Origin of the sequence: Paenarthrobacter sp. CCNWLY172, from assembly GCF_037402035.1 — a bacterium.
GTDB lineage: Bacteria > Actinomycetota > Actinomycetes > Actinomycetales > Micrococcaceae > Arthrobacter.
The window spans coordinates 173,015-229,583 of record NZ_JBBEGB010000007.1; the positions used below are offsets into that span (position 1 = coordinate 173,015).

The 56,569-nt window shown below is 63.2% G+C and carries 51 protein-coding genes and 1 pseudogene (2 of these 52 cut by a window edge); 33 read left to right on the top strand and 19 right to left on the bottom strand.

Going from position 1 to position 56,569, the window contains the following annotated elements:
- Positions 1 to 943 carry the 5' portion of a sigma-70 family RNA polymerase sigma factor gene (locus WBN73_RS12930; RefSeq protein WP_337681310.1) on the bottom strand. It extends 620 nt beyond the left edge of the window, so 943 of the gene's 1,563 nt are visible here — the first part of the coding sequence; it begins with the start codon at positions 941 to 943; its stop codon lies beyond the left edge, outside the window.
- Positions 944 to 1,109: 166 nt separating this feature from the next.
- On the opposite strand from WBN73_RS12930, the gene WBN73_RS12935 reads away from it, so the two are divergent.
- The 3 genes from WBN73_RS12935 (at position 1,110) to WBN73_RS12945 (ending at position 4,387) form a co-directional block, all read left to right on the top strand.
- A complete protein-coding gene (locus tag WBN73_RS12935; protein WP_207596254.1) occupies positions 1,110 to 1,886 on the top strand; it encodes a hypothetical protein in 777 nt (258 codons plus the stop codon).
- Positions 1,887 to 1,980: 94 nt separating this feature from the next.
- Positions 1,981 to 3,330 (top strand): Ig-like domain-containing protein, encoded by a 1,350-nt coding sequence (locus tag WBN73_RS12940; protein ID WP_337340444.1) that lies wholly within the window; start codon positions 1,981 to 1,983, stop codon positions 3,328 to 3,330.
- Between the two features lie 229 nt (positions 3,331 to 3,559).
- Positions 3,560 to 4,387 carry a DUF1684 domain-containing protein gene (locus WBN73_RS12945; RefSeq protein WP_337340445.1) on the top strand — a complete coding sequence of 276 codons (828 nt, stop codon included), beginning with the start codon at positions 3,560 to 3,562 and terminating at the stop codon, positions 4,385 to 4,387.
- A gap of 26 nt (positions 4,388 to 4,413) precedes the next feature.
- Here the strand turns inward: WBN73_RS12945 and WBN73_RS12950 are convergent, their stop codons facing one another.
- On the bottom strand, positions 4,414 to 5,706 hold the full coding sequence (locus WBN73_RS12950; RefSeq protein ID WP_242703518.1) for an acyl-CoA dehydrogenase family protein: 1,293 nt from the start codon (positions 5,704 to 5,706) through the stop codon (positions 4,414 to 4,416).
- Positions 5,706 to 6,503, bottom strand: a complete 798-nt coding sequence (locus tag WBN73_RS12955) for an SDR family NAD(P)-dependent oxidoreductase (RefSeq protein ID WP_337340446.1) — start codon at positions 6,501 to 6,503, stop codon at positions 5,706 to 5,708. The genes WBN73_RS12950 and WBN73_RS12955 overlap by 1 nt, the downstream gene beginning before the upstream one ends.
- 84 nt (positions 6,504 to 6,587) lie before the next feature.
- Here WBN73_RS12955 and WBN73_RS12960 point away from each other — a divergent pair, with 84 nt between their 5' ends.
- Positions 6,588 to 7,745, top strand: a complete 1,158-nt coding sequence (locus WBN73_RS12960) for a glycoside hydrolase family 76 protein (protein WP_337340447.1) — start codon at positions 6,588 to 6,590, stop codon at positions 7,743 to 7,745.
- Here the strand turns inward: WBN73_RS12960 and WBN73_RS12965 are convergent.
- On the bottom strand, positions 7,742 to 8,347 hold the full coding sequence (locus WBN73_RS12965; protein ID WP_337340448.1) for a YdeI/OmpD-associated family protein: 606 nt from the start codon (positions 8,345 to 8,347) through the stop codon (positions 7,742 to 7,744). The genes WBN73_RS12960 and WBN73_RS12965 overlap by 4 nt on opposite strands.
- A gap of 85 nt (positions 8,348 to 8,432) precedes the next feature.
- Here WBN73_RS12965 and WBN73_RS12970 point away from each other — a divergent pair, with 85 nt between their 5' ends.
- The 5 genes from WBN73_RS12970 (at position 8,433) to tgt (ending at position 13,184) form a co-directional block, all read left to right on the top strand.
- On the top strand, positions 8,433 to 9,164 hold the full coding sequence (locus tag WBN73_RS12970) for a hypothetical protein (RefSeq protein ID WP_337340449.1): 732 nt from the start codon (positions 8,433 to 8,435) through the stop codon (positions 9,162 to 9,164).
- A gap of 183 nt (positions 9,165 to 9,347) precedes the next feature.
- Complete coding sequence (locus WBN73_RS12975) at positions 9,348 to 9,887, top strand: NUDIX hydrolase family protein (protein ID WP_024819523.1); 540 nt, start codon at positions 9,348 to 9,350, stop codon at positions 9,885 to 9,887.
- A gap of 73 nt (positions 9,888 to 9,960) precedes the next feature.
- Complete coding sequence (locus tag WBN73_RS12980; protein WP_337340450.1) at positions 9,961 to 11,022, top strand: DUF6707 family protein; 1,062 nt, start codon at positions 9,961 to 9,963, stop codon at positions 11,020 to 11,022.
- Positions 11,023 to 11,094: 72 nt separating this feature from the next.
- Positions 11,095 to 11,805, top strand: a complete 711-nt coding sequence (locus WBN73_RS12985) for an SRPBCC family protein (RefSeq protein WP_207596246.1) — start codon at positions 11,095 to 11,097, stop codon at positions 11,803 to 11,805.
- Positions 11,806 to 11,912: 107 nt separating this feature from the next.
- Positions 11,913 to 13,184 (top strand): tRNA guanosine(34) transglycosylase Tgt, encoded by a 1,272-nt coding sequence (tgt, locus tag WBN73_RS12990; RefSeq protein ID WP_280627967.1) that lies wholly within the window; start codon positions 11,913 to 11,915, stop codon positions 13,182 to 13,184.
- Positions 13,185 to 13,265: 81 nt separating this feature from the next.
- Here tgt and WBN73_RS12995 read toward each other — a convergent pair whose 3' ends face one another.
- Positions 13,266 to 13,976: a queuosine precursor transporter gene (locus WBN73_RS12995; RefSeq protein WP_089593686.1), complete on the bottom strand. Its 711-nt coding sequence runs from the start codon at positions 13,974 to 13,976 to the stop codon at positions 13,266 to 13,268.
- Between the two features lie 309 nt (positions 13,977 to 14,285).
- On the opposite strand from WBN73_RS12995, the gene WBN73_RS13000 reads away from it, so the two are divergent.
- The 8 genes from WBN73_RS13000 to WBN73_RS13035 all read left to right on the top strand — a co-directional run bounded on the left by WBN73_RS13000 (position 14,286) and on the right by WBN73_RS13035 (position 22,674).
- Positions 14,286 to 14,948, top strand: a complete 663-nt coding sequence (locus tag WBN73_RS13000; protein WP_337340451.1) for a TetR/AcrR family transcriptional regulator — start codon at positions 14,286 to 14,288, stop codon at positions 14,946 to 14,948.
- Complete coding sequence (locus tag WBN73_RS13005) at positions 14,945 to 15,859, top strand: TIGR01777 family oxidoreductase (protein WP_443193263.1); 915 nt, start codon at positions 14,945 to 14,947, stop codon at positions 15,857 to 15,859. Before WBN73_RS13000 ends, WBN73_RS13005 begins: the two co-directional genes overlap by 4 nt.
- Positions 15,860 to 15,936: 77 nt before the next feature.
- Entirely contained in the window at positions 15,937 to 16,383 is a 447-nt protein-coding gene (locus WBN73_RS13010; protein WP_337340453.1) for a hypothetical protein, read from the top strand.
- Between the two features lie 784 nt (positions 16,384 to 17,167).
- On the top strand, positions 17,168 to 18,565 hold the full coding sequence (locus tag WBN73_RS13015) for an MFS transporter (RefSeq protein WP_207596241.1): 1,398 nt from the start codon (positions 17,168 to 17,170) through the stop codon (positions 18,563 to 18,565).
- Positions 18,566 to 18,740: 175 nt separating this feature from the next.
- Positions 18,741 to 19,403, top strand: coding sequence for a response regulator transcription factor (locus WBN73_RS13020; protein WP_207596240.1), 663 nt, complete (start codon positions 18,741 to 18,743; stop codon positions 19,401 to 19,403).
- Positions 19,400 to 20,815, top strand: a complete 1,416-nt coding sequence (locus WBN73_RS13025; protein ID WP_337340454.1) for a sensor histidine kinase — start codon at positions 19,400 to 19,402, stop codon at positions 20,813 to 20,815. The genes WBN73_RS13020 and WBN73_RS13025 overlap by 4 nt, the downstream gene beginning before the upstream one ends.
- Positions 20,808 to 21,794, top strand: coding sequence for a TAXI family TRAP transporter solute-binding subunit (locus WBN73_RS13030; RefSeq protein ID WP_337340455.1), 987 nt, complete (start codon positions 20,808 to 20,810; stop codon positions 21,792 to 21,794). Before WBN73_RS13025 ends, WBN73_RS13030 begins: the two co-directional genes overlap by 8 nt.
- Before the next feature lie 43 nt (positions 21,795 to 21,837).
- Positions 21,838 to 22,674 (top strand): hydroxymethylpyrimidine/phosphomethylpyrimidine kinase, encoded by an 837-nt coding sequence (locus WBN73_RS13035; protein WP_207596237.1) that lies wholly within the window; start codon positions 21,838 to 21,840, stop codon positions 22,672 to 22,674.
- 65 nt (positions 22,675 to 22,739) lie between these two features.
- Here WBN73_RS13035 and WBN73_RS13040 read toward each other — a convergent pair whose 3' ends face one another.
- A complete protein-coding gene (locus tag WBN73_RS13040; protein ID WP_337340456.1) occupies positions 22,740 to 23,672 on the bottom strand; it encodes a cytochrome b/b6 domain-containing protein in 933 nt (310 codons plus the stop codon).
- A gap of 301 nt (positions 23,673 to 23,973) precedes the next feature.
- Between WBN73_RS13040 and WBN73_RS13045 the strand changes: the two genes are divergently transcribed.
- A complete protein-coding gene (locus WBN73_RS13045; protein ID WP_337340457.1) occupies positions 23,974 to 24,588 on the top strand; it encodes a TetR/AcrR family transcriptional regulator in 615 nt (204 codons plus the stop codon).
- Between the two features lie 100 nt (positions 24,589 to 24,688).
- Here WBN73_RS13045 and WBN73_RS13050 read toward each other — a convergent pair whose 3' ends face one another.
- The gene (locus WBN73_RS13050; RefSeq protein WP_337340458.1) at positions 24,689 to 25,984 is read right to left on the bottom strand and encodes a serpin family protein; all 1,296 of its coding nucleotides are present in this window, start codon (positions 25,982 to 25,984) and stop codon (positions 24,689 to 24,691) included.
- A gap of 171 nt (positions 25,985 to 26,155) precedes the next feature.
- Positions 26,156 to 27,670 (bottom strand): XRE family transcriptional regulator, encoded by a 1,515-nt coding sequence (locus tag WBN73_RS13055; protein ID WP_207597461.1) that lies wholly within the window; start codon positions 27,668 to 27,670, stop codon positions 26,156 to 26,158.
- 154 nt (positions 27,671 to 27,824) lie between these two features.
- On the opposite strand from WBN73_RS13055, the gene aceA reads away from it, so the two are divergent.
- Positions 27,825 to 29,156, top strand: a complete 1,332-nt coding sequence (aceA, locus tag WBN73_RS13060; RefSeq protein ID WP_089593676.1) for an isocitrate lyase — start codon at positions 27,825 to 27,827, stop codon at positions 29,154 to 29,156.
- 204 nt (positions 29,157 to 29,360) lie between these two features.
- Positions 29,361 to 31,013: a malate synthase A gene (gene aceB, locus WBN73_RS13065; RefSeq protein ID WP_207596233.1), complete on the top strand. Its 1,653-nt coding sequence runs from the start codon at positions 29,361 to 29,363 to the stop codon at positions 31,011 to 31,013.
- Between the two features lie 120 nt (positions 31,014 to 31,133).
- Here the strand turns inward: aceB and WBN73_RS13070 are convergent, their stop codons facing one another.
- Together WBN73_RS13070 and WBN73_RS13075 are read right to left on the bottom strand one after the other, a co-directional pair.
- A complete protein-coding gene (locus WBN73_RS13070; RefSeq protein ID WP_337340459.1) occupies positions 31,134 to 32,327 on the bottom strand; it encodes an MFS transporter in 1,194 nt (397 codons plus the stop codon).
- 91 nt (positions 32,328 to 32,418) lie between these two features.
- Positions 32,419 to 33,636 carry an ROK family transcriptional regulator gene (locus tag WBN73_RS13075; protein WP_207596231.1) on the bottom strand — a complete coding sequence of 406 codons (1,218 nt, stop codon included), beginning with the start codon at positions 33,634 to 33,636 and terminating at the stop codon, positions 32,419 to 32,421.
- A 220-nt stretch (positions 33,637 to 33,856) separates the two neighbouring features.
- Between WBN73_RS13075 and WBN73_RS13080 the strand changes: the two genes are divergently transcribed.
- Genes WBN73_RS13080 through WBN73_RS13105 form a run of 6 tightly spaced genes read left to right on the top strand, consistent with a single transcriptional unit; the run spans position 33,857 to position 39,429 of the window.
- A complete protein-coding gene (locus WBN73_RS13080) occupies positions 33,857 to 34,618 on the top strand; it encodes a sugar phosphate isomerase/epimerase family protein (RefSeq protein WP_207596230.1) in 762 nt (253 codons plus the stop codon).
- Positions 34,615 to 35,739: a Gfo/Idh/MocA family protein gene (locus WBN73_RS13085; protein WP_337340460.1), complete on the top strand. Its 1,125-nt coding sequence runs from the start codon at positions 34,615 to 34,617 to the stop codon at positions 35,737 to 35,739. Before WBN73_RS13080 ends, WBN73_RS13085 begins: the two co-directional genes overlap by 4 nt.
- Positions 35,740 to 35,758: 19 nt before the next feature.
- Positions 35,759 to 36,928: a Gfo/Idh/MocA family protein gene (locus WBN73_RS13090; protein ID WP_337340461.1), complete on the top strand. Its 1,170-nt coding sequence runs from the start codon at positions 35,759 to 35,761 to the stop codon at positions 36,926 to 36,928.
- Position 36,929: 1 nt separating this feature from the next.
- Entirely contained in the window at positions 36,930 to 37,931 is a 1,002-nt protein-coding gene (locus WBN73_RS13095) for a sugar phosphate isomerase/epimerase family protein (protein ID WP_337340462.1), read from the top strand.
- 3 nt (positions 37,932 to 37,934) lie between these two features.
- Complete coding sequence (locus WBN73_RS13100) at positions 37,935 to 38,966, top strand: Gfo/Idh/MocA family protein (RefSeq protein WP_337340463.1); 1,032 nt, start codon at positions 37,935 to 37,937, stop codon at positions 38,964 to 38,966.
- Positions 38,959 to 39,429, top strand: coding sequence for a heme-degrading domain-containing protein (locus WBN73_RS13105; RefSeq protein ID WP_280626614.1), 471 nt, complete (start codon positions 38,959 to 38,961; stop codon positions 39,427 to 39,429). Before WBN73_RS13100 ends, WBN73_RS13105 begins: the two co-directional genes overlap by 8 nt.
- A gap of 19 nt (positions 39,430 to 39,448) precedes the next feature.
- On the opposite strand, the gene WBN73_RS13110 is transcribed toward WBN73_RS13105, so the two are convergent.
- The 4 genes from WBN73_RS13110 to WBN73_RS13125 are packed head-to-tail and all read right to left on the bottom strand — an operon-like array spanning position 39,449 to position 43,785.
- Positions 39,449 to 40,510 carry an NAD(P)-dependent alcohol dehydrogenase gene (locus WBN73_RS13110; RefSeq protein ID WP_337340464.1) on the bottom strand — a complete coding sequence of 354 codons (1,062 nt, stop codon included), beginning with the start codon at positions 40,508 to 40,510 and terminating at the stop codon, positions 39,449 to 39,451.
- Positions 40,511 to 40,532: 22 nt separating this feature from the next.
- The gene (locus WBN73_RS13115) at positions 40,533 to 41,447 is read right to left on the bottom strand and encodes a carbohydrate ABC transporter permease (RefSeq protein WP_337340465.1); all 915 of its coding nucleotides are present in this window, start codon (positions 41,445 to 41,447) and stop codon (positions 40,533 to 40,535) included.
- Complete coding sequence (locus WBN73_RS13120; RefSeq protein WP_337340466.1) at positions 41,444 to 42,412, bottom strand: carbohydrate ABC transporter permease; 969 nt, start codon at positions 42,410 to 42,412, stop codon at positions 41,444 to 41,446. Before WBN73_RS13120 ends, WBN73_RS13115 begins: the two co-directional genes overlap by 4 nt.
- A 20-nt stretch (positions 42,413 to 42,432) precedes the next feature.
- On the bottom strand, positions 42,433 to 43,785 hold the full coding sequence (locus WBN73_RS13125; RefSeq protein WP_337340467.1) for an ABC transporter substrate-binding protein: 1,353 nt from the start codon (positions 43,783 to 43,785) through the stop codon (positions 42,433 to 42,435).
- A 206-nt stretch (positions 43,786 to 43,991) separates the two neighbouring features.
- Here WBN73_RS13125 and WBN73_RS13130 point away from each other — a divergent pair, with 206 nt between their 5' ends.
- Complete coding sequence (locus WBN73_RS13130) at positions 43,992 to 44,921, top strand: AraC family transcriptional regulator (RefSeq protein WP_337340468.1); 930 nt, start codon at positions 43,992 to 43,994, stop codon at positions 44,919 to 44,921.
- Between the two features lie 50 nt (positions 44,922 to 44,971).
- Here the strand turns inward: WBN73_RS13130 and WBN73_RS13135 are convergent, their stop codons facing one another.
- Both WBN73_RS13135 and WBN73_RS13140 read right to left on the bottom strand, forming a co-directional pair.
- On the bottom strand, positions 44,972 to 45,640 hold the full coding sequence (locus tag WBN73_RS13135) for a response regulator (RefSeq protein ID WP_207596212.1): 669 nt from the start codon (positions 45,638 to 45,640) through the stop codon (positions 44,972 to 44,974).
- Complete coding sequence (locus WBN73_RS13140) at positions 45,637 to 47,235, bottom strand: sensor histidine kinase (RefSeq protein ID WP_337340515.1); 1,599 nt, start codon at positions 47,233 to 47,235, stop codon at positions 45,637 to 45,639. Before WBN73_RS13140 ends, WBN73_RS13135 begins: the two co-directional genes overlap by 4 nt.
- Before the next feature lie 274 nt (positions 47,236 to 47,509).
- Here WBN73_RS13140 and WBN73_RS13145 point away from each other — a divergent pair, with 274 nt between their 5' ends.
- The 5 genes and pseudogenes from WBN73_RS13145 to WBN73_RS13165 all read left to right on the top strand — a co-directional run bounded on the left by WBN73_RS13145 (position 47,510) and on the right by WBN73_RS13165 (position 51,602).
- Positions 47,510 to 48,517, top strand: coding sequence for a Bug family tripartite tricarboxylate transporter substrate binding protein (locus WBN73_RS13145; RefSeq protein ID WP_089593660.1), 1,008 nt, complete (start codon positions 47,510 to 47,512; stop codon positions 48,515 to 48,517).
- Entirely contained in the window at positions 48,514 to 49,017 is a 504-nt protein-coding gene (locus WBN73_RS13150) for a tripartite tricarboxylate transporter TctB family protein (protein ID WP_207596211.1), read from the top strand. Before WBN73_RS13145 ends, WBN73_RS13150 begins: the two co-directional genes overlap by 4 nt.
- Positions 49,017 to 50,605, top strand: a pseudogene (locus WBN73_RS13155) (tripartite tricarboxylate transporter permease). Before WBN73_RS13150 ends, WBN73_RS13155 begins: the two are co-directional and overlap by 1 nt.
- Positions 50,602 to 50,994: a universal stress protein gene (locus tag WBN73_RS13160; RefSeq protein WP_207596209.1), complete on the top strand. Its 393-nt coding sequence runs from the start codon at positions 50,602 to 50,604 to the stop codon at positions 50,992 to 50,994. The pseudogene WBN73_RS13155 and the gene WBN73_RS13160 overlap by 4 nt, the downstream one beginning before the upstream one ends.
- Positions 50,995 to 51,071: 77 nt before the next feature.
- A complete protein-coding gene (locus WBN73_RS13165; protein WP_207596208.1) occupies positions 51,072 to 51,602 on the top strand; it encodes a GNAT family N-acetyltransferase in 531 nt (176 codons plus the stop codon).
- A gap of 4 nt (positions 51,603 to 51,606) precedes the next feature.
- Here WBN73_RS13165 and WBN73_RS13170 read toward each other — a convergent pair whose 3' ends face one another.
- Positions 51,607 to 53,742 (bottom strand): glycogen debranching N-terminal domain-containing protein, encoded by a 2,136-nt coding sequence (locus tag WBN73_RS13170; RefSeq protein ID WP_280626576.1) that lies wholly within the window; start codon positions 53,740 to 53,742, stop codon positions 51,607 to 51,609.
- A gap of 41 nt (positions 53,743 to 53,783) precedes the next feature.
- Positions 53,784 to 54,857 (bottom strand): glycosyltransferase family 4 protein, encoded by a 1,074-nt coding sequence (locus WBN73_RS13175; protein WP_337340469.1) that lies wholly within the window; start codon positions 54,855 to 54,857, stop codon positions 53,784 to 53,786.
- Between the two features lie 147 nt (positions 54,858 to 55,004).
- Between WBN73_RS13175 and WBN73_RS13180 the strand changes: the two genes are divergently transcribed.
- Positions 55,005 to 55,703 (top strand): DsbA family oxidoreductase, encoded by a 699-nt coding sequence (locus WBN73_RS13180; protein WP_207596205.1) that lies wholly within the window; start codon positions 55,005 to 55,007, stop codon positions 55,701 to 55,703.
- 98 nt (positions 55,704 to 55,801) lie between these two features.
- Here WBN73_RS13180 and arfA read toward each other — a convergent pair whose 3' ends face one another.
- Positions 55,802 to 56,569: the final stretch of an arabinosylfuranosidase ArfA gene (gene arfA / locus WBN73_RS13185; RefSeq protein WP_337340470.1), read on the bottom strand. It continues 771 nt past the right edge of the window; only the last 768 of its 1,539 coding nucleotides appear in the window; the start codon falls outside the window, past its right edge; its stop codon occupies positions 55,802 to 55,804.

Genomic DNA, 56,569 nt, shown 5'->3' on the forward strand with positions numbered 1-56,569 from the left:
CCATATAAGCGTCAGGGGTTAGTTGGTCCACTATTCCCACTGTTCCCAAGACCAGTCCCACTCCTGCCGCTGCAATGACGGCCATCACGGCGGGTTTCGCAAGGGCGGGAACGACCACCGCCTTTGCCGGCGCCATCCCGCCAAGAACGCCCAGACCGCCCCCTTTTGCCGCCCACGCAGTCACTGGGATACCCGTCACCAGCGGAAGAAGTACCACCCTCATGCTGTTCTGGACGTCTTTCAGTTCTGCAAGGGCTGCCGTGCATTTGGAGCAGCCGTTCAGGTGCTCGCGAACTTTGCGTTCCGTTCCAGTGGAGAGTCCGCCCCGGAGATAGTTACCCAGTTTCGTGACGAACGCGGCGCACCCGTCATCAGGCTGATCTGCGATATGGAATTGAAGATAATGCCGCCTCAGCCCCTCTCGTGCTCGCAGCGCCAGTGCAGAAACCGCGTTGGCGGACAGCCCAAGAATGGGAGCGACGGCCGCCGGCTTCATGCGCTCAACGTCCAGGTACCACAGCACAGCCTGCCAACGTTCCGGCAGGGCACGGAACGCCCTGGCCACTGTTTGTGATTCGAAGGCGCTGACGGCTGGATCGGAATCTGCCAGAGTTTGGTCCAGGACAGACTCGTCACTGCTTGGCAGGACCCTGCCGGCTTTTCGATTCCGTTGGTGGGACAGCCGGGTTACCGTGGACAACAAGTACGCCCGGAAGAAGGTATCCGGCCCTTTCCCTGCCACCAGGCTTTGCAGCACGGACTGGAACGCCTCGGCAACTACATCCTCGGCATCGCTCGGATTGTCCACGTTGCGCTTGGCTACGGCGGAGGCGATGGAAATGTGGCGCGCGTAGAGCCCGTCGAATGCGGACATCTCTCCGGCACGGACCATCCTGATGAGGTGCCCGTCGCTATCGACGTCGACGTCCACTTGACTGTCCACTTGTGACCTTCGTGCCATCTATGGCACCCCCGAAACGTAAATAATCCTGCCCATATCTATTGAGTGGGGGTAAGCGGCAAGACGTGACGCGGTTTATACACTGTCTTTAGCAACGATTTTGCCGTCCGCTTCGTCACGAAACGGCTTCTCCGCACACTCTTCGGATATGACATCGTTCCGGACAAAATCATTCGCAGAGTGCACGTTCTCGCGGCACCTTTTGCTGCGTAGATGGCAGACCACCAGTTACCAGACAGGCTGGCGCTTCCATGCTGACTGGTTCTTGCCCGAAGTCCGGACCGTCGTCTCCTCACTGGCTGACAGCGCATCCGTTCCGGCACCTGCAGCAAAATCGCTCGGCGCCGCACGGGCCAGGAATGGCGTGGGCATCGGTGAGACCATGACTGATTTCCGGGCACTCTTTTCGGCCGCGGAAAGGACCCTGGACGTCGATGCCTTGCAGTCAGTGGCGGAAGGCTGGGCGGAGGTTGCGGAAACGGCGCCGCCGATCTCGTGCACGGATGTCTACACAGGACTGGCTACACAGGCACACTTCCAGCGGCGGATCCATGAAGTGTCGTCAATGGGGACTGGGCCCGATTGCCCGGGCGCGCATGCCATGGCCATCATCTCCATCGCCGGCCCTCGAGACGGCCGGAGCCATTGCTGGACCCTCCTGGCCCGGATGGGAGAAGCCGTTAAAGGGCAACTGCATGGCACCGGAGCGATGGCCATGTACCAAAACTCCGCCGTGCATGTGCTGTTCCCTTTCAGTGAAAGCAACCTGTGCAGGTTGGTGGAGTGCAAAGCCGCGCTGGAAGCTTTGGGGGATGGCACCCTGGGCCCTGCCCGGCTGCGGTTCTACCCGCTGTCTTCCGCTGCTGCAGCGGTGTCCGCCGACACGGCAACAGCAGCCAAGGATTCATCCTGCGAAACAAAATAAGCCGGCTCCCTACGACGCCGTCACGAACCAGTATGGCCCAACACTCATCTATTGACGGAGCATCTCACCACGGATTCTAAGGACCATCCAGCACATGAAAAATCAGATCCATCTAAAAACCGCGTCATTGGTGGCCGCCCTTCTGGCGGTTGTCATGGCCGTCCTGGGGCTGGGCCTGTCAGCCTTGCCCGCCAACGCTGCAGAGCTGACGGACGCGGACATCACCCTGAGGACGGAATCAGTAGTTTCCAGTCAGTGGGACCAGGTGGATTTGACGTGTGAATGGTCCGTGCCGGACAACTCCCGGCCGGGTGACACCTTCAGCATCCAACTGCCCCCGCAACTGCGGTGGTTTGGAGTCACAGAATTTGATCTCCAGAATCCTGACGGCGAAACGGTCGCCACCGCAAGGGCCAACGACTCGGGCCTGGTGGTATTCACGCTGACGGACTTTGTGGCAGAACAGCCCCTCAATGTCGGTGGGACGTGTTCCTTCAGCACGCAGTACTCGGTTGATCCCGGTGACGGCGAAATTGAAGAACTGAGCTTTAACGTCGGCTCCACAGTGCTGCGTGTCCCAGTGGCTGTTCAGCCGTGCACGTCGGAGTGCGGTCCGTCCCTCCCGACTGAAGCAGGCAAGGCCATGTGGTGGGTTGACCCCGCCCAGACAGTCCTTGAGTCGATCTTCTACATGCCGCCGATGGCTGCGGAGACCAACGATGTGGTGGTTACCGATACTCCGTCAGCCGGCATGGAGATCGACTGCAGCCGTGTCACACCCCGCGTTGGACGAGTCTTGAACGACGACGGGAACATCACCGAGCCATATGCCAACGAGCAGTACCCTGCAAGCCTCGACTGCACTCCGCAGAAACTCACGGCGAGCTGGACTGGCCTTCCCAAAGGCCTTCATGTGGAGCTCTACGTTGTGACCCAGGTGACCGATGCCGCATTGAACGTCTACGAGAACAGCGGAACTGTCACCATCTCGGGGCAGGAAACACCTGTGGCGGCCCAGACCCGCCGGAGCAGCGGAAGTGGCACAGGCAACGGTTCGCCCACTCCGACGCCGACGGCGACACCGACGGCCACCGCAACACCCACACCAAGCCCAAGCACCCCCACTCCGACGGCCACTCCGACGGCCACCGCAACACCAACACCGAGCCCTAGCCCCAGCACCCCCACCCCCACTCCCACTCCCACCCCGACCGCTACGTCAATGCCCACTGAAACGGATGAGCCGATTGTCGTGACTACCGACCCCCTGGTTGTGGCGCCCACGGAGAACCCGTCGGAGCCCGCGGCAGAGGAACCTGAGGAACCGTTGGCAAACACGGGCACGCAGGGATCGGCATTCGTCTTCATAGCGGCCGCGCTCCTGGCCGTCGGATCGGTGCTCGCCTTCGCAGGATCACGCTGGTCCGGCCGCAGGTCGCACTAACAAGGCCCGCTGAGCGCCGGATCGGCTGATGGGCCGGGCACATGATGTCCAGCCCATCAGCCGGTTCTTCAATCTCGGCTCGCGCTGGCATGGGTTGGGGGCCAGCGCGAGCCGTCCCAATGCGGCTGCGCCCCGGCGTCGACTCGAGTTCAGGGAATGCCCACACACGGCGCATAGTTGAGGAAAGTGCAACCACGCCACGTGCCGCGAAGACAAGCCGAGGAGACCCATGAGCTCGCCCACCACAGCAACCGATCCCCAGCTGGCCCGTTGGGAGCGGTTCCGCACGGGCCGGCACACGGCGCTGGCAACCGAGCATGGCTGGTTGACCCTGACCTCGTTCCAGTGGCTGGAGTCGGACCCGGCCGAGGTCGAACTCTCCCCCGGTCTCTGGTCAACTGACGGTTCTACCGCTTTTCTTTCGGCGAGCGCAGCGGACGGCCTCACATTTGTCCAGACCGGCGAGCCTGTGGACGGGACAGTCAGCGCAGTCCTGCAGGACGAAGAGTCACTGATGTGGGTTCAGTACGGTGGCGTCGACGGTAAGCAAGTGGTGGTGGAACTTGCCATGCGTGCGGACAAGTACGCCATCCGCACCCGTGACAACAGCTCCCCCGTTCTCACGGAGTTCCAAGGCGTTCCCACCTACGACTACAACCCCGAGTGGGTCATCCAGGGACGTTTCGAGGCGTACGAGGAGCCTCGCGATGTTCCCATCGGCACAGCTAATCCATTGGTGGACGGGGTCCATCGCTCAGTGGGAGAGGTCGTTTTCCGGGTACCGGGTGTGCCCCATGAAATCCGGCTCCATGCGGAGGAAGAGAAGCTGGGCGCCCTCAACGTGACCTTCCACGATGAGACCAACGGTGCCACCACGGACGAGTGGCGAAAGGTCTTCATTCCTCGCCCCCGCCCGGACGGGTCCGTTGTGATCGACTTCAACCGCAGCATCAACTACCCCAGCGCCTTCACCCCCTACGGCACATGCCCCATGCCGGTGCGGGGCAATTCGATCGATGTAAGGGTGGAAGCCGGTGAGAAACTCCCCCGAGACTAAATTACGGACCGCCAAGCCCACCCGGACTAGGTGATTGCCGAAACCCCCGTCACTGCGCGGCCAACGATCAACGAATTGATCTCGTAGGAGCCCTCATAGGTGTAGATGGCTTCAGCGTCGGCGAAGATTTTGGCGATCCGGTAGTCGGTGACAATTCCGTTTCCGCCCAGAATGGACCGGCCCAGAGCCACTGTCTCCCGCATCCGGGCGCTGCAGTAGGCCTTGGCGAGGGCCACCTGGGCCATGTCGGCGCCGCCGTGCCGAATGCCTTGGGCATCCGTGGAGATGTCTTCCTGCAGCTGGGCGATCCTCACCATCATCCCCATGCTGGCTACAGCGTTTCCCAGCATGTCCACCAAATGTTGTTGGATGAGTTGGAATTTGGCGAGCGGCTTCCCGAATTGCATGCGCTCGACGGCGTACTGCCGGGCAACATCGAACGCCGCCAGTTGCTGGCCAACGGCTTGCCAGGCAACCATGATTCGGGAGCCTCGCAGCAGGTGGTTGGTGTCGGAGAAGCTGCTGATCCCGGCGAAGCGATCCGATTCGGCGACTTCGACGTCCACGAACCGGATGTCGGCGTTCTGCACCGTCCGCAGCGCGATCTTGTTTTCGATGCGGCTGCGGGTGATGCCAGGCAGGGAAGCGTCAACGATGAACGCGCGGATGGCTCCGTCGGCTTCGTCTTTGGCCCACACCAGCATGTAGTCGCAGAACGTCCCGTTGCCAATCCAGCGTTTGGCGCCGTTGACCACCCAGTAGTCACCGCCGTCGGAAGCTGCCCGTTGGATCCTGCGCGCCGTGGTCTCCATGCCACCTGCCACATCAGACCCATGGTTTGGCTCGGTGAGCGCGAAGGCGCCGGTGGTGCGCAGGTTTGAGGCGTCGTCGAGGTAGCGGTCCTGTTGTGAGTCGCTCCCGAAGTCGTACAGCGACTCAACGAAGAGATCGTGATGGACCATGAAGAACGTGGCGATCGAGGTGTCCACACGGGTCATTTCGGCGATCACCAGGCCGGCGAACAGGTGCGTGTACCCCCGCTGGGCCGGCGCACTGAGCCGCAGCGCCGCGAGCTTGGGCAGGATGTGTTCCGGGAACTCGGCCTTTTCCCACCACTGCCCGGCGTAGGGGGCGATTTCCGAAGCAAGGAAGGCCCGGAGTTCGTTGAGTTTCCGCTGTTCCTGGACGCTTAGCAGCGACTCGAAGTCGAAGAAGTCCGCGGTGGGCAACCCCGCCACGGAGGAAGGTATCGCACCGGCGGAGCCCGCGGGCACCGCCGGCGAAGATGGGGAATCCGCGCCGCCGCTGTAGTCGCCCATTATTTGATTCCCATGCGGATGGCGCCGTCCAGCCGGATGGTTTCACCGTTCAGCATGGCGTTCTCCACGATGTGCGCGGCCAACTGTGCGTATTCTGCCGCACGTCCCAGCCGCGCTGGATGCGGGACCTGCTGGCCCAAGGAATCCTGTGCCGCTTGCGGAAGACCGGCCATCATGGGTGTTTCAAAGATGCCGGGCGCTATGGTGGCCACCCTGATCAGAGAACGTGCGAGCTCGCGTGCCAATGGCAGGGTCATGGCCGCCACAGCGCCTTTCGAAGCAGCATAGGCGGGCTGTCCGATCTGGCCTTCGAACGCTGCCACGGATGCGGTGTTGATGATGACGCCGCGCTCGGGCCCGCCCAGTTCGGTGGAAACCGGTTCCGTTTCCACCATGGCTGCGGCGGCAAGGCGGATCACGTTGAAGGTTCCCACGAGGTTGATTTGGATAACTTTGCTGAAAGTTTCCAAGGGCAGCACGCCGTCGCGTCCCAACACTTTGCCGGGTGTGGCAATGCCGGCGCAGTTAACGACGATCCGCAGCGGGCCAAGGGCGGTTGCAGCATCGACCGCGGCCTGAATCTGCGCTTCATGGGTGACGTCCGCGGGGACAAAGACCGCCCTCGGACCAGAACCTGCACCCAAGGCGTTCAGTTCTGCGGCGTAAGCATCCCCTGCGGACTGCGGCAGGTCCACCAGGACCACCGACGCTCCGGCCTCGAACAACCGCCTTGCGGTGGCGGCCCCCAGCCCTGATGCCCCGCCGGTAATCAGCGCGACCGTGCCCTTGATGTCCATTCATCCTCCTTGATGCAGACCCAAAATCCGTTAATGCATGTTAACTGGAATTGTGGGCCAGCGCACCCTCGGTAGGCTGGGACCATGCCCGCCGACGCTTTCGCTGCCGACCAGCCCCTCCCCCTCACGGACCAGGACGAGTGGGCAACGCGCGCCAACCAGGCCGCCCGATCAGTGACGCGGACCTTCGGCCGGCGCCTGCTCTTCCTTCCCGGCACGCACATCGGGGCGGTCAGCCTTCCCGCCACTACTCTCCGCAGCGTCTTTGGTCCCTGGCATTACTGGTGGCAGGCGCACTATGTCGATTGCCTGGTGGACGCCGGCCGCCGTGAGCTGGCCACCACAACAAAGTTCGACGGCGCCTCCCGCCCCAGTGCGGGCAGGCTCGCTTCGCGGCTGGTCACCACCATCCGGTTGCGGAATCTGCTGAGGTTCGAGAACCACTTCTATGACGACATGGCGTGGCTCGCCCTCGCTACGCACCGGCTGGAGAAGCTGGCGGAGGAAACCAGGAAACCGGGTCGTCGGCGCAATGCGTACGTCCGCAAGAAGCTCACCCTGCAGTTCCACTCGGCCTCCACGGACGATCTGGGCGGCGGAACGTTTTGGAGCACCCAACGAGACTTCAAGAACACTCCTGCTACAGCTCCCGTAGCGCTCTACTTTGCGCGGACCGGGCACAGGGAACGGGCGCAGTCCCTGGTGACGTGGCTCAACAGCAGGCTTTTCGACCCGCAACGGGGTGTCTACTTGGATGGACTTCGCATCCGCAATGGCGAGACCGTCCTCGAGGAGGCGGTCTACACCTACAACCAAGGTCCAATCCTTGGTGCCTTGCTGGAACTTGGTGGCCAGGAGAACCTGGAACGTGCTGCGCGGCTGGTTGAGTCGGTGTCCCGCGAACTGACGGTCCCCGGAACACGAGTCATCCATGGTGACGGCACGGGCGACGGCGGACTTTTCACCGGCATCCTGGTCCGCTACCTCGCACTTGCCGCGCGGGACCAACGGTTGCCCGCAACTGCTCGGGACACTGCCCGGGCCTTGGTGCACGCTACGGCCGGGGCGTTCTGGATGACGCGTCGTGAGGCGTCGGAACCAGCCCCCACCGAAGCCCCGGCGCTCATATTCTCCCCCAATCCGCTGCGGCCGGCGGCCGAGACGTATCCGGTGGGTGCCGCCGTCGAACTGTCCACGCAGCTTCAAGCCTGGATGACGCTGGAAGCTGCGGCCACGCTCTAACCGCCGTCGGCAGCCGGGCGCTTCTTCTGCGGATACGGCGTTTCGTGCCGGGCCAGCATCTCCACGAACCCGGCAATCTTGCGGGCCCGGGTCTCTGCACGTTTCACTCCGTTGGTGCGGTGGATCAACGCGAAGCGGTTTTGGGAGGTCAGGACCTCGAACATCGCCTGCGCTTCCGGCACCGCGGCGATGGCGGCAGCCAGATCGTCAGGGACCACGGAGTCCGCAGGACCTGCATAGGCAGCTTCCCAGCGGCCATCGGCCTTGGCGGCTTCGACGGCGGCACGTCCGGCGTCGGTCATTTTGCCCTCGGATTCCAGCCGGGCAATGTGGCCCACGTTCCGGACTGACCAGATGCTTTTGCGGCCCCGCGGCGTCATGCGCTGCAGGTAGCTTTCGTCGTCGCGGCTCTTCGATTGACCGTCGATCCAGCCAAAGCACAGTGCCTCATCCAGGGCGGCGTCGTAGTCCAGCTCCGTGACCGTGCCGCCTTTCTTGTGCAGGATCAGCCACACTCCCGGGCTCTCGGCAGCGTGCGCCGAAAGCCAGTCACGCCACGCGGCGCCGTCTTTGAGAAGGAGTTCCGGAAGCTCAATGGGCATGAGCCTATTCTGCTGTGAAAAGGGCGGTCCAAGGCAAGTCCACGCGGCATAGGCTGGGAAGTGACTACCCTGCCCAGGAGGACCAATGCTGCGAGCCCGCCCCACCCATTACACGTCCCGCCCCGATCAGTGGTCCACGCTCCTCCAAGCGCTCGGGATGGTGAAGACCGTGGACGACGACGCCTGGTGCGAGTTCGACGCCGGTTCGGGTCGCCTCGCGGTGGTGGTCGTGGAGCAGGGTCATCCGTTGGACGGCTCCACGATTTTCGGTGTGGAGGTGGGGAACCTGGCGGAATTTGCGCGCCGCACCGAGGAAGACGGCACCCAGGCTGACTGGAACGAAACCCAGGACGGACCCACCGTGCGGATCTCTGCCGAGGACGGTTTCGAGTTCTTCGCGTTCCCTGCGACCAGGGCAGCGGATGGCACCTGGGCCACGTCCACGGAGGCTGACCCGGCGCTGGCCGTAGTAGGCAACTGGATCAGCCCTTTCGTGGGCCTTGCGGCCAACGATCTGCGGAACATCGGCGCCCGGCCGCGCACGGAGGACGACGAGTCAGCCACGTTCACCACCAAGAACGGCGGCATCCTGCGCGCGATCCACGGCGCGGACAGCGCCAACGGGGATCTTTCCTTCGAGTACGACGGCGGGCTGGAGCCGTTGTTGCACCGGCTCACCGAAGCGAAAATCGAAGCCAGGATCAGCGAGGACGTGCTGTACGTCGCCAACCCGGATGCTGCGGGTGGGGCAGCGCCGGCGTCGATCGTGATCGAACAATCACCATCGCAGCAGGCGCCGGCGAGCCCAAGCAGCTAGTCTTTGGCAGCTGCCCTGCGGAAGCGCCGTTTGATCGCATCCGCAGGAGAAAATCCTTGCCCACATAACACCTGGGAAGCCGGACGAGACGATTCTGGTCCTCTAATACCGCCGAGAGCGTAACCTCGCAGCCACCGGAACGCCACCAAGGAAGTTCGGCTGGGGATGGGGTAGAACTTAACCATGAGCGTACGTACACCCGACCCGTATCCAGGCTGGCTTTCAGATGAAGACCTCTTCGAAGCCCGCGGCCGACTTCCCATGGTCTACGTGGAGGCTGTTCCGGTCAGGCTGGATCCGCTCGGGTATGTGAATGAGGTTGGCACGCTCTTGCAGGGCGACGCCGACGGCAACATGGTCCGCTACCTCGTCTCCGGCCGGGTCCTCTACCGCGAGACCATCCGCGCAGCTCTCCTGCGTCACATGGAGAAGGACCTCGGTCCCTTGGCCTTCCCGCAGCTCCCCATCAGCCCGGTCCCCTTCACCGTGGCCGAATACTTCCCGGCCCCCTCCCAAACCGGCTTTACGGATGACCGCCAGCATGCGGTCTCGCTGGCCTACGTCATCCCGGTGACCGGCGAATGCGAACCACGCCAGGACGCACTGGAACTCACCTGGATGACGCCGCAAGAGGTGCTGAGCGAGAACGTCCAGCAGGAATTCGACGGCGGACGCGGGAACCTCGTGCGCCAGGCGCTGGCTTTTTCGGGCATCGTTCTCTAGCGGGTCCCCGCACCTGCACCAGCCGCCCTTTGTAGACTGGACGGCGGACCCCAAGAGAACCAAAGGACTTCCGATGACTCACAGCCCAGCCACACAGCAGTACAGAGAGAAGCAGGCTGGGGACCTGCGGCCCGGAGATTTTGTCTATCCGCCCGGCGACGGGCCAGCCGCTGAAATCGCCGGCATCGAGGTGCAGAACGACGATTACGACGTTGCCGCGTTGCTGCTGGTGACCATGGTCGACGGCGGCACGGTGCGGATCGCTGTCGGGTCCAGTGTCCCTGTGGGCGACGCCGTCGATGCAGGCGTGGATGCGGAGAGCGACGCCGGGACGGCGGGCGCGGGCGCCCCCGAGTCCAATACGCCGGATTCCAACATTCCGGACTCTGGTGCACTCGACTCCCGCACCCCTGCCTCCAGTACCTCCGCAGAAGGAGGCTCCGATGCCTCCCCCGAGCCGGCCGTCGTCGTTCCTCCCCGCCCGGAAATGCCACCCACGTACACCCGCCCCAGCGCCGAAGAGTTGGCCCTGATCCCCGAACCGGATGGCACCCCGGAGGCCGTGGTGAGCGCAGCCGCGGCCAACCACAAGGGCAAGAACGGCGTCCAGGTCCTGGCGGATCGCCTGACGAAGGGCATCAACACCAAATCAGGCAGCTGCCTCCGGGATCTCAGCAACCTGGCGTTCGACCTCTGCATTGTGCTGCGCGATCCGGACCATGCCCTGGCCGTAGCGGACCTGCTCAACGTGCTGCCCTTTGACGGCAACCTGGACCGCTGGGCATCCATTGAGCGGGCGCTGGCGTTGTCCAGTTTCATCTGCCGCGAAGCCGGACAAGCCGAACGTGCCGCGGTCTACGAGAAACTGTTGCGCGCGCCCGAGTCCCAGGAAGAGGACCCGTTCAAGGCCCGGATCAACGCCCGGGTCCGGCAGCGCTCGCTCAACGAACCCAACCTGTACGACAAAGAAATCTTCCGCGCGATCGACAACGGCAACCACGAGGCCGAACGCGATTGGCGGTTCCTCCGACTCGAAGCGCTCATGTTCCTGCGCGCCCACGGCGGCTCCAAGACCATCGGCGAAGACGAGTTGGCCCGGCGGATCAGCAACGAACTCGAAGCAGTGCGGGCATAAATTTCCGGACCCGCCGCTTCTGGGTATTTCAAGACCTGTTATGCGGGCGCGAACGGCGGTAGATTCGGGGCCATGACGAACAATCTGAGCGTTGTGATTAATGCCGACGCGCAGCAGGTTTGGACAATGCTGCGTGAACCGTCGCTGGTGGCTCAATGGCACGGCTGGGAAGCCGACGATCTCACCGACGAAATCAAACAGATCTATTTCAACACCGACGTTGTGGAGGGGCCCGATCACACGAGCCTGACCGTCAATGGCGGCGATGTCTTTGAGCTCCACCCTGTCTCCGGCGGAACGGAAGTGAGGGTCACCAGGGCAGCGCTCGACCACAATTCCGAGTGGGCTGAATGGGACGAGGACATCACCCAGGGCTGGCTCACCTTCCTGCATCAGCTGCGCTTCGCCTTGGAACGTCACCCGCATGGGCACCGCCGGACGCACTTTATTTCGCTTCCAGGCAAGGGCGGGCCGGCGATTGAAAAGCTGGGACTCGGGGATTTGCCGCCCGTTGGGGAGGAGTATTCGCTCACCCTGGCAACGGGCGAGAAGATCTCCGGCAAGGTCTGGTTCAAGAGCCGGCATCAAGTTGGCCTCACCGTCCACAGCTACGCGGAGCACGGAGACGGCCTGTTGATCGTTGCGGAACAGCTGCCGATTCCGGAGAAAAGGCCCGACGGCGGCTCCATGGTGATCGCCTCCACTTACGATCTGGGGGCCCACACCTTGGCGGACATCCGCTCGTCGTGGGACAACTGGAAATCTGAGAACTACGGCTCGTAGGGTTTCCTCCGCGGGTTACTTCGGGTAAAGCTGGCACACTTGGTAGCGTGCCAGCTTCCGTTTCTGCTTCCGCGTCTGTGTCTTCTCCTACTCCCGGCCAGCCTGACTTGCCAGGGTTGTCCTCCCGGCAATCCGGGTTCTCCTTTTCGGTGGGCCAGCGCCTGACTGAAACGTGTTCGCCGTCGGACGCCCAAGTGAATGCCAACGGCGGAGCTTTCCTGGGCCGCACCGGAACCATCACCACACCGCACGGAACCATCCAGACGCCCGCGTTCATCGCCGTCGGGACCAAAGCCACCGTGAAAGCAGTACTGCCCGAGTCCATCGCCGACCTCGGTGCGCAGGCTGTGCTGGCCAACGCATACCACCTGTACCTGCAGCCGGGGCCGGAGATCCTCGACGCCGCCGGTGGGCTGGGCGCGTTCATGAACTGGTCCGGGCCGACCTTCACCGACTCCGGAGGATTCCAGGTGATGAGCCTGGGCTCTGGGTTCAAGAAGGTCATCGACATGAAGAACGTCGATTCGTCCGGACCCGACGACGCCGTGGCACCGGGCAAGGAACGGCTGGCGCACATTGACGATGACGGCGTCTGGTTCAAATCGCACCTCAACGGCGACAGGCACCGCTTCTCCCCCGAGATTTCCATGCAGGTCCAGCACCAGATCGGCGCGGACATCATGTTCGCCTTCGACGAGCTCACCACGCTGCAGAACTCGCGGGCCTACCAGGAGGAGTCCCTGGAGCGGACCCGGCTGTGGGCGCTGCGGTGCTTGGAGGAGCACGCTTCCTTGACTTCTTCCCGCGTGGGCAAGCCCTATCAAGCCTTGTTCGGCGTGATCCAGGGTGCGCAGTATGAGGACCTTCGCCGCAAGGCGTGCCGGGACCTCGGTGCCATGCCCTTTGATGGGTACGGGATCGGCGGGGCGCTGGAGAAGGAAAACCTGGGCACGATTGTGCGCTGGTGCAACGAGGAATTGCCCGAGAACAAGCCGCGGCACCTTCTGGGCATCTCCGAGCCGGACGACATCTTCACTGCCATCGAGAACGGCGCCGACACCTTCGATTGCGTCTCCCCCACCCGCGTGGCCCGAAATTCGGCGTTCTACACACCGTTCGGCCGGTTCAACCTGTCCGGGGCCCGCTATAAAACCGATTTCGGGCCGTTGCAGGACGGCTGCGACTGCTACACGTGCGTGAACTACTCGCGCGCGTACATCCACCACCTGTTCAAGGCCAAGGAAATGCTCTCGGCAACGCTCATCTCCATCCACAACGAGCGCTTCGTGGTGAAGATGGTGGACGACGCCCGCTTGGCCATCGAATCCGGGGATTTCTTTGAGTTCAAGGCGGAGACCCTGGGCCGGTACTACTCGTAGGCGTCGAGTTCGCCGGAAGCGTGCGTGGGCGTGCGGAAACTTCCGGCGAACTCACACGGTTCCGGCGAACTCGGCCCGAGCCTAGGCTGCCGTTACCCCGTAGCTTGGCTCGCGCTTCTTGATCCACCCGACAACCAGCACGGTGACGGGCACGAACAGGAACTCCACGGCCGTCTTGTAGACGAAGCCAACCAGGGCGTAGTTCAGGAACGAGCCAAAGTCCGTGATGCCGATGACCGATGCTGCGATGCTGCAGAAGATCAGGGTGTCCACGAATTCGCCCACCACGGACGAGCCCATCAGGCGTGCCCACAGGGACTTCTCGCCGGTGCGGGCCTTCATCTTCACCAGGATCCAGGAGTTGATGGTCTGTCCGGCAAGGAAGGCAAGGAGCGATCCAAGGACGATCAGCGGCACGGGTCCGAGGGCGCCTTCGAGGGCTGCTTGCTTGCCGATGCTGTACTCGTCATTGAAACCGGGCAGCACGATGATGATCCAGTAGCAGAGAGAGGCAAAGACCGAGAGGGCAAACGAGGTGATGATGGCCTTGCGCGCCACCTTGAAGCCGTACACCTCGCTCATCACATCACCCAGGATGTAGGCGATGGGGAACAGGAAGAACCCGCCGTCAGTCAGGATTGGCCCGAGCGCGACGCCCTTGGAAGCGCCGATGTTGGACAGGATCAGCACCACGGCCATGATGGCCAGCATGATGCCGAAATACGGGGAGCCTATTGAAGCAAAGCGTGGGGCGGGCTTGCTCAAGGTACTGGAGCCTGAGGGCGAGGGCATGGGTCATCCATTTCGTAGTGGTTCGCGCAGGCTCCTTCGTTCAGGGCGCCCCGCTGTATTAGCACTGTGGTTGGTGGGGCATGTGGCCCGGCACCGGTTCCATTCTCCCACTCCTCCACCCCAACGCTCACTCACATCCCTCGGGCTTGAACCCAACGCTCTCCCACATCCCTCGGGCTTGAACCCAACGCTCTCCCACATCCCACGGGCTTGAACCCAACGCTCACTCACACCCCCTTTTGAACGCGTTCAGAAATATGCCATACTCAGTCTTGAACACGTTCAAAATACGTCCCAGGGAGCGGCACCATGGCAGCAAAGAGTGAGCAGACCCGCCAATTAGTGGCCGAGGTCGCGCTGAAAATGTTCCGCGAGGTTGGCTTTGAGAAGACCACCATGCGAGCCATTGCCCAGGAGGCCGGGGTCTCCGTCGGCAATGCCTACTACTATTTCGCATCCAAGGACGAGCTCGTCCAGGAGCTTTACGTTCAAGTGCAGGATGAACACGCCGTGGTCGCGGCGCAGGCCTTGGAAGGAGTCCAAGATCTCGCGGGCCGCCTGAAGGCAGTGCTGCACACCGGCATCGACGTCATGGCGCCGTACCACCAGTTTGGTTCCGACTTCATCGCGACGGCGATCCGGCCGTCGTCGCCCGTCAATCCGTTCGGCGAGGCGTCCACCGCCGCACGGGAGGCTTCGCTCGCAATCTTCCGGTCCGCCGTCGAGGGCTCCTCCCCCGCCGTCGCGAAGAAGCTGCGCGGCGATCTGCCCGAGCTGCTGTGGCTGGCGTACATGGGAGTCGCGCTGTTCTGGGTTTACGACACCTCCGAGAACCAGCGCCGCACACGCAAGCTGATCGACGGCGCCGCCCCGCTGGTGGCGCGCGGCTTGTCGCTGGCGAAGGTTCCGGGCGTCAGCAAGGTGTTCGATGACGTTCTGGGACTCGTGCGCAACGTCAAGGAAGATTCGTGATGCGGCGGACAGTAGTCATCGCCGGCGCTACTGGCTTCATTGGCAGCTACTTCCAGCGGCGGTTCCTTCAAAAGGGCTGGCAGGTCCGGACCGTTGGGCGGGACGCTTCGGCTGACGCGCAATGGCACGACGACGGCGCCATCACCAAAGTGCTGGACGGTGCCGAACTGCTGGTGAACCTCGCCGGACGATCCGTGAATTGCCGTTATGACGAGCGGCACAGGAGGGAGATCCTGGACTCCCGGGTTCTCACAACAAGTGCCTTGGGCCGGGCCGTTGCTGCATGCGCCGAACCGCCCAGGACGTGGATCAACTCCAGCACCGGAACCATCTACCGGCACGCGGAAGATCACCCGCAGTCGGAGGTTTCGGGTGAATTGGGCAGCGGGTTCTCCGTGGACGTGGCCCGTGCATGGGAAGACGAGTTGGCGGCTGCCGTTGTCCCCGGCACCCGCAAAGTGCCGCTCCGCATCGCGATTGTCCTGGGGGCGGGCGGCGTCTTGAGTCCCCTCCGGAACCTCGCCCGCCTCGGTTTGGGTGGGCACATGGGTCCGGGCACGCAGAAGTTCAGCTGGATCCATGTGGAGGACCTGTTCAGGACGGTGCTGTTCGTCCACGATCACGGAGAGCTGAGCGGTCCGGTGAACGCGGCGACGCCCCACCCAGTGGACAACCGGGAGCTCATGGCCATGGTTCGGCGAAGCATGGGTGTCCCCTTTGGCATCCCGACACCCGCATGGCTGCTCGAGGCCGGCGCCGTCCTCATTCGGACACAGACCGAGCTGGTCCTCAAGAGCCGATGGGTAGAACCCCGGAAGTTGCTCGACGCGGGGTTCGCGTTTGAGTATCCCTCGCTGGCTGGCGCCCTCAACCAGATCGCCAACGCGCACCCCAAACCCTCTCTCACATAACCGCACCTTCAAGCGAACCGTCTCTCACATCCCCGCCCCTTCAGGCGAACCGTCTCTCACATCCCCCGGAGGTATTCATGAGTCAGGAACCCTGGTCAGACAAGGAGGAATTCGCGCTGGCGACGCGGAGCCCGTCGGGAGGCTGGCGATACGGACCTAAGGACCGGGTGGTGCTCGGCGGCAAAGGACTGGCAGTTGGCATCGCCGTAGCGCATCTGACTTTCTGCGTTCTCGTCAGCATCCAAGCACCTGAGTGGTGGATCATCTTTTTCATTTACAGCTTGCTCCCCGCCTGGGCAGTTGGTGCTGCCGTGGGATCGCTCCTTGGGCTGGCGCTGCGTCGCATTCGGAGCCAGTGGGTTCACGTGGCCGCGTTCTTCTCCGTCGGACTACTCATGTGCGCACCGCTTGGCGGACTCTCGGCAACCGGTCCGTTGCTGCTCTCGTTGTCCATCGCCCTCGCCGCCGGCGTTGGTCGCATAGCCATCTGGAAGCTGGTACGAATCAATCCCTCTCTCACATGATGGCCTCTTCAGCCGGACGCTTGCTCACATAATCGCCCCTTCAGCCGGACGCTCCTTCACTATCCAGATGGAAAACCGTGAGCCAGGCACCATGGAGTGACGAGGATAAGCACTCTTTGGCGACGCGGAGCCCGTCGGGAGGCTGGCGATACGGATCCAAGGGCCGGGTGGTACCCAGCGGCAATGGACTGACTGTGAGTTCGCCGTAGCGTACGTGACATTTTGCGCCTCATGGGCATCCAAGCACCAGGATGGGCCGTCATCTTTTCTTCGCTAACGTCTGCTCCTGGTCTCGGCCACGCGGGCTCGCTCACCATGGAGTTTGCCCCTGACTCATCGAAGACTTGGGTCACGCCCAAGACCAACGCCAGCCAAACCCGAGGGAAGTGAAAGAGCGTCCGTCGGAAACCCGAGGGAAGTGAAAGAGCGTCCGTCGGAAACCCGAGGGATGTGAGCGAGCGTGCGTCCGGACGCGCCAGCTAACGCTTCGCCCCGCCGTCCGGTCCCAACCGCCCTCCGGTCCCGACCGCCGTCGAACCTCACCCGGCACCCGTGATACCAGCCGTACCGGCCGAAACCTAAGGAAGTGTTAGGAAATGCCCTGCCAGCTATGGCTGTGCCGTGCATCACCCATAGCTTGGAACATGTCCTCTTCACCCCGGAGGGCCTTTCTTAGTCGACGAAGAGCCATGCGCAAGGACGCCATGAGCACCAGCTTCATGGACAGAACGAACTCATGCAAGACACGGCTGCCGTATCAGGCGCCGTCCAGGAAGGTTCATTGATGAGCACCCAACAAGCTGCACCTCTGAGCGAAGCCGCCCAGACACGTAAGGCCGTGAGCAACATCCTCAAAGGCTCCGCGGGCAACCTCGTGGAGTGGTTCGACCTCTACGTTTATACGGTTTTCGCGGCGTATTTCCAGTCGCACTTCTTCAACTCCTCGGACGACCTGCAGGCAGGCCTTGAGGCGATGGCTGTCTTCTCGACGTCGTTCCTCATGCGTCCCATCGGCAGTTGGTTCTTCGGCCGCTATGCCGACCGGAAGGGCCGCAAGGCTGCCCTGACACTCAGTGTGACGCTGATGTCGGCCGGTTCCTTCGCCATCGCGATCCTGCCAACACAAGACGTGATCGGCCTCTGGGCCCTGATCCTGCTGGTGTTCATCCGCGTCGTGCAGGGCTTCTCTGTCGGTGGCGAATACGGCACCAGCGCCACGTACATGTCCGAGGCAGCGACGGCCAAGCGCCGCGGTTTCTTCTCCAGCTTCCAGTACGTGACGCTTATTGGTGGGCAGATGCTTGCCCTCTTGGTGCTCGTGATCCTGCAGAACACCATGAGCAAAGAAGACCTGACCGCGTGGGGCTGGCGTATTCCGTTTGCCATAGGCGGTGTGGCTGCCCTGGTTGTTCTCTGGCTCCGCCGTTCCATGGAAGAAACCCTTTCGGCCGATCAGCTCCGCGCCGCCCACGTCAAGGTTGAGGGTGAAGCCCAGCCAGGCACCATGAAGCTGCTCTTCACCAAGCACTGGAAGCCGCTGCTCATCTGCATCGGCATCACCCTGGGCGGTACCGTGGCGTTCTACACGTACACCAACTTCATCCTGAAGTTCATGAACGATACGTCCGGCATCGCGAAGACAGATACCTCCGTCATCAACTTCTGGGCTCTGTTCATCTTCATGCTGCTGCAGCCGGTGTACGGCCTGATCTCGGACAAGGTTGGCCGCAAGCCCTTGCTGATCTGGTTCGGCGTGACCGGTGTGCTCTTCACGTGGCCGCTGCTCTCCACCCTGTCCGGCACCAAGGATCCGTTCATGGCGTTCCTGCTGATGCTCGGCGGCCTGCTGATGGTTGGCGGCTACACGTCCATCAACGCGCTGGTGAAGGCTGAACTGTTCCCGGCATCGATCCGTGCGCTCGGTGTGGGACTCGGTTACGCGATTGCCAACTCGCTGTTCGGCGGCACGGTTCCGTTGATCGGTGCGGCGCTGCAGAAGTCGGATCAGGTGGACTTGTTCTTCACCTACGTCACGGCAGCCATTTTCATCTCGCTCCTGGTGTACATCTTCGCGTTGAAGAACAAGAAGGCCACTCACCTGGATGCCGAGCAAGGCAACGCTTTTGTGGCTAAGGGCACTGCGAAGGACGACGACGACAAGAAGGACCTCGTCAACGCCTGACCTGGCCGCTTTGTGAGGCCCGCTCTGCCCCCTTTGGACACTCCGAAGGGCGCAGAGCGGGCCTCACAACGTTAAGCTCTAGTAGCGGACCAGAACCAGCGGACCAGGACCAGCGAACCAGGACCAGCGAACCAGCCCGCAGTAACCCAGCCGAGCAAGACAAAGGACCCTGACAGTGCAAGTGCTCATCGTCGAGGATGACGACGCCATGGCGTCGGCCTTGAGCGCTGCCGTCGCCTCTGCCGGCCACAAGCACACCAGGGTATCCCGTGGCGAGGATGCACTCCTGGCTCATCGGCAGCACGAAGTGATCCTGCTGGACCTCGGCCTCCCGGACCTGGATGGCTTGGACGTCCTGCGGAAACTCCGCCAAGTAACCCAGATTCCCATCCTGATCCTGACAGCACGCGACGACGAGCGCAGCGTGGTGCTGGGTCTTCGGTCCGGGGCGGATGACTACCTGGTCAAGCCCGTGAAGCTCGTGGAGCTGCTCGCCAGAATCGAAGCGGTCACCAGGCGCACCAATCGCTCAGGCCAGGAAACCCCGCACACCATAGTCCTCGGAGAGCTGGAGGTGGACCTCCACCGTCGCGTGGCATCCGTGGGCCAAAGGCACCTCGCCCTCACCGCAACCGAGTTCGACCTCCTCAGCCTCTTGGCCAGGAATGCAGGCTCCGTGGTCACCCGGGAACAGATCCTGGACGCACTCTGGGGAGATGCTTTCCTGGCCCACTCCCGGTCCTTGGACGTGCACCTGACAGGCCTCAGATCCAAGCTCCAACTTCCCGGATTCATCATCAACGTCCGGGGCGTCGGCTACCGCGTAGAGCAACCGTGAAAGTCCGCGTCCTCGGCATCCTGAGCCTGCTGATGGTGATCATTGTGGTGACGGTATCCAGCGTGATCCTGACCTCTGCCAGCCGGGAACTCACCCAGGAACTGCAGATCAACCGCGTCGCAGCCCTCAACCGCTTCGCGCAACTGGCCAGTGACGCCGTGGAGGACAACAACACAACCCAACTTCAGCGGGAAATGGACCTCTATTCCGAGCTTTATGGCGAGGGAATCCTGATCCGGCTCCAGCAGGAGACCCTCCGCTCCGGCGGTCTCAGCGAAGACCATTCAGAGGTCGAGGACGCCCTCAGCCGGGCAAGCCTCAACCTCAGCGACACCACGCTGAACCCGGTCCGCGCTTTCGGTACCGGCAACGACTTCATCTCCAGGTCCTTCGGGACAGCCAGCCAGGTACTCGGAGAGGTGGTCCTTGAAGTCGACCTCGACGCAGCCCGGCAGAAGTTACGGGAGCGGTGGCTCGTCGTCGTACTTGCCGCGGTGGCGTTGGGCGTGCTGCTGCTCGTAGCGGCATCGCGCATCACGGGATGGGTTTTGCGCCCGGTCCATCGCCTCAGCAAGGCAGTCCACGAGCTCGAAGCGACGGGAAGAACCAGCCAGCTCCCCGAAGCCGGGCCGCCTGAGCTCCGGGAACTGAGCCGATCCTTCACCGCCATGGCGGATACGGTGACCGAGAGCATGGAGTCGCAGCGCCGGCTCATCGCTGATACTTCGCACCAACTGCGCAACCCCGTAGGGGCGCTGCGGTTGAGGATCGACCTGCTGCAGCTCGCCTTGCGTTCGGTGCCCGAAAAAGAAGCGGCGGCCGGCGTCGTGGCGGAACTTGAGCGGGTGGAAGAGATGCTCGACGGCGTGCTGAAGCTCGCGACGGCGGAACACCGCGCCTTTGAGGGGTCTGCCCGGGCTGAAAAAGCACCGGAACACCAGCGGTTGGCCGTCATCGACCCGTACCCGATTCTGCAAGGCGAGGTTGAACGGGCGACGCCGGCCGCTCACCGTGCCGGTTCAGAGCTCACCTTGGAGGGCCCTGGGTCAGAAAGCCCGATCGTCTGCGACCCCGATGAACTCGCGCACATGGTGGGCGAACTCCTCGCCAACGCCATCAAATACGCGCCGGGGGCCACCATCACGGTGGCGACCCGGCAGACGCAAGGAGGCACCGCCGTCGTGATTTCCGACGACGGCCCGGGCCTCCCGGCCGAACAGCTCGCCGCATCCACCACCAGGTTCTGGCGGGCTCCGCAACACAGCAGGATCCCCGGCAACGGGCTGGGGATGACCATCGTGGAGCGGCTTGCAGAAGCAAATGGCGCGAGGCTGGTCCTGGAGGCCCGCGAGCCCCATGGCCTGGCGGCACGCCTCGAGTTCGTGAAACCGGAGGAGGACACGCATGCCTGAACCCCTCAAAGTCTCGCGGCGGAGTGTCTTCCAGACAGCCGTGGCGCTTGGCTTGGGCGGCAGTCTGCTCGCTTCAACAGCAGGCTGCACCACAGAGGAACGCCCTCAGGAAATCACCGTTGCCGGCGGCGAATCGGGCGGCTTCTACCTTGAGTTCGCCAGCCTGCTCGCCGACTTGCTGGAGCGTGAAGGGGTCGCTGGGAGGTCAGTTGCATTGACCACCGGCGGAAGCCTCGAGAACATTCAGCGGGTCTTATCCGGCGAGGCGACGCTCGCCGTCGCGCTGGCCGACGCAGCCGCCCAGGCAGCTCCCGGACGGGGTGAAAGCCAGTTGGTGGCCTTGGGAAAGGTGTACCAGAACTACGTCCACTGCATCGTTCGGGAAGACAGCGGAATCCGAACCTTCGCTGACCTCGCCGGGAAGACTGCGGGCGTGGGTGAGGTGGGCTCGGGAACCACCCTCACGGCCGGGCGCATCATTGCTGCCGCCGGGCTGTCTCCTGAAACGGCCGGGCCGGAACGGGCACTGAAGCAAGCCAACTTTGGGTTGAACCAAGCCCTGGCCGCCTTGCGGGAGGGTTCCCTTGACGTGATGATCCAGTCCGGCGGTGTTCCGACGGCGCCCATCGCTGCTGCAGCCCAGGAAACAGGCATGCGTCTCCTCGACATCTCGGAGTTCATCCCGGCGACCCGGGCCCAATCGGGTTTCTTCTATGACCGCGTCCTCATCCCCGCGAACAGCTACGGGAACGCACCCGCCGTCTGGACCGTGGGCGTAGCCAACCTGCTCCTGTGCCGCAGGGATCTGGCCGATCACGTTGTCCGGCAAACCGTTGAACTCCTGGTGGAACAGGCCCAGGATCTGGTGCCGAAATCCAGCACCGGCGTGCAGTTCCTCAGCCCCGAGACACTGATTAACACCGCCGGCGTCCCGTTGCACCCGGCTGCACAGGCTGCCTACCGGGCGCTGCACGGCTAGCCCCGTTTAGGAGTCAAACCGGAGCAACTGCCAAAATGATGACATGACTTCAGCCGTTGCCCCTGCCATTGCCCTGACCATTGCCGGCTCCGAAGCGACCGGTGGCGCCGGCGCGCAGGCCGACCTCAAGACCTTCCAGGAACTCGGAGTGTTCGGCATTGCGAACCTCACCTGCATCGTGTCCTTCAACCCGCAGGACAACTGGAACCACCGCTTTGTGCCGGTGGACCAGCACGTCATTGCAGACCAGCTGGAAGCCACGACGGCGGCCTATGGTGCCGCTTCCGGCGCACCGTCGGTGTTGGACACCGTGAAGATCGGTATGCTCGGAAGCCCGGCAACCATCAGCACCGTGGAGAAGGCACTGACCGACGGATCCTTCAAGCACGTGGTGCTGGACCCGGTCCTCATCTGCAAGGGGCAAGAACCAGGCCACGCCCTGGACACGGACCAGGCGTTGAAGGCGCAGATCCTGCCACTGGCCACCTTCGTCACTCCGAACCACTTCGAAGCCGAGTCGCTGTCCGGCCTCACCATTACTGACGAAGAGACGCTCAAGGCCGCCGCCATCCGCATCCACGAGATCAGCGGCGCAGCAGTCCTCGCCAAAGGCGGGGTTCGGCTGGAAGGCCCCGACGCCGTCGACGTTTACTACGACGGCGAGACGCTGGAAGTCCTGCGTGCTCCGAAGGTCGGCGAAGTTGCTGTGTCCGGAGCCGGTTGCTCCCTTGCTGCAGCTGTGACGGCCGAATTGGCCAAGGGTGCCACGCCGCTTGAAGCTGCCCGTACGGCGAAGGCGTTCGTGACCGCGGGTATCAAGAACCGCGTGTCCTCCGGGGCTCCCTTTGATGCGCTGTGGCAGGGCGGGGCCCTGTCCTAACCTCTGCGTCACGCAAAAACAGCCGCCCCGGAAACACTTCCGAGGCGGCTGTTTTTGCGTGTGGGTTAGCGGGAGACCTTGCCCATGAGCGAGGCGATCGGGCGCAGGAACAAGGGCCGGGCGAGGAACCAGGCGGCCGCTGTGAACACAATGGAAGCTGCGAAGATCCCAAAGCCCCACCAGCTGTTGTTGTCGTCGTTTGCGGCGTACATGTGGTTGAGGTTCCTCAGCGCACCTGTTGCCAGCACCAGGGTGACGTGGACGATCACGAACGCGACGAAGTAGATCATCACCGGGAAGTGGATCTTGCGGGCAAGTTCGATGGGGTAGAACTTGTTGATCGCGGCCTTCTTTGGCCATGCCCCAGACATCCGAAGGCCCGTGATGATGGCCAGCGGGGCCGCGATGAAGACCGTGATGAAGTAGGTGAGGAGCTGCAGGCTGTTGTAGTTGTTCCAACCGTTTTCGACGGGCCAGTTCAGCGAGGCGTACTGCAGACCGGCCGAGATTGCGTTGGGGAAGACGTCCCAGCTGGTCGGCACGATCCTCAACCACTGCCCGGTGGCGAAGAGCAACACGATGAAGATGATGCCGTTCAAGACCCAGAGCGCGTCAAGCGTCAGGTGGAACCAAAGGTCCAGGCTGATCTTGGTAGGCGGGTTCTTGGTCTTGATGAAGCCCTTGTTGTTCCGCGTCCAGTTGGCCGCCGGGCGGGTGGTGGTCCGCACCTGCCAGCCCGAACGGATGATCAGGACGATGAAGAACATGTTGAGGAAGTGCTGCCAGCCAAGCCAGGCGGGGAAGCCCGTGGGGGCGCCTTCGGGAACGGCCGAGTGCCCGGGGTAGTCCGTCAGGAATTGCTGGACCGGCTGGAGGGTCCGGAGCCATTGCGCAACGAGCACAAGAATCAGTGCCACCACCAAAGCTCCTGCGGTGACGACGACGGGTTTGAACCACCTGTTCGACGTGATCCCGGACGACTTGCTTGAAACGGACATCAGGCCGCGTTCCTCTCTGGCTTGTTTGGCTGCGACCAGTTGGCGCTATACAGCGATTCAACCAGTTGCGGCCCGACGGTGAAAACGGCACCCGGGTTTCGGGGCGTTCGACGTCAAAAATCGCAGCATTCGGATACATGCCGCAATACGTATTTCTAGAACAGACTTCCAGAATTATTTCCTGTGTTTCATGAGCCAGTCAAGGCTTGTTGCTGGCTATCTGGTTTCCTTGGGAGGTAGGATTCCAAAAAATAGCCGTCCGACACTCCGATCTACGTCCTGCCGCGAAGGGAGGCCAAGCGTGGTCCGTAAGACGTCCGAAGTAGCCAGCCATGCCGGCTCCTGGAAATGGACCCGCACCGCGGCAACCCAACGCAACCTGCTGGATGCGGCCAGCGATGTATTCGTCGAGCATGGCTTCACCGGCGCGAGCATCTCGGACATCGTGGCCCGCGCTGGATCCAGCGTAGGCAGCCTCTATCACCACTTCGGCGGCAAGACAGAACTCTTCCTGGCACTGTGGGACGACTATCAAAACGAACACGAGCGCCTGGTGGCCGCGGCCGTGGCCAAAGCCCGTAAAAACGGCGAGAACGACCCCTTGGCCCTGTTCAACGTAGGCAGCCGCAGCTACTTCGACTACACCTGGAAGCACCGTGATCTGGAGCGGGTGTTCATTGAAGGCGACACTCCCCCGGGCTTCGAGGTACTGCGACGCGAGCGCGGACGCGAGTGGGTCCGGCAAAACACCGTGCTCCTGGGTGCCAGCGACGACACCCTTGGCAGGCTCACGGTGGCTGTCATCACGGACATCGTCACCGTGGCAGGGCAGGAAGTAGCCCTCAGCGCCACCAAGCGCGAGGCCGACGAAGTGGTAGATGCGGCGGCCATACTGGTGAGCCGCCTGGTCCGCTAACCGCGGCCACTACCGGCACTCAGGTCGCGGGAAAACGCCGGGAACCCCCGGAAACTTCCGGCGTTACCGCAGCGTTCCAGCGAACTCGATAGGCCGGCCCTCACCGCGGGTCAGCCACCCACCCCGTGAACAGAGGCATTCCCGTCTCCACATGCACGATCTCGTAGTGGAACGGGCGGTCGAGGATCAGCTCGCGTTGGGGTTCGGGCGCTGCGGCTGAGCCCACGGCGTTAAGTTGAGTGACGGCCGACGCGATGGTGCCCTTCTCGGCAACCGTAATGTTGGCGGCCTGCGCAGCCTGTGTCAGTTTCATGTCCGGCTGGATGGCGTTGAAGTCCTTGTCCGTGGCCAGCATCTGGTTGAGTCCAAGTGTTTCGAAGACCTTTCGCAGGTCGAACGTGGTCTTGTGGTCCCATTTGGGTAGCTGAAGGTAGACCATATCCACAGGAGCGCTGCTCAACCTGGCTGCCACCTCACCCAGCACCTCCGCAGAAACCGCAGCCGAACCCGACGCACCGCCGTCGGGCAGTATCAGCCGCATCACGAAGCCCTCGGCGTAAGGCAGGTCCACGGCTTTCCATCCGGGAGCTTCCGCGTAGGCCATCGTGAGCGATGAGTGCATGGTTGGCGTGTTGATCACCTCACCGCCAGCCTTGGTAAAGGGCGCGTCCGAGGTGTCGCTCGCGTCGAAGGGCGTCTGCCAGGCAGCTGCGAAATAGAGCGTGTTGAGCAGGCTGAACGTGTTGTCGGAATCGTATTGTGCGGGTGCTTCCTTGATCCGACCCCCGGTGTTCCTGCTGACCCAGCGGTCGATGGCCGGTTTGGTGACGGCCTCGTCCCGGAACGACACCGGGTACACCCCCGTGCCGAAATGTTTGGCGAGCGTGGCCAGGAAGGCCTCGCCGGTAGGGACGCCTCTATCAATGAACAGCCCGTTGGCAGCATGCATCACCGGTTTGCGCGGCGGGTCGTCTTCGTCCACCGAGCTGGGGTCGCCGTCGAACTTTTCCAAGGAGGCGAGCAGCGCGTTCATCGCTTCGTCGCGCCCCTCGGTGGGCAACCCCAGAGCTGAGTCCATCTCCGTGGCCGTGGCACCCGAGGCGCCTGCGCGGAGCATGCTCAACGCGATCAACAGGCTTGCCGGCGACGACACGACGTTTCCATTGGAGGAGTCGCCGCCATCGGCGAGCAAGGTGGCACCGAGCTTGCGTGCAGAGGCGTTGAAGGCTTTAAGCTGCGCCGGGTAGTCCGCCGTTTGCACCGACGCCCGGGTCACGCCGTCGGCCGTTTGGAGTTCGACGCCGGATGGTTGGGGTGCGCAGGCGCTGAGAGTCGCAGAACCACTTACCACTGCGGCTGCCGCGATGGCCGCGGCCACCTTCCGGACTGAATTCATGGCGCATCCCCTGCTTGGCGTTGTCTTCACATGGTGCCCCCTTTGACGTGGGAACTCACTCGATGTGAGAGAGGGATCGCCAAATGTTGCCGGAAGGTGATAGACGGTCACGCTCAAGCACGAGTGATGTGAGAGAGCGTGGGCCTCAAGCACGAGTGATGTGAGAGAGGGTCAGCGGTCGGAGTGCGCCGCCAGGAAGCTGTACACCTCGGTCTCGTCCACGCCGGGGAAGGCTCCTGGAGGCATGGCCGCGAGCAGGTGCGAATGCGCCCTGGCGGATGGCCAGGCGTTGCCCGCCCACTCGTTGGCGAGAGAGGCCGGCGGCCGCTTGCAGCAATTGGGATCCGGACAGTTGGACGTGGCCCGGGCCGTGGTCTCCCGGCCGCGGAACCATTTCACGTGCTGGTAGGGAACACCGATACTGAGTGAGAACTCGCCGTTGGCTGACCGCTCGGTGCGCGCTGTGCACCAGTACGTGCCCGAGGGTGTGTCGGTGTACTGGCTGTAAGCGCTGAACTTGTCAGGCACGTCGAACACGGCACGTGAGGTCCACGCCTTGCACGATGGCTGCCCCTCAATGGCCCCGGTATGGTCCTGCGGGAAAGTGACGCCGTCGTTCTCGTAAGCCTTGTAGATGATGCCGGACTGGTGCGTCTTCTGGAAATGCGTGGTGATGCCGAGGTGCTTCGTGGCCAGGTTGGTGAATCGGTGCGCGGCGGTCTCGTAGGACACGGCGAAAGCATCCCGAATGTCTTCCACAGCGATTTCCTTGGCCGCTTTGGCCTTTTGCAGGAACTCCACCGTTGCTTGCTCCGGAAGCAACAAAGCAGCCGCGAAGTAGTTGGTGGCCACCCTCTGTGCCAGGAAATCCCCGTAGTTGCGCGGAGTTTCGTGTCCCAGGACGTAATGGCCCAGCGCCTGGAGGAGGACCGACCGGGGATCATGGTCCTGGCGTTGATTCTGCGTCAGGTAAATTCTGCGGTTCTTCAAGTCCGTCACGGACCGTGTGGAGTGCGGCAAATCGCCCACATGATGAAGGGAAAAACCGAGGTTCTCGGCGATGTCGGCAATGACGTGCTGGCTCAGCGGACCGGTGGTGTAGCCGACCCCTTTGAGGACCTTCTGCGCCTCGGCCTCATACTCGGGGAAATAGTTACCGCGCTCGCGCATCATGGCACGCAACTCGCCGTTGGCACGGCGGGCTTCTTCCGGCGTCGCAACTTGCTCATTAAGTTTGCGTTCGAGCTCCTGCAGCAGCCCCACCTGCGACTCCAGCACATCAAGCGGAAGCCGCGAGCTGATGCGGATTTTCGGCAGGTTCAGGGACTCGTAGAGTGGTCCGCGCTGGTACCGCTCGAGCTCGATTTCCAGCGCAGCCCTGCGACTCGGCGGCTCGGCCCCCAACAGCTGGTCGATGCTCACATTCAGCGACACGGCCAGCTGCTGCAGCAACCCCAGTTTGGGCTCCCGCTTGCCGTTTTCAAGCAGGCTCAGCTGGCTTGGTGCGGTCCCGACGGCGGCACTCAAGTCGTCCAGCGTCAGTCCGGCCTGCTTGCGCAGGTGGCGCACGCGGCGGCCAAGGCTGATGACGTCCAGTTCAGGGGGCGCAGGCGACAACGACGGCGATGCGACTTCACGATTCCAGCTCACAGGCGACATTTCTTGAGAATACGCGAAGAAGTGCATTTCTTTCCATAGTTTTCCTCTAGCAACCCTCTTGGAAGTGCAGAAAAGTAGGACTTACGAAAAAGAAAGACACACCCCGGGTAAGCCGGCCGATGCAGCAAAGGCGCAGCGGAGGCCGGCCCGGGAGCCCCACTTGGATATTAGGAGACATGCAATGACCGCATCGTTTGAACCCGCAGAGCAGTCCGCAGAGCAGCAGGCAGCGGCGCTGGAACTTGAATGGTCTGCCAACCCGCGGTGGGAAGGCGTCACCCGTGATTACTCGGCCACCGACGTCGTCCGCCTCCGCGGTCGCGTCTCCGAAGAGCACACCCTGGCCCGCCGCGGTTCGGAGAAGCTCTGGAAGCAGCTCACCGAGGAAGCTCCCACCGGCGGCTATACCAACGCGTTGGGCGCACTGACCGGCAACCAGGCAGTGCAGCAGGTCAAGGCCGGCCTCCGCGCCATCTACCTCTCCGGCTGGCAGGTGGCAGCAGACGCCAACCTCTCGGGCCAGACCTACCCGGACCAGTCCCTCTACCCGGCCAACTCGGTCCCGCAGGTTGTCCGCCGCATCAACAACGCACTGCTCCGCGCAGACCAGATTGAGTATGCCGAGGGCGTCAAGACCGTTGAGGACTGGCTGGTCCCGATCGTCGCCGATGCCGAAGCAGGTTTCGGTGGCCCGCTGAACGCCTACGAACTCATGAAATCCATGATCACCGCCGGTGCCTCGGGCGTTCACTGGGAAGACCAGCTCGCTTCCGAAAAGAAGTGCGGCCACCTGGGCGGTAAGGTGCTGATCCCCACCCAGCAGCACATCCGGACCCTGAACGCCGCCCGCCTGGCAGCCGACGTCGCCGACACCCCCACCGTCGTCATCGCCCGCACCGACGCCGAAGCAGCAACCCTGATCACCTCCGACGTTGACGAGCGCGACCAGGAATTCATCCTCCGCGAAGGCGGACAGCCGGTTCGTACCGCCGAGGGCTTCTACAAGGTCCGCAACGGCATCGAACCCTGCATCGCCCGTGCCAAGGCCTACGCACCGTACTCCGACCTCATCTGGATGGAGACCGGCACCCCGGACCTGGAGCTGGCCCGTAAGTTCGCCGAATCGGTCAAAGCCGAGTTCCCGGACCAGATGCTTTCCTACAACTGCTCCCCGTCCTTCAACTGGCGCAAGCACCTGGACGACACCACCATCGCCAAGTTCCAGCGCGAACTCGGTGCCATGGGCTTCACGTTCCAGTTCATCACCCTGGCCGGCTTCCACGCCCTGAACTACTCGATGTTCGACCTCGCCCACGGCTACGCCCGTGAAGGCATGAGCGCCTACGTCGAGCTCCAGGAAAAGGAATTCGCCTCCGAATCCCGCGGCTACACCGCTACCAAGCACCAGCGCGAGGTCGGCACCGGCTACTTCGACGACATCGCAACCGCGCTCAACCCGAACGCATCCACCCTGGCCCTGGTGGGATCCACCGAAGAAGGCCAGTTCCACTAACCAACACCCGACGGCGGTCCTCGCCTCCGACCTGCAGTGCGGTAATGCTCTGCCTGCTATCCCCATGCCCGCCCCATGACCTCGCAGAACTCGGTCGGGGGCGGGCACAGGGCCCCTTTACGCAGGCTGCCGCATCACCGCACCTCCGGCCTCGTGTCCACCTCACCGAGGCGCCGCCGTCGAACCTTTTTTAGGAGAATTAGAATGAACAGCTTCACTGACAACTTCACCATCAATGGCATCACTATCACCGCGCAGCCCATCTGCCGGCAGAACGAGGTTTTGACTCCGGACGCCTTGGAGTTCATCGGCAAGTTGCACAGGGCTACTGCTGATCGTCGTCAGGAGCTGATGCAGGCACGGCACGCCCGCCGTAACCAGATTTCCGGTGGCCAGGATCCGCGGTTCCTGCCGCAAACCGAGGGCATCCGGAATGATCCGAGCTGGCGTGTAGCTCCCCCGGCTCCGGGTTTGGAGGACCGCCGCGTGGAGATCACGGGCCCGGTGGACAAGAAGATGACCATCAACGCCTTGAACTCCGGGGCCAAGGTCTGGCTGGCCGACATGGAGGACTCGTCCACGCCGACGTGGCGCAACGTCATCCAGGGCCAGCTGAACCTGACCGATGCTTTGGAGCGGCGCATCGACTTCACGTCCCCTGAGGGCAAGGAGTACAAGCTCAAGTCCGCCGAGGACCTGCCCACCATCGTGGTCCGTCCCCGTGGCTGGCACCTGCCCGAGAAGCACATGCTGATCGACGGCAAGCCGATCGCCGGCGGCATTGTGGACTTCGGTTTGTTCTTCTTCCACAATGCCCGCCGCCTGCTCGCCCAGGGCAAGGGCCCGTACTTCTACCTGCCGAAGATCGAGAACCACCTCGAAGCCCGCCTGTGGAACGACATCTTCGTCCTGGCCCAGGACCTGCTCGGCATCCCGCAGGGCACCATTCGTGCCACTGTCCTGATCGAAACCATCACGGCCGCATTCGAGATGGAAGAGATCCTTTACGAACTGCGCGACCATGCGTCGGGTTTGAACGCCGGCCGCTGGGACTACATCTTCTCCCTGATCAAGAACTTCCGCACCCGCGGACCGCGTTTTGTGCTCCCGGACCGCGGCCAGGTGACCATGACCCAGCCGTTCATGCGCGCTTACACCGAGCAACTGGTCCGGGCCTGCCACCGTCGCGGGGCAATGGCGATCGGTGGGATGGCCGCCGCTGTTCCCAACCGCAAGGACGAAGCCGCCAACACCGCGTCCTTCGAGAAAGTCCGCGCCGACAAGACCCGTGAGGCCAACGACGGTTTTGATGGTTCGTGGGTGGCCCACCCGGATCTGGTGCCGGTATGCCGGGAAGTGTTCGACTCAGTTCTCGGAAACCGCCCCAACCAGTTGGATCGCTCCCGCGAGGATGTCACCCCCGATGACCGCGCACTGATCGACATCGCCAGCACCGAGGGAACCATCACCGAGGGCGGGGTCCGCCTGAACATCGAGGTAGGCATCCGGTACATCGAGTCCTGGCTGCGCGGCAACGGAGCTGTGGCCATCCACAACCTCATGGAAGACGCCGCCACCGCCGAGATCTCCCGGTCCCAGCTGTGGCAGTGGATCCACTCCCACGCCATCACCGACCACGGCGATATCATCACCCGCGAATGGGTGGAAGACATGCTGGACGAGGAATACGCCCGCCTGGAACGCTTCGATGGAGACCGCTTCGCTGACGCCCGCGCCATCTTCGAAGAAGTCACACTGGCCGAAGAATTCCCCACCTTCCTGACCATCCCCGCCTACGCCCGTTTCCTCACCGAGGCCCGTGAAGAGGCCACGGAGGAGGAACTCGTCGCCGCCTAGCTTTTCGCTGGCCAGCGACACACCAAGCCCCGACGCTGGGCTGCCTGCACTCTTCGCAACAAGTGACCCCGACCGTCGGGGAGGCAGCCCAGCAGCGGGGCTTACCCATGCCCAACCGATTTACCGCTGCCGGGCCACCCAGCGCACGGACAACGTAGTGCACACACAGAACGTCAGCACCGAGCCCAGGATCACGAACAGCGGCACCGTCCAGCCGTCGGTAACACTGTGCACGAACCCGATGGCAGTAGGAGCCAACGCTGCGAAGCAGTAACCCACCCCCTGCACCACGGCGGACATCCTGCCGGCGGCGGCCTGCGATTGCGCGAACTTGATGATGGCTATGAAGATCACCGTGATACCGCCGCCTTGGGCAATTCCGCCCAGCGAGGACCACACCCACCACCCCGAAGGTGCCAGCAACAATCCGAAGGGTACGGTCAGCCACAGCGCACTCAAGGTGACCGCAACCGTCGTCGTACTGGCGAAACGAGCCAGGAGTGGTACGCCCAGGCCGCCCACAATCGCGAAGATCTGGAAGAGGGAGGATCCTGCCCCGGCTTCGGCGGTGCCCATGGCGAGTTCGTCGGAGAGGAAGCTCGGGAGCCAAGCGGTAACTCCGTAGTAGGAGAACGCCTGGCCGGCGAAGCCGAGTGTGAGGCCCACAGTCAGCCAGCGGACACCCGCGACGCGCCCCGCCGGGGAAGCCGGAGGAGCAGGAACCGCAAGGGGGACAAACGCCCGCCGCGGACCAACAGTAGGAACCCAGAACAGGATCGCGACCAAAGCCAGCAAAGCGCTCGCCGCGAGGGAAAGCTGCCAGCCCACCAGCTCAGCAAGAGGAGCAGTAGCCACGGAGGTAAGGAACGAGCCAACATTCAGCGCGGCGGTGTACACGCCCATCGCGGTCGCCTGGCGCCGGGGTGCGAAGTCGCGCCGGATAATGAGCGGCACCGCAATGTTGCCGATGGTGATGGCCACGCCAATAACCACCGTGCCCACCATCACCGAAGCGCCGCCGCCGCTGGAGCGGATGATCACCCCTGCCAGTACGCCGAGCAACGTCAGCATCACGGCGAACTCGGCCCCGAGCCGACGTCCCGCCAGCGAAGCCAACGGTGAAGCCAGGGAGAAGCAGAGCACAGGAATGCCAGTCAGCAGTCCAAGCTCTACAGGCGAGAATCCGAGGTCTTGCTGCAGAGAGTCCACCACAGGAGCCACAGCCACAAAGGGACCGCGCATGTTCAGGGCAATGAGGCCGATGCACGCGAGGATCAGCCAGCCGCGGGGAACTTTAGCGAGGAACTGGGTCATCGGGCGCAGGGGCAAGCACAGAATGCAGGAGGAGTTTTCATCACTTTCATTGCTATCACGCCGTCATCCGGCAACCGGCACCCAACAAGACCTAACCCGCTGCTTGGAGCGTGGCCTCAATCACGGCCGGCGACAAGACATGCTGGGTGACCATTTGGCTGGCGCCCAGGACCGCGGCACGCTGGCCTGCCATGGAGATGCCGATGCGCAGGTGCGTGGTGGCCAGCGGCAAGGACCGCCGGTAGACCACTTCGCGGATGCCGGCCACAAGGTGCTCGCCGGACTCCCCCACACTGCCGCCGATGATGATCATGGACGGATTGAGCAGGTTGACCACGGTGGCCAGCACATCGCCGACGTCGCGCCCCGCCTGCCGCAGCGCCTGGATCGCCTGCAGATTTCCTTCACCAACGAGCCTGAGGACATCACCGCCGGTAGACGCTTCCAGCCCCTGGGCCTGCAGCTGACGCGCGACGGCGGGACCTGATGCAAGCGCCTCAAGGCATCCGTGATTGCCACACCGGCAGAGAACGTCGTCGCCGCGTGGGACACGGACGTGGCCGAGGTCGCCGGCGGTGCCGTTGGCGCCGCGCTGCAATTGACCACTGCTGATGATGCCGGCTCCGATGCCCGTAGCCACTTTGATGAACAGGAAGTTCTGGTGGTCCGGCCAGTAGGCGGTGCGCTCGCCGAGCGCCATGATGTTGACGTCGTTGTCCACCAGGACAGGAACCGGCCAAGAACGCTGAACGTAGGAGACGACGTCGAATCCGTCCCAGCCAGGCATGATCGGCGGCTTCACGGGTCGCCCGGTATGGTGCTCCACAGGCCCGGGCAATCCGATTCCCATGCCGGCGAGGTCGCCGGGTTTCCGTCCGGCTTCGGCCAGGAGTTCACGGCCCGCAGCCACCACGCGGCCCAGGACCGCATCCGGCCCGTCGGCGACTTCCTGCGCCAAGCGCCGCTCGGCCAGGACGCTGCCGCCGAGGTCGGTGACGGCAACAATCACGTGGGTAGCTCCGACGTCGACGGCCAGGACCACCCTCGCAGCGGGGTTGAAAGCAAAGCGCGACGGCGGCCTGCCGCCACTGGAGGAAGCCTCACCGGCGGGACCCACAAGTCCGGAACTGATGAGGGCGTCAATGCGGGCAGCAACGGTGGAACGGGCCAGTCCAGTGGTTTCAACAAGCTCAGCACGTGTACGGGCCCTGCCGTCGCGGAGGAGCTGAAACAAATTCCCAGGGCGTGAAAGGTTGCCGGCCTCTGGCGCGGAGGTTCTTCCGGCGTCAGTTCCGGCAGCTGTTGTCATCCACATAGTGAAGCACGATTGCTTATGCATGTCATCCAACAGAACTTTGTCAGAATATCTTTGACTTTTGCTAGACGATCGGCAAAAGTCCCTCTAGGCTGAAATGAGTGCTCGAACAGTCCATTGCCGGGCGGAATCGGTAGCTCCCCCAGTGGGTGCTCACTAGACTGGCGCCAAGTCCCTGATCTCCCGGAAACACCCTCTCCCGAAAAGGAACCCAATGTCGTATTCACTTCAGCTGTACACCCTCCGCGATGCCATCCAGGAGGACCTGCCGGGAACCATCAGGAAGGTCGCCGGGATCGGTTTCACGCAGGTGGAGCCGTACAACTTTGTGGCCACGGCCAAGGAACTCGGTGCAGCGTTGAAGGAGAACGGCCTGACCGCGCCGTCCGGGCACGCCCCGCTGTTGTCCCAGGATCAGGACGAGATCTTCGCAGCCGCCAAGGAACTGGGCATCACCACGGTGATCGATCCTTTCCTTCCCGCGGAGCACTGGCAGGACGCCGAAACCATCCAGGCCACCGCCGCCAAGCTCAACGCCGCAGCGAAGAAGGGCGCCGGGTACGGCATCCGCGTGGGGTACCACAACCACGCCTGGGAGCTGGAGTCCACCATCGAGGGCAAGACCGCACTGGAATACTTCGAAGGGTTGCTGGACCCGGAAGTGGTCCTGGAAATAGACACCTACTGGGTAGCCGTCGGCGGCCAGGATCCCGTGGAAGTCCTGGCCCGCCTGGGTGACCGGGTAAAGCTCATCCACATCAAGGACGGCCCGGCCACCACCGACACCAAAGCCCAACAGCCCGCGGGCCAGGGCACCATCCCGGTCCTGGACGTCATCGCCGCAGCGAAGTCACTGGAAGTAGGCGTGGTGGAATTCGATGACTACTCCGGCGACATCTTCGAAGGCATCACCCAAAGCCTGGCCTACCTCACCGCCGCAGCCAGCGCAGACGCAGCCGAAGGAGTACAGGCATGAGCTTCGCACCCTCCACCCGTAAAGGCCCCGTAGGTGTTGCCGTCATCGGCGCAGGCAACATCAGCAAGCAGTACCTGGACAACCTCACCACCTTCCCTGATGTGAAGGTCCTGGTTGTCGCGGACCTCTTTGTCGAAGCCGCGCAGGCCCGCGCCAAGGAATACGGCATCGCCGAATTCGGCACCCCGGAGCTGGCACTGACCCACCCCGACGTCGAACTCATCATCAACCTGACCATCCCCGCAGCCCATGTGGAGGTCGCCACCGCCGCGGTGGCCGCCGGCAAACACGTCTGGACCGAGAAGCCTTTCTCCCTGGACCGCGACTCCGGGCTGGGGTTGCTTAAAGCTGCCGACGCCGCGGGCATCCGGCTCGGCACCGCCCCGGACACCTTCCTCGGCGCCGGTTTGCAGACCGCCCGCCGCATCATCGAACGCGGTGACATCGGCACACCGTTGACGGGCATGACCACGTTCCAGACCCCAGGTCCGGAATCCTGGCACCCGAACCCCGCGTTCCTTTTCCAGCACGGCGCCGGTCCCCTGTTCGACATGGGCCCGTACTACCTCACGGCCTTGATTCAGACCTTCGGATCCGTCCGCAAGGTCGCCGCCGTCGGCTCATCGGCGAAGGCCACCCGCATCATCGGTTCCGGACCCAAAGCCGGCGAGGAATTCGCCGTCGAGGTCCCTACCCATGTCTCCGCGATGGCGCAGTTCGAGGGCGGGCAGTCCTCCCACAGCGTCTTCTCCTTCGAATCCCCGCGCCAGCGCATGGGCTTCGTGGAAATCACTGGCTCCGAAGCGACCCTGTCCCTCCCGGACCCGAACAACTTCGACGGCGACCTGAAGCTCTGGCGCCCAGGCGCTGAAGAGCCCGAGATCATCCCCGCCACAGGCCCGGCCAACGGACGTGGCATGGGGGCCCTGGACATGGCACGCGCCCTCCGTTCCGGCCTCCCGCACCGCGCCACCGGCGACCTCGCCTACCACGTACTGGACACCATGGTCTCGATCGCCGAGTCCATGGAATCCGGCACGTTCGTACACGTCACCAGCAACGCACCCGTCTCGGCCGCCCTCCCCGAGGACTGGGCACCCGAAACAGCAACGCTTTCCTAAGCAGCGAGGACCCACATCCATGACCACTCCTCCACACCTGCCCTCCACCTTGGGAGTGGCCGCTATTGGTTACGCCTTCATGGGGAAGGCCCACTCGAATGCCTGGCGGAACGTCGCCAGCTTCTTCGACGTCCCGGGGTTCGAACAGAAAGTGCTGGTTGGCCGGGACGCCGAGGCCGTTGCGGAAGCCGCTGCCAAGTACGGCTGGACCGAATCCGCCACCGACTGGCGCTCCGTCATTGAACGGGACGACATCCACATCATCGACATCTGCGCGCCGGGGTGGATGCACGCCGAAATCGCCATCGCTGCTTTGGAGGCGGGTAAGCATGTGCTCGTGGAGAAGCCGCTGGCCAACACCTTGGGTGAAGCCGAGTTGATGACCGCCGCGGCCGCCAAAGCCCGTGCCCGCGGGGTCCAGTCGATGATCGGATTCAACTACCGCCGCGTCCCGGCGTTGGCGCTGGCCCGCGAACTCATCGCCGAAGGACGTCTCGGCACCATCCGGCACGTCCGCGCCGCCTATCTGCAGGACTGGCTCACCGATGCGGAGTCCCCCATGTCCTGGCGCCTGCGGAAGGAAACCGCCGGTTCCGGTGCACTGGGCGATATCGCCTCGCACGCCATCGACCAGATCCTGTTCCTCCTGGGTGACACCGTCACTGAGGTCACCGGCCGCCTGAACACCTTCGTTGACCGCCGCCCCGGGCCGCAGGGCCCGGAAGATGTCACGGTCGACGACGCCGCTTGGGCTACGCTGACCCTCGCCTCCGGAGCAATTGCCTCGGTGGAAGCGTCCCGCGTGGCTACGGGCCAGAAGAACTCCCTCAAGCTCGAAATTTACGGGGAAAAGGGAACCATTCTCTTTGACTTGGAGGCCCTGAACGAACTCGGTTTCCTTGACGCGACCGCACCGGTTCGCGAGCAGGGCTTCCGCCGGATCCTGGTCAACGAACCGGAGCACCCGTACCTTGGAGCGTGGTGGCCACAGGGTCACATCATCGGCTGGGAACACACTTTCACGCACCAGATCCGGGACTTCCTCACCGCGATCGCGGCCGGTGAGTCGCCGTCGCCGTCGTTCGAGGATGGACTGAACGTCCAGCACATCCTGGCCGCCGTGGAAGAATCCGCGGCCGCCAAAAGCTCACTGATCCAGCTCAACGCATCCGCTACTGAAGGAGCCTGACATGCCCCGCCCGTACACCTTGTTTACCGGCCAGTGGGCCGATCTCCCCTTCGAGGAAGTCGCGCGCCTTGCCTCGGGCTGGGGCTACGACGGCCTGGAAATCGCCGTCTCCGGAGACCACCTGGACGCCTGGCGCTGGGACGAACCCGGCTACGTCGAATCCAAACTTGCCGTCCTGGAGAAGTACAACCTGAAGGTCTGGGCCATCTCCAACCACCTCAAAGGCCAGGCCGTCTGCGATGACCCCATCGACTTCCGCCACGAAGCCATCGTCGGCTCACGCGTCTGGGGCGACGGCGAGCCCGAAGGCGTCCGCCAACGCGCCGCCGAAGAAATGAAACACACCGCCCGCCTCGCCAAGGCGTTGGGGGTGGACACCGTCGTCGGGTTCACCGGCTCGTCCATCTGGCAATACGTTGCCATGTTCCCGCCCGTCCCCGAAAAAGTCATCGAGGCCGGCTACCAGGACTTCGCCGACCGCTGGAACCCCATCCTGGACGTCTTCGACGAAAACGGTGTCCGCTTCGCCCACGAAGTCCACCCGAGTGAGATCGCCTACGACTACTGGACCACCGTCCGGACCCTCGAAGCGATCGGCCACCGGGAAGCGTTCGGCCTGAACTGGGACCCCTCCCACTTCATGTGGCAAGGCATCGACCCCGTGTCCTTCATCTGGGACTTCAAGGACCGGATCTACCACGTGGACTGCAAAGACACCAAGCTCCGCCCCACCGGCCGGAACACCGTCATGGGCTCCCACCTGCCCTGGGGCGACCCCCGCCGCGGCTGGGACTTCGTCTCCGCCGGACGCGGCGATGTGCCCTGGGAATCGTCCTTCCGCGCCCTCACCGCCATCGGCTACAACGGCCCCATCTCCGTAGAATGGGAGGACGCAGGAATGGACCGACTCCATGGGGCACCCGAAGCCCTGGCCGCACTGAAGAAGTTCGACTTCCCGGCGTCGCAGACCTCCTTCGACGCCGCCTTCAGCAGCAAGGACTAACACGTGACCCTCATCAACGGCACCTCCGATGGAACAATCCGCTGGGGAATCCTCGGCACAGGATTCATCGCAGGGCTCCAGACCAAGGACTTGAAGGAGAATGGTTTCACGGTGCAAGCCGTGGGATCTCGCTCGTTGGAATCGAGTGAGTCGTTCGCTGAGGAGTACGGCGTGGCCACCGCGCACGGCAGTTATGAGGATCTGGTAGCGGACCCGTTGGTTGACGTGGTCTATGTGGCCACGCCACACCCTTTCCACCACGCGAATGCCCTGCTGGCACTCAACGCTGGAAAGCATGTCCTGGTGGAGAAGGCGTTCACCATGAACGCCCGCGAGGCGCAGGACATCGTTGACCTCGCGGAATCCAAGGGGCTCGTTGCCTTGGAGGCCATGTGGACGCGGTTCCTGCCGCACATGATCCGTCTGCGCGACATCATCGCTGCAGGCACTATCGGTGAGGTACGCAAGGTAGTGGCCAGCCACAACCAAAGCCTCCCCAAGGATCCAGCCCACCGGCTGAACGATCCCGCACTGGGCGGCGGAGCGCTCCTGGACCTGGGCATTTACCCGATCTCCTTTGCCTTCGACATCCTGGGCACGCCTGCGTCAATTAAGGCAAGTGCCTCCATGTCGGCAACGGGCGTCGACCGTCAGACCGCAGCGATCTTCGAATACGCCAGTGGTGCCCAGGCGATGGTGGACTGCGAGCTCGACGCCGCCAGCGCCAACCGTGCCATGGTCATCGGCAGCGAAGGGTGGATCGACATCGAGCACACCTGGTACAACCCGGTTCCGTTCACTGTTCATGCCGTGGATGGCACTGTCGTGGAGCGCTACGACCACCCCGTGGACAGCCGGGGCATGCAGTACCAGGCAGCAGAACTCGAACGCCTGATCCGCGCCGGCGAGACTGCCGGGACCATCTTGCCGCCAGCCGAGACCGTGGCCATCATGGCCGCCATGGACGAAATCCGGAAGCAGATCGGGCTTCGCTACGAGTCCGATTCCGTCCTGGAAGGAACAACTAATGACTGATTCACCGCGCCTCGCTGAACTCCGCCAGCAGGAAGATGAGCTGGTCTTCGCTTCGTTCGACCACCACGACGCATGGCGGCTCGGGTCGCTGATCGCCAACCATGCCATCGCTTCCGATCTTGGCGTCGCAATCGACATCCGTCGGCACAACCTCGTCCTCTTCCGCTGTGTCCTGCCCGGTACCACCGCCGACCAGGAAGAGTGGATCCGACGCAAGTCTGCTGCCGTGCTGCGGTTTGAGCACAGCACCGCGTTGTTGGGTGAACAGTTTGCCGAACGCAACCCCCTTGGCGGCGGGTGGCTGGCACCGGAGGACTACACGTTGGACGGCGGTTCTTTCCCCATCCGTGTCCGAGGCGCCGGCGTCATCGGCGCGATTACGGTGTCCGGGTTGTCTTCGGACGAGGACCACCAGATGGTGGTGGACGGAATCCGGAGCTACTTGAAGACGGTGGGGGCTTAGGAGCGGATGCTCCACAGGTTCATCGTCCCGGGTACACCACGGCCTTGAGCTGGCCGGGCTGCTTACCGGCTTTGAGTGCCGCCTCAGACTCAGCGAGGGAGAACTTGCCCGTGACCAGGATGTCTAAATCCACTTTGCCGTCCGCGAGCAGTTGGATGGCAAGGGGCCAGGTGTTGGTGTAGCGGAAGACACCGGAGAGCCAGATCTCCCGGTTCTGGATGTAGGAAACGGGCAGTTCGACCTCATCCGCGCCGAGTCCCACCAGGATCACCCGGCCCGCAGGCCCCACGGCCCTGATCCCGGAACGGACCGCCTGCGGTGCGCCCGAAGCGTCAATGAAGGCATCGACGTCGAGCCCTTCCACGCTGTCCGTCTTCGCGTTCAACGCGTGCGTCGCACCGTGTTCCAAGGCAAAAGCGAGGCGGTCCCCGGCGATGTCCGTGATGTAAATTTCGCTTGCACCGAAGGCCCGTGCGGCTTGCGCGGCGATAATGCCGATGGGACCGGCGCCGGCAATCAGGACCCGGCTGCCGGGCTTGATTTTTGCACGCTCGCACGCCCAGAGTCCTACCGAGAGAGGTTCGATCAGGGCTGCGGCCTCGTCGCTGACATTGTCCGGGATGTCGTACGCGAAGTCGCTTTGAATGGTGACGTATTCGACAAATGCCCCGTCCACGGGCGGCGTCGCGTAAAACTTCATCTCCGGGCAGAGGTTGTAGCGTCCGGCCTTGCACTGCTTGCAGGTCCGGCAAGGGCGTTGGGGCTCGACGGCGACTCTCGCACCAAGGCGGGCGGGGTCTACGGAACTTCCGACGGCGGCAATCCGCCCTGCGAGTTCGTGGCCGAGGATCAGAGGGTGGTCCACCACGTAATCGCCGATCCGGCCATGCTCGTAGTAGTGAACATCGCTTCCGCAAACTCCGACAGCGGAAACCTGCACCAAGACCTGGTCGGCTTCAAGGTGTGGAATGGGCAGCGTCTCCATTCTCATCTCCCCCTGCCGTTGCAGGATGGCGGCGCGCATGGTGGCTGGCAGTTCAGGCGGGCCGAGCAGAGGGGTTCGGGTGGTTGAGGTAGTCATGATCGGAATCCTTTGGAGTTGGTTACTTAACCGCGCCGAGCGAGAGACCTTGGACAAGCTTGTCCTGGGCGGCGAAGCCGGCGAACAGTACGGGGAGCGAAATGACGACGGCGGCGGCGCAGACCTTGGCAAGGAAGAGACCTTGGCCTGAGACGAAACCGGTCAGGAAAACAGGTGCGGTTCCGGCGACGACTCCAGTGAGTACCCGCGCCAACAGCAGTTCGTTCCAACTGAAGATGAAGCAGATCAGCGCTGTCGCCGCGATCCCGGGCATTGCTACGGGTGCAATGACTTTGCGGAGCGTGACGAGGAGGTTGGCTCCGTCGATCTGCGCTGCTTCCAGCATTTCCACTGGAACCTCGGCGAGGAAGGAGCGCATCATCCATACCGCGATGGGGAGATTCATGGAGGTGTACATCAGGATGAGGAACCAAATGTTGTCCAGAGCGCCTACGGTCCTTGCGAAGAGGTACAACGGAAGGATCGCTGCCACGACGGGCATCATCTTGGTGGACAGGAAGAAGAACATGACGTCGGTCCACTTCTTCACTGGCTTGATGGACAGCGCATAAGCGGCCGGAATGGCAAGGATGAGGACGAGGACCGTTGACAGGATGGAAGCGGTAGCGGAGTTGATCAATGATGGCCACGGGCTGACACCGGATGCTTCCCCGAAGAACTCCTTGTAGGCGTCCAGGGTGAGGTTCGCCGCGATGGAGGGCGGGTTGGTTGCGGCATCGGTTTCGGAGTGGAAGGAGGTCAGGATCATCCACAGGACCGGTGTGGCAAAAAGCAGTGCCAGCAGCCAGGCTGCGATTCCGGCGGCTGTGTTGTTGCGGGTGGGGTCCATCCGGGACTTGCCGCGACGACGGATGCCGGCTGGCGTGCTGGATTTTTCAGGCGTGATGCGGGCTGCGGCAGGACTGAGTGTGCTCATCGTGCTGCCTCCTTCTTGAATAGCGAGAAAACGGTGCGGAGGGCGAAGGTCGCCACAAGGATGGTGCCAATGACAACCACAACGCCGGCCGCGGAGGCAAGCCCGTATTCGTTGGCGAAATAGAACGTCTGGTAGATCGCGTAGGGCAGATTGGCTGTGCCGAGTCCGCCCGCGGTGAGGGTGAAGACTGCGTCGAAGTTCTGCACGATATAGATCGCGCCGAGAAGACCACCAAGCTCCAGATACTGGCGAAGATGGGGCAGGGTCAGGTGCCGGAATATGGCCCACGGCGTTGCACCGTCCATTTGGGCTGCTTCCACGGTGTCCATGGGCCGTGACTGAAGACCGGCGAGCAAGATGAGCATCATGAACGGCGTCCACTGCCACACCAGCGAGATGATGACCGCCATCAGCGGCGCTTGGGAAAGCAGGTCCAACTGCGGAGGAGTGTCGCTGCCGAACAGGGACCAGATCCAGGTCAGGACACCGTTGATCAATCCGTACGTGGGATTGAGCAGTGCGTGCTTCCAGATCAGGGCAGCGGCCACGGGCACCACAAGGAACGGAGCAATCAGCAGCGTCCTTGCCACTCCGCGTCCGATGAATTTCTTGTCCAGCAGCAGGGCCAGGCCCAGGCCGACGACCAGGCTGGCCAGGACCGCGGCCACGGTGAGGAGGATGGTGGTGAAGATTGCTTGGCGGAGGTCGGGATCGGTGAGGACCGTGACGTAGTTCTCGAAGCCGGCGAAACCCGTGGTGCTGGGGCTCAGGCTGTTCCAGTTCAGGAACGAGATGATCAGTGTCACCACGAACGGGAGCTGCGTGACGATGATGAGGAAGATCAGGGCTGGAAGCAGCGGTGCACGCCGCGCCCAGGCCAGTGCGCGTTCCCGCGGTGCTTTGTTTCGTGAAGGTGCGGCTGTGGCATGTCCCGGGCGGGAGATGCGCGCCGTTGCGGTCGTCATGATGTTCTCCTGCGGTTCGGTTATTGCTTGTTCTTGTACTTGTCGCCGACCTTTTGCGCGGCTTCCTGGCCTTTTGCCAGTGCCTCGGCCACACTCCCTTGACCGGCAATGGCAGAGCTGACGCCTTGGGAGACATTGGTGCCAAGCGCGGCAAACTCGGGGATGCCCACAAACTGGATGCCGACCGCAGGACGTTCCTGGAGGCCAGGGTTCTTAGGGTCTGCATTCTCGATGGCAAAGCGTTCGGCTTCGAAGAACGGCGCCGCGTCCTGGAACTCCGGGTTCTCGTACGTGGAGATGCGCTTACCGGAAGGCACCTTGGACCAGCCGAGCTTGGAGGCCACCAGTTCTTCGTATTCTTTTGAACTTGCCCAGGCTATGAACGCTTCCGCGGAGTCCTTCTTCTTCGACGCCGCCTGCAAGGCCCAAGACCACGTCCACAACCAGCCCGATGATGAGGTTTCCTTCACCGGGGCCTGCGCATAGCCAATCTTGCCCTTCACCGGGGAGGCCTCCGCCTCCAGTGCGCCGGCGGCCGAAGTTGCGTCGTACCACATGGCCACTTTGCTTTGCGTTAGGTTATTCAGGCATTCCGTGAAGCCTGACTGGGCTGCACCGGCCTGACCGTGCTCCCGGACCAGTTTGGCGTAGAACTCCGTGGCTTCCGTGAACTCAGGCGAGGTGACCTTGGCGTTCCAGTCTTTGTCGAACCACGTACCACCAAAGGTGTTGACCACAGTTGTCAGCGGCGCGAAGACCTGCCCCCAACCGGGCTGGCCGCGGAGGCAGATCCCCTTCATCCCGGGTTCTGCCCCGTCCACTTGGGCGGCGAGCTCTGCCACTTCGTCCCAGGTTGGCTTCTCCGGCATGGTCAGGCCCTTGGCCGCGAAAACATCCTTGCGGTACATGAGGAAGGACGATTCACCATAGAAGGGTTCCCCGTAGAGCTTGCCATCGTCCCCGGTGAGGGAGGCGGTATACGCCGGAAGGATGTCGGCCTGGTTGAACTCCGGGTCCGCGGCTACGTTGTCCAGCGGAGCCAGCCAGCCGTTGGCCGAGTAAAACGGGATCTCATAGTTGGACAATGTGGCCACATCGTACTGTCCGGCCTGGCTGGAGAACTCCTGGCTGATCTTTGCCCGGACGTCATTCTCGGGCAGCAACGTGTAGTTCACCCGAATGCCGGTCTCTCTGGTGAAGTTGTCCGCAGTAAGCCTCTGCAGGTCTTCCATCTGCGGGTTGTTGACCATCAGGACGCTGATGCTGTTCTGGTCACCAGTCCCTATTCCACCCGCTCCGGCACAGGCCGTAGCGGTCAGCGCGATGCACAGGGCGCCGGCGGCAAGGGCTGCCGCACGTGTTTTTGGGCGCATTGAGGACTCCTTCGTTCTTCATGGGGGGTGCGCAGTCTCTGCACTCCTACCACTGCGTGGAAGTACAAGACTTGGGCGGGGCATTCGACCGGATATCCGGGTCGCCTCGCTGTGTTCCTCAAGACTAGGCGTGTGGGGTGGGGCACAACTAGCGTCATTGATGACGCATACTGATACTTATTTTCCCGATTTCTCCGGAGGCCCCTATGAGTTCCGCCCCTCCTGGCAACGCTGCGGCCCGCCTGGCCCAACGACTGGTGGGGATGCGCGCCAATCGCGAGGTGATCCCGGAGGATCCGAACCATTCGGTCCGCTGGCACCAACATGACTATCCCAGTCCGGTAGCGCGCTGGAACTATCACCCTGAATACGAGATCCACCTGATCCGAAAGGGCCACGGGAAGTTCATTGTGGGCGACCACATCGGTACGTTCGAGGCCGGCCACGTGACCTTGGTAGGGTCCGGACTCCCCCACGACTGGGTCAGTGATCTCGAACCAGGGGAGAAGCTGGCCAACCGTGACGCCGTGATCCAGTTCGACGGAAAATGGTTGGATCAGGCGGCTGCCCTGGTCCCCGAACTAGCCGAAGTGCGTCCACTGCTGGAACAGGCTGCACGCGGAATCGAATTCACCGGCACCACAGCCAAAGCGGCAGCATCTTCCATCGAAGCCATGGGCACCTCCACCGGTTTGGAGCGCCTACGCCATTTGCTGGCCCTGTTCGCGACCCTTTGCCAGGCGCCGGATCACGAGCGCACCTACCTCGCCGACGAATGGTTCCGGCCGCAATTGGACGGTCAGGCCCAAGCAGTAGTGGACATCGTCCTGGAGTACGTCTTCAGCAACCACGCCGGAAGTATCTCCATGTCAGAAGCAGCAGCCATGGTGGGAATGGCCGAGCCCACTTTCTCCAAGTACTTCAAACGATCTACGGGCCAAAACTTCACGGACCTTGTCCGCAAGCTGCGGCTGGCGCACGCACGCCGCCTCCTGGAACGCACCGACAAGCCCATCTCGGACATTTGCTACGAGGTGGGATTCAACAATCTGTCCAACTTCAACCGTCGTTTCCTGTCAGACGCGGGGGTGAGCCCCAGCCAGTTCCGAAAGCGCCTACAAGGCCAGCCTCATTGACGAATAAGCACAGCCGGGATATCCACCAGCACTAACACGCACCCTCTGTATCACCGCCCCTTCAGCACATATCGCCTCTCAGGACGTCCGACGCCGTACTTGAGTCGGACGTCCAGCGCCCCCTCGTCGTGGAGGTACTCAAGGTAACGGCGGGCGCTGACGCGTGAGGTCCCCAGTTGCTCGGCAAGCTCAGCAGCGGAAAGGTCACCCGGGGCCGACTTCAGCGCGGACTCAACCAGTTCGAGGGTCTCCACGCTGCACCCTTTGGGCAGCGTCCTCTCGGAAACACCCAGGCCAAAGACCCGATTGACGTCTGACTGTTCGGCCTCCTGTTTCGAAGCATCCAGCCCTTGGTAAGCACTGAGGTAGTGCTCCAGCCGTTCCTGCAGGTCAGCTTGGGAGAACGGCTTGATGAGGTAGTGCACAATCCCGCCACGCAAGGCCTTCCGCACGGTCTCCACTTCGCGGGCCGCGCTGATCACCAGCACGTCCAGGTCGGGAGCGACGTCCCGCAGCTGGTGCATGAGGTCCAAGCCATTGATGTCGGGAAGATGGATGTCCAACAACACAAGGTCGGGCTGGAGCCTTTGCGTCTCCGCCAAGGCCTGGGCACCCGTATGCGCCACGCCCACCACCCCGAACCCTGGGGTCCGTTGAATGAATCCGGCGTGCACCTTGGCCACCATGAAGTCGTCGTCAACAATCAGTACCTTGATCACGGCTTCGCTGCCCCTTCGCTTGAATCTGGTTCGTGCTTTCCGAACCGCGCTGTGAACACGGCTCCGTTGTCGTTGGACACTGTGAGGTCCCCTCCGGAGCGCCGGCAGATTACCCGCGACAGCGCCAAGCCAAATCCCCTCGCATCACCGGGCCCCGGGTCCTTGGTGGAAAAGCCCTGACGAAAGATGTCTTCCGCGGAGCCGGAGGGCACACCCGGTCCGTTGTCCCGGACGGTAACCGTGACACCGTCCGGCGAGTTGACCACCAACACGCGGACCGAAGCCCCGGCGCGGCCAGTGACGGCGTCGAACGCGTTGTCCACCAGGTTGCCCACCACGGTGGTGAGGTCCCTGGAGAGCTCCTCGCGGACCCGCGGCAGGGCGGACTGGGGGTCAAGCTGAAGTTCCACGCCCCGTTCGGTGGCAAGACTGGCTTTGGCGATCAGGAGGGCGGCGAGCGCAGGGTCCTCGATCCGGCTGGTGACGTCGTCATTGAGCCGGGTGCGGTCCACGGTGGCGCCGTTGACGAACTGGACCACGGAGTCGTATTCGCCGATCTGGATGAGCCCGGAGATGACGTGGAGCTGGTTGGCGAACTCGTGCGCTTGAGCTCTTAGGGTGTCAGTGACGGTGCGGGTGGCGCCGAGTTCGCTCTCCAAAGAGGACAACTCGGTCCGGTCCCTCAGCGTTGTCACCGAACCGATGTCGCGGCCGCGCGAGCGCAGTGCCACGCGGTTCATGACCACCAGCCGCTCCCCCACGAGCACCAGCTGGTCGGGGTCGGACTGTTCACGGGTCAGGACGATCTTCAAGGCCGGGTCGACGTGGAGGGATCGCAGCTTCTTTCCCACACAGTCCGCGGGCAGTCCAAGGAGTTGGCGGGCACTCTGGTTGGCCACCGTGATGCGCTCATGGGGATCCAGGGCCACCACCCCTTCCTTCAGGCCCTGCAGCATCGCTTCCCTGTTTTCAACCAGTCCCGTGATCTCCCGCGGTTCCATGCCAAGGGTTTGCCGTTTGACGCGGCGTGACAACAGGAGGGATCCGGCGACGCCCAGGACGCTGGCAACACCCAGGTAGGTGAGGAGGTTGGGCACGGCATCGCCCAGGCGCTCGATGGTGGAGGGGTAGTTCCTGCTGACGGAAGCTACGCCGATCATGATTCCGGCGTCATCCAGGACGGGGACATGGGCGGAAAGTACGGCCCCTCCACCGGTCGGCAGGACGCCGGTCCACGCCCGGCCCTCCATGACCCTGCTTTCACCGAGGGGCAGCGATTGTCCTACCAGGCTGGGATCGGACGAGGCCACCACCGTACCGTCCAGCTTGGCGAGGGCCACGTGGGAAGATCCCGACACGGTGCGGACGGATTCGGCCACGGCGGGAAGGGCGGAACCGGCGCGGGGTTCGGCTGTGGGCAGCAACGCGCGCACGGTGGGGTTGTTGCCCAAAGCCTCGGCCGCGGAAAGTGCCCGGCGACCTTCGGTCCGTTCAAAAACAGCGGCCGATTGGGCGAGTGAAATGGCCACGACGGCCACAAGAACAGCCAGGACAATGAGCAACTGCAGCACAAGGTACTGCCCCGCCAGGGACATTCCTCTTCTTCGAGACAGTCGAGTCACTGCTGGGTTCCTTTGGTGGTGCCAGTGAGCGGGAGGGTGGATTGCAGCTTCCCCCGTGGCGTACCGGAACTATACCCCAGCGGTACGTAAGGCCAGATCAAACGGCCAAAAACCGTGAACGCAATGAACTTAAAGATCACTGCGAACACAAGAGTGATCGTCGTCACGTACACGCCTAGCATCAAAGGAACGGGGCATAACGCTGATCGCCCTGCACCGTATTTTCAATGATGAGAAGAGGAACACCATGCGCCAGATCCGCGCATTGCGAGTCGCCGCCGTCGCCGCCGGCATCGCCCTGATGGCCACCGGCTGCGGTGCCACAGGTAAGTCCACAGGTTCTGAAAGCTCCGGCGCTGCCGCGGGGCCCATCACCGGTCTCCAGATCATGGTCCCCAACACTCCCGGTGGCGGCTACGACACCACCGCCCGGGCAGCCGCCAAGGTACTGGACGACGAGAAGATCTCCACCAACACCGAGGTATTCAACCTTGCCGGCGCCGGCGGAACAGTTGGCTTGGCCCGCATCGTCAATGAAAAGGGCAACGGTGACCTCACCATGCTCATGGGCCTGGGCGTTGTGGGAGCCAGCTACACCAACAAGTCCGAGTCGAAGCTGACCGAGACCACCCCGTTGGCAAAGCTGATCGAAGAACCCGGCGCCATCATGGTGGGCAAGGACTCCCCGTACAAGACCATTGATGATCTGGTGAAGGCCTGGAAGGCCAACCCGGCTTCCATCTCAGTTGGCGGCGGCTCCTCGCCTGGCGGCCCGGACCACCTCCTGCCGATGCAGTTGGCGGGCGCTGTTGGCATCGACGCTACCAAGGTCAACTTTGTGTCGTACGACGGCGGTGGCGACCTTTTGCCCGCCATCCTCGGCAACAAGCTTGGTTTCGCCGCTTCCGGCGCAGGCGAGTACCTGCAGCAGATCAAGTCCGGCGAGATCCGCGTCCTTGCCACCAGTGGCGAGAACCGTTTGGAGGGCGTGGATGCTCCCACGTTGAAAGAGTCCAACATTGACTTGGTCTTCACCAACTGGCGCGGCATTGTGGCCCCTCCGGGCATCAGCGAGGACGACAAGAAATCCTTGATCGCCGCCCTCGAGAAGATGCACGAATCTGCCGGTTGGAAGGAAGCCCTGAAGACCCACAGCTGGACGGACGCTTTTGTCACTGGTGACGAGTTCCAGACCTTCCTGACGGACCAGGACAAGCGCGTTGCGGATGTCCTCACCAAGCTCGGGTTGGCGTGAGCTCCACAGCCACAGGCCTTAAAGGCCGCGCCGAGCTGGGGGTAGCCCTCCTGCTCGGCGCGGTGGGCGTCCTGGTCTTCCTGGACGCGAACGGCCTGGTGACCCCGTACTCCCAGTCGGACCCCGTGGGTCCGAAGACTGTTCCGTTCATTGTTTCCGGGCTGCTGATCATCTGCGCCATCCTCCTTGCCATCAACGTCCTCCGCGGCGGCAAGGGCGAAGCCGAAGGCGGCGAAGACGTTGACCTGGCACACCCCGCCGATTGGAAGACCGTCCTCCCGCTGGCCGGAGCTTTCATCCTGAACATCCTGCTCATCGACTGGGCCGGGTGGGTTATCTCCGGAACGGTCCTCTTCTGGGGCAGCGTGCTGGCACTTGGCAGCCGCCGCTACATCCGGGACGGCCTCATCTCCGTCGCATTGTCACTGCTGACCTTCTACGGCTTCTACCTCGGTTTGGGCATCGCCCTTCCTGCCGGGCTCCTGGAAGGAATCCTCTAATGGACGTCTGGTCCTCCTTGATGGACGGTTTCGCCACCGCCCTGACCCCCATGAACCTCTTGTTCGCCGTGATCGGCGTGCTCCTGGGTACCGCCGTCGGCGTTCTTCCCGGGCTCGGCCCGGCCATGACCGTGGCACTGCTGCTTCCGGTGACCGCAGCCTTGGAACCCACCAGCGCCTTCATCATGTTCGCCGGCATCTACTATGGCGGCATGTTCGGCGGTTCCACCACCTCCATCCTCCTGAACACACCGGGTGAATCGTCGTCAGTAGTGACGGCCATCGAAGGCAACAAAATGGCCAAGGCGGGCAGGGCCGCGCAGGCGCTTGCCACCGCGGCCATCGGTTCGTTCATCGCCGGTACCATCGGCACCGCACTGCTGGCAGTGTTCGCGCCCATTGTGGTGCAGTTCGCCGTGAGTTTGGGCGCTCCGAGCTACTTCGCCATCATGGTCCTCGCCCTGCTGGCCGTCACCGCGGTCCTGGGCTCTTCCAGGCTCCGCGGTTTCGCGTCGCTTGCCCTTGGCCTGGCCATTGGCCTGGTGGGCATCGATTCGGTGACCGGCCAACGCCGCCTGACCTTCGGCCAGCCCTTGCTGGTGGACGGCCTGGACATCGTGGTGGTGGCCGTCGCAATCTTCGCCGTGGGTGAAGCCCTCTGGGTTGCTGCCCACCTGCGCCGCACTCCTCTCCATGTCATTCCCGTTGGCCGTCCTTGGATGGGCAAGAAGGACTGGGGACGTTCCTGGAAGCCCTGGCTTCGCGGCACGGCTTTCGGATTCCCCTTCGGAGCGCTTCCGGCTGGCGGCGCGGAAATCCCCACGTTCCTCTCCTATGTCACGGAGAAGCGGCTCAGCAAGCACCCGGAAGAATTCGGCAGGGGCGCCATCGAAGGCGTGGCAGGACCCGAGGCGGCCAACAATGCTGCCGCCGCCGGAACCATGACGCCGCTGCTCGCACTCGGCCTCCCCACCAACGCAACAGCCGCCGTCATGCTCGCCGCGTTCACGTCCTACGGCATCCAGCCCGGCCCGCAGCTGTTCTCCAGCCAAGGCCCCTTGGTGTGGGCATTGATCGCCAGCCTCTTCATTGGCAACTTCCTGCTCCTGCTCATCAACCTGCCCTTGGCACCCGTCTGGGCCAAGCTTCTGCAGCTTCCCCGCCCCTACCTCTATGCAGGCATCCTGTTCTTCGCCACCTTGGGCGCCTACTCGGTCAACCTGCAGGCCTTCGATCTTGTGATCCTGCTGGTACTTGGCGCACTTGGCTTCATGATGCGGCGCTTCGGGCTTCCGGTCCTGCCGCTGATCCTGGGCGTCATCCTCGGGCCGCGCATCGAAGGGCAGCTTCGTAAGACGTTGCAGCTGAGCGCCGGCGACCCCGCAGGCCTCTTCAGCGAACCGATTGCAATCGTGGTCTACATCATCGTGGCAATCATCTTGGTGTGGCCATTCACTTCAAGCTCATCCGCCGCAACCGTCCAGTAGCTCCCGCAGGACCGTCCGGGCAGGCGACTCCCGCAGAACCGGAGACGGCAGCTCCCGCCGAGTCAACCACCCCGACCCACCAGAAACAGGAGAAACCATGACCATCGTGGTGGGATACGTCCCCACACCAGAAGGCGAAGCAGCACTGACGCAGGCCATCGCCGAGGCCAAGAAGAGCAACGACACCCTCCTGGTCATCAACTCGTCCAAGGGCGACGCCTTGGTGGACAACCGGTACGCCCAGGAACCGGACATCCAGAGCATCGAGGAGCGTCTGGCCGAACAGGGCATCCAGCACATCATCAAGCAGCCGATCCGTGGTCACGATGCCGCTGCCGAAGTCCTGGACGCCGCCGACGAAAACGACGCCGCCCTTATTGTCATCGGCCTTCGCCGCCGCAGCCCCGTAGGCAAGCTCATCATGGGCAGCGTTTCCCAACGGATCCTGCTGGAGGCGGACTGCCCGGTGCTGGCGGTCAAAGCCGACTAGGAGTTTTCGTACAGCTAATGCCCTTAAGATTCGTTCTTAGGGGCATTAGCTGTCCAAGAAACTTCCAAGGGGGCCACGTGACTGAAACCATCCGCACCGCAACAACGCACGACGCCGGGAAGCTGGCTGAGCTTGCGGCCGCCACCTTCCCGCTGGCGTGCCCGCCGGGGTCGTCACCGGCTGATATCCAAGCACACCTCGAAAAGACGCTCAGTGAGGCCAACTTCGAGGATTACCTCGCCGACGCCAACATCACCATCATGGTGCTCGACGACGACGGGCAGCTCCTGGGGTACACCATGCTCATCGCCAAGCCGGCCACCGACCCTGACGTCGCCTCTGTGCTGTCCGCCCTCCCCTCCACGGAGCTGAGCAAGTGCTACGTCCACCCCGACCACCACGGCAAGGGCGCCGCATCACAACTCATCAAAGCTTCCCTGGCTGATGCGGCGGATAAGGGCGCATCAGGGGTGTGGCTGGGTGTCAACAGCGAGAATGCCAAAGCCATCCGTTTCTACGAGAAGAGCGGGTTCCAGCGCGTCGGCACCAAGTCCTTCACACTCGGGACCGCGGTGGAACACGACTTCGTCATGGAGCACGAACTCTAGGACGCTAGCCGAACAAGTCCCCTGCCAGAGGCGGCCGGGGATCGGAACGCAGTTCGAGCCCGGCCGGTAGCCCGGTCACGGTCCCGGACGAACCAGAGGCTTGCACCGTGATCCGCGAGCGCCCCAGCAGCACGTTGTCCGCGCGGAACGACCCATAAGCGTCGGGCAGTATCGGCGCCAGGTGCAACACGTCCCGGGTGAAGTCCGGATCGAAGCGCAGCAGGATCCGGGCCAGTTGGACGGGCGCCGCGGCTGCCCACGCTTGCGGGGAACACGCCGTCGGATACGGAACCGGCTCCGCAAAGTCGCTGCGGTCAAAGCCGCAGAACAACTCAGGAAGTCGACCACCAAAGTGCTCGGCGGCGTCGAACAATCCGCTCGCAATCCGGCTGGCTTCCTTCACGAAGCCGTACCGCATGAGGCCGGTGGCGACCAGCGCGGTGTCGTGCGGCCAGACGGAGCCGTTGTGGTAGCTGACGGGGTTGTACGCGCCCATGTCCGAACCCAACGTCCGGATGCCCCACCCCGTGAACATCTCCGGCGACATCAGCCGCTCGGCCACCAGCGGCGCCTTGTCCTCGTCCACAATGCCCACCCACAGGCAGTGCCCCATGTTTGAGGTGCAGGAGTCCACGGGCTTCTTGTCTTTGTCCAGCGCCAGCGCAAAGTAGCCGCGGTCCGGTAGCCAGAAGGCCTCGTTGAAGGCGGCTTTCAGCGCTTCGGCGCGGTCCGCGCACCGGCGTTCGACGGCGGTATCGCCCGCCGCCCGTGCCAACAGCGACCGCCCCACATAGGCCGCGTAGGCGTAGGCCTGCACTTCGCAGAGCGCGATGGGCGTCTCCGCCATGCGGCCGTCCGCAAAGTTGATGCCGTCCCAGGAGTCCTTCCAGCCCTGGTTCACCAGCCCGTGCTCGTTGGGCCGCTGGTATTCGATGAAGCCGTCGCCGTCGCGGTCCCCGTACTGCTCCATCCATTCGATGGCACGGTCGGCGTGCGGGAGGAGGGATTCGATGATGTCCGCCCCAAGGCCCCACCTGCTGAGCTCACCGAGCGTCGAGACGAACAGGGGTGTCGCGTCCGCCGTTCCGTAGTAGGCTGTTCCGCCCAGCGAGAGTCCGGCAGTGACACCGAGCCTGACCTCATGAGGGATGCGTCCGGGTTCCTCCTCGGAGTCCACATCCACTGTGCTGCCTTGGAGCCCTGCCAGGGTCTGCAAGGTTCCCGCTGCAAGGTTGGGATCCACCATGAGCGACATATAAGAGGCCAGGAGCGAGTCGCGTCCGAACAACGCCATAAACCACGGTGCTCCGGCGGCCACGGCGGCGCGTCCTGGATGGGCGGGGTCGAAGATCCGCAGCGAGCCCAGATCGCGTTGGCTACGCTCCAGGACTTCCTCCACGTTGGCATCAGTCACAGCGATCCGGGGTACGTGCTCTTCCCAGGCAGCGTGGCGCCGGACGCTGGGGGTGTGGTGCAAAGGTGTGGTCTCGGTAAAGGGGTCGTGGGGCCCCTCCCCATTGACCAGGGGGAGCGCGATGATGCTGGTGCTCCATTGGCTGCGGGCCGGGATGGTGATCTGGAACGTCAATCCTTCATCGGAGACCTTGGCGCCGGAGGCCCGGAAAGCCACTCCCCGGCGTTGGCCGCTGGAGTGGAGGGAATCGATGTGAAGTTCCTTCTTGTGAGCCTTCTTGGTGGGTGCTCCGGCTTTGTTGGTCCGGCCGCCCTTGACGTCAAAGAGGTCCGCCAGGTCGGCGTCGAGCAGCAGTTCAATTCCGCAGGGGGCGTCCTGTCCCGAGTAGTTCCTGATAGTGATGTCATCCCGCAGGCCGGCACCCACATGCCGTTGATGGTGGACTACCAAGGGGCTGTCGAACCTGCCGTCGGCCGAGCACGCCCGACCCACGTACTCCGCCTGGAAAGCAGTGGGATTCCGCGCCACCAGCGGTTCCCTCAGCGCCCCGTTGACCCGCAGGATCCAGCGAGACACGATCCTGGTGTCCTGGTAGTAGGCACCCTGGGATCCGCCTCCATGGATGTCACCCGAGTGCGAGGAAATACAGAAGGACGAACCTTCAACGACGGTGACGGCGCCGAGCTCTGACGCTCCGGCTTCAGTGTCTTCGTTCCAAGCAGTCATGGCCAACAGGCCTCCTCGGGAGTCTTCCGTGAGGGCAGTCCCTACAGGGCTTGCCTCTGATTTTCTTGCAATAGACTCCCTCCGGAAAGAGGTCCAGCCGAAAATTGTTCGATGACTTTGGCGTAAAGGTCCAGGTGGTCCGCAGCCATTCGCGCTGAACTGAAGGACTCCTCCACTGATCGTCGGCAGGCATCCCGGCTGAGGAACGGAACCCGTTCAACGCAGGCCGCCAACTCACTGGGGGAACCCACAAAGCCCGTGATCCCGTGCCGGACAATCTCCGGGGCGGCACCCATTGGGGTGGCCAGGACAGGGGTACCCGTGGCGAGTGCTTCGATCATCACCAACCCAAAAGGTTCATGCCACTGGATGGGGTTGATCAGGGCGAGAGCATCACCCATCAGCTCGAATTTTTCCGGGTCCGACAGTTCTCCCAGGAACTCCTCCTGATTTCCCAGGGCCGGCCGCACCACGTCACGAAAATACTCTTGCTCGTCCTTGGCATGCATCTTTGCCGCGATCTTCAGGGGGACGCCGGCTTCCCGGGCAACGGCCACGGCTTCCAGGAGTCCTTTGTCCGGGCACATGCGGCCTACAAAACAGGCATACCCTCCGGCTCCACGCCCTATGCTCACCGCCGACAGATCGATTCCGTGGTGGATCACGGCTGTGACCGGTACATCCCGGGTCCTGCTGCATTGATCGTGGGAGATCGCGATGATGGCGGTATCTTGTGCCATGGCACGGTAAAGGGGCGAGTAGATGGGCGACAACGGCCCGTGGATGGTGGTGACTACGGGGATGCCAGCTGGCCGATGCGCGTAGAGGGGTCCAGCAAGAGTGTGATCGTGGATGACGTCCATGTCCTGCATCTGTGCATAGGCCCTGATGACGTGCCCAAGTTCGCTGGCGGTCTGTCCCAGTTCCTCCGGGGCTGAGGGGCCAAAGCCGGGTATTTGGGGCACCGGGCAGGTGCTGTCCGAGGCGGTTGCCAGCAGGACATCGTGTCCCGCGTCCGCCAACGCCCGCGCCAGGGCATCGACTACACGCTCTGTTCCACCATATTTTTCCGGTGGCACTGTAAACCACGGGCCAACGATGAGTCCGATGCGCATGCTGGAGCCTCCGCGCAAAACCCCCAGTCCAAGGGCTGGCTTCATAACCCATTCCAAGAGTATGGGGCCTGGGACCGGACGGCAACGGGTGAGCAAAATAACAGCCGTGTGAGGAATGCCCCGCCGGCCCGACGGGTTGTCCAGAGCATGAAGATTGAGATCTGGTCAGACGTCGCGTGCCCGTGGTGCTACATCGGCAAGCGCCGTTTCGAGACCGCGCTGGCACAGTTCCCGCACCGCGATTCGGTGGACATCGAGTGGAAGAGCTACCAGCTGGACCCCTCCGTACCCGAGCACTACGACGGCACCGAATTGGACTACCTGAGCAAGCGCAAGGGTATGGCTCCTGAGCAGGTAAAGCAGATGTTCGCCCACGTCACCGAGACTGCCAAGGGCGAAGGCTTGGACTATCACTTCGACAAGGTGGTGGTGGCCAACAGCTTCACCGCCCACCGCCTGATCCACCTTGCCGCCTCCCATGGCCGCCAGGACGCAGCCAAGGAGCAGTTGCTCAGCGACCACTTTGAGCACGGCAAGGACATCGGCAACCAGGAGTACCTCACGGAACTCGGCGCGACGCTCGGGCTGCCGTCCGATGAAGTGGCAGAGCTCTTCACTTCCGACAAGTTTGCCGAAGAGGTCAACCAGGACATCAATGAGGCCCGCGCCATAGGCGTCACCGGCGTCCCGTTCTTCGTCATCGACCGCAAGTACGGCATCTCCGGCGCCCAGCCCGCCGAACTTTTCAGCGAGGCACTGAACCAGGCCTGGCAGGAAGCCAATCCCCTGATCCCGGTGGGCGCCTCGGACGCCGAGGCCTGCGGGCCCGACGGCTGCGCGATCTAGCCAGCCAACCGCCGTCGTACCTTAACCCAAGTAGGTAACAGCAAACGTCGCTATGAGTGCTCATTGCGACGTTTGCTGTTACTCAGTTGGGTCAGCGGCTAGCCTTTCACCACGTCAAGCTCGACGACGGCCCAGGACAGTGCGGGCAGCGTCAGGCGGAGTTCGGAACCAGTCGCCTTCACGCCCTCCAGTGCCGTCAGGCCAACACGGCCCGGCTGCTCCTGGCTGTTGATGGTGAAGCGGTCGCCACCCTCCGGGATCTCCAGAACCTCGGCGCGGAGCACCTGGCGGGCGTCAAAACCGCGCAGGGCGACCTCGACGTCGGCCGCTTCTTCCAGGCCGCGGTTCGCGAAGAACAGGGCAACCCTGCCTGTTTCCTCGTTCCATGTAGCGCTGACATCCACCAGGTCCGTGTCGCCAAACCGCGCATTCGAGTACTTATCCGAGTCCACCGAGAGCCGCAGAATCTGGCCCTTGGCGAGCTCGGCCATGCGGGCGAACGGGTGGAAGATGGTCTGCTTCCACGCTGGCCCGTTCTCTTCCGAAAGGATCGGCGCGATCACGTTGACCAACTGCGCCTGATTGGCGATTTTCACGCGGTCACCGTGGCGGAGGAGCGAGTTGAGCAGCGTGCCCACCACCACTGCGTCGGTCACGTTGTATTTGTCCTCGATCACCCGGGGGTGCTCACGCCAGCCTGCCTTGGCCACGTTGTGCGGCTGGTCCTCGGTGTCCAGTCCGCGCTGGTACCAAACGTTCCACTCATCGAAGGACAGATTGATGTGCTTCTTGTGCTTGCCCTTGGCACGCACAGCGTCCGCGGTGGCCACCACTGACTCAATGAAGTAGTCAGTATCGACGGCGGA

Bases quoted from the DNA above. Each gene is read 5' to 3' on its own strand.
- WBN73_RS12995 (WP_089593686.1), bottom strand. From the start codon at position 13,976: ATGCCCTCGCCCTCAGGCTCCAGTACCTTGAGCAAGCCCGCCCCACGC.
- WBN73_RS13010 (WP_337340453.1), top strand. From the start codon at position 15,937: ATGAGTCAGGAACCCTGGTCAGACAAGGAGGAATTCGCGCTGGCGACG.
- WBN73_RS13170 (WP_280626576.1), bottom strand. From the start codon at position 53,742: ATGACTGCTTGGAACGAAGACACTGAAGCCGGAGCGTCAGAGCTCGGC.
- WBN73_RS12945 (WP_337340445.1), top strand. From the start codon at position 3,560: ATGAGCTCGCCCACCACAGCAACCGATCCCCAGCTGGCCCGTTGGGAG.
- WBN73_RS13160 (WP_207596209.1), top strand. From the start codon at position 50,602: ATGACCATCGTGGTGGGATACGTCCCCACACCAGAAGGCGAAGCAGCA.
- WBN73_RS13080 (WP_207596230.1), top strand. From the start codon at position 33,857: ATGTCGTATTCACTTCAGCTGTACACCCTCCGCGATGCCATCCAGGAG.
- WBN73_RS12960 (WP_337340447.1), top strand. From the start codon at position 6,588: ATGCCCGCCGACGCTTTCGCTGCCGACCAGCCCCTCCCCCTCACGGAC.
- WBN73_RS13110 (WP_337340464.1), bottom strand. From the start codon at position 40,510: ATGACTACCTCAACCACCCGAACCCCTCTGCTCGGCCCGCCTGAACTG.
- WBN73_RS12970 (WP_337340449.1), top strand. From the start codon at position 8,433: ATGCTGCGAGCCCGCCCCACCCATTACACGTCCCGCCCCGATCAGTGG.
- WBN73_RS13035 (WP_207596237.1), top strand. From the start codon at position 21,838: ATGACTTCAGCCGTTGCCCCTGCCATTGCCCTGACCATTGCCGGCTCC.
- WBN73_RS13175 (WP_337340469.1), bottom strand. From the start codon at position 54,857: ATGCGCATCGGACTCATCGTTGGCCCGTGGTTTACAGTGCCACCGGAA.
- WBN73_RS13140 (WP_337340515.1), bottom strand. From the start codon at position 47,235: ATGTCCCTGGCGGGGCAGTACCTTGTGCTGCAGTTGCTCATTGTCCTG.
- WBN73_RS12935 (WP_207596254.1), top strand. From the start codon at position 1,110: ATGACATCGTTCCGGACAAAATCATTCGCAGAGTGCACGTTCTCGCGG.
- WBN73_RS12985 (WP_207596246.1), top strand. From the start codon at position 11,095: ATGACGAACAATCTGAGCGTTGTGATTAATGCCGACGCGCAGCAGGTT.
- aceB (WP_207596233.1), top strand. From the start codon at position 29,361: ATGAACAGCTTCACTGACAACTTCACCATCAATGGCATCACTATCACC.
- WBN73_RS13070 (WP_337340459.1), bottom strand. From the start codon at position 32,327: ATGACCCAGTTCCTCGCTAAAGTTCCCCGCGGCTGGCTGATCCTCGCG.
- aceA (WP_089593676.1), top strand. From the start codon at position 27,825: ATGACCGCATCGTTTGAACCCGCAGAGCAGTCCGCAGAGCAGCAGGCA.
- WBN73_RS12975 (WP_024819523.1), top strand. From the start codon at position 9,348: ATGAGCGTACGTACACCCGACCCGTATCCAGGCTGGCTTTCAGATGAA.
- WBN73_RS13130 (WP_337340468.1), top strand. From the start codon at position 43,992: ATGAGTTCCGCCCCTCCTGGCAACGCTGCGGCCCGCCTGGCCCAACGA.
- WBN73_RS13085 (WP_337340460.1), top strand. From the start codon at position 34,615: ATGAGCTTCGCACCCTCCACCCGTAAAGGCCCCGTAGGTGTTGCCGTC.
- WBN73_RS13000 (WP_337340451.1), top strand. From the start codon at position 14,286: ATGGCAGCAAAGAGTGAGCAGACCCGCCAATTAGTGGCCGAGGTCGCG.
- WBN73_RS12980 (WP_337340450.1), top strand. From the start codon at position 9,961: ATGACTCACAGCCCAGCCACACAGCAGTACAGAGAGAAGCAGGCTGGG.
- WBN73_RS13015 (WP_207596241.1), top strand. From the start codon at position 17,168: ATGAGCACCCAACAAGCTGCACCTCTGAGCGAAGCCGCCCAGACACGT.
- WBN73_RS13120 (WP_337340466.1), bottom strand. From the start codon at position 42,412: ATGACGACCGCAACGGCGCGCATCTCCCGCCCGGGACATGCCACAGCC.
- WBN73_RS13040 (WP_337340456.1), bottom strand. From the start codon at position 23,672: ATGTCCGTTTCAAGCAAGTCGTCCGGGATCACGTCGAACAGGTGGTTC.
- WBN73_RS12940 (WP_337340444.1), top strand. From the start codon at position 1,981: ATGAAAAATCAGATCCATCTAAAAACCGCGTCATTGGTGGCCGCCCTT.
- WBN73_RS13075 (WP_207596231.1), bottom strand. From the start codon at position 33,636: ATGACAACAGCTGCCGGAACTGACGCCGGAAGAACCTCCGCGCCAGAG.
- WBN73_RS13115 (WP_337340465.1), bottom strand. From the start codon at position 41,447: ATGAGCACACTCAGTCCTGCCGCAGCCCGCATCACGCCTGAAAAATCC.
- WBN73_RS13095 (WP_337340462.1), top strand. From the start codon at position 36,930: ATGCCCCGCCCGTACACCTTGTTTACCGGCCAGTGGGCCGATCTCCCC.
- WBN73_RS13090 (WP_337340461.1), top strand. From the start codon at position 35,759: ATGACCACTCCTCCACACCTGCCCTCCACCTTGGGAGTGGCCGCTATT.
- WBN73_RS13125 (WP_337340467.1), bottom strand. From the start codon at position 43,785: ATGCGCCCAAAAACACGTGCGGCAGCCCTTGCCGCCGGCGCCCTGTGC.
- WBN73_RS12955 (WP_337340446.1), bottom strand. From the start codon at position 6,503: ATGGACATCAAGGGCACGGTCGCGCTGATTACCGGCGGGGCATCAGGG.
- WBN73_RS12965 (WP_337340448.1), bottom strand. From the start codon at position 8,347: ATGCCCATTGAGCTTCCGGAACTCCTTCTCAAAGACGGCGCCGCGTGG.
- WBN73_RS13050 (WP_337340458.1), bottom strand. From the start codon at position 25,984: ATGAATTCAGTCCGGAAGGTGGCCGCGGCCATCGCGGCAGCCGCAGTG.
- WBN73_RS13105 (WP_280626614.1), top strand. From the start codon at position 38,959: ATGACTGATTCACCGCGCCTCGCTGAACTCCGCCAGCAGGAAGATGAG.
- WBN73_RS13055 (WP_207597461.1), bottom strand. From the start codon at position 27,670: ATGCACTTCTTCGCGTATTCTCAAGAAATGTCGCCTGTGAGCTGGAAT.
- WBN73_RS12950 (WP_242703518.1), bottom strand. From the start codon at position 5,706: ATGGGCGACTACAGCGGCGGCGCGGATTCCCCATCTTCGCCGGCGGTG.
- WBN73_RS13145 (WP_089593660.1), top strand. From the start codon at position 47,510: ATGCGCCAGATCCGCGCATTGCGAGTCGCCGCCGTCGCCGCCGGCATC.
- WBN73_RS13180 (WP_207596205.1), top strand. From the start codon at position 55,005: ATGAAGATTGAGATCTGGTCAGACGTCGCGTGCCCGTGGTGCTACATC.
- WBN73_RS13030 (WP_337340455.1), top strand. From the start codon at position 20,808: ATGCCTGAACCCCTCAAAGTCTCGCGGCGGAGTGTCTTCCAGACAGCC.